At 69.5% G+C, this 52,544-nt stretch carries 48 protein-coding genes and 2 pseudogenes; 28 read left to right on the top strand and 22 right to left on the bottom strand.

Annotated elements, in window-relative coordinates; genetic code table 11:
• Positions 1 to 159 precede the first annotated feature (159 nt).
• The 4 genes and pseudogenes from BDK63_RS15330 to BDK63_RS15315 all read right to left on the bottom strand — a co-directional run bounded on the left by BDK63_RS15330 (position 160) and on the right by BDK63_RS15315 (position 3,047).
• On the bottom strand, positions 160 to 825 hold the full coding sequence (locus tag BDK63_RS15330) for a fumarylacetoacetate hydrolase family protein (RefSeq protein ID WP_183333506.1): 666 nt from the start codon (positions 823 to 825) through the stop codon (positions 160 to 162).
• Positions 826 to 930: 105 nt separating this feature from the next.
• Positions 931 to 1,128: pseudogene (locus BDK63_RS15325) on the bottom strand (phytanoyl-CoA dioxygenase family protein); the annotation flags it as partial.
• A 6-nt stretch (positions 1,129 to 1,134) separates the two neighbouring features.
• Positions 1,135 to 1,686 (bottom strand): gamma carbonic anhydrase family protein, encoded by a 552-nt coding sequence (locus BDK63_RS15320; protein WP_183333505.1) that lies wholly within the window; start codon positions 1,684 to 1,686, stop codon positions 1,135 to 1,137.
• A 20-nt stretch (positions 1,687 to 1,706) separates the two neighbouring features.
• Positions 1,707 to 3,047 (bottom strand): sodium-dependent transporter, encoded by a 1,341-nt coding sequence (locus BDK63_RS15315; protein WP_183333504.1) that lies wholly within the window; start codon positions 3,045 to 3,047, stop codon positions 1,707 to 1,709.
• 165 nt (positions 3,048 to 3,212) lie between these two features.
• On the opposite strand from BDK63_RS15315, the gene prlC reads away from it, so the two are divergent.
• From prlC to BDK63_RS15290, 5 genes are all read left to right on the top strand, one after another.
• Positions 3,213 to 5,261, top strand: a complete 2,049-nt coding sequence (gene prlC / locus BDK63_RS15310) for an oligopeptidase A (RefSeq protein ID WP_183333503.1) — start codon at positions 3,213 to 3,215, stop codon at positions 5,259 to 5,261.
• A 48-nt stretch (positions 5,262 to 5,309) separates the two neighbouring features.
• Positions 5,310 to 5,555: a YheV family putative zinc ribbon protein gene (locus tag BDK63_RS15305; RefSeq protein WP_183333501.1), complete on the top strand. Its 246-nt coding sequence runs from the start codon at positions 5,310 to 5,312 to the stop codon at positions 5,553 to 5,555.
• A gap of 2 nt (positions 5,556 to 5,557) precedes the next feature.
• Positions 5,558 to 7,264, top strand: coding sequence for a Na/Pi symporter (locus BDK63_RS15300; RefSeq protein WP_183333499.1), 1,707 nt, complete (start codon positions 5,558 to 5,560; stop codon positions 7,262 to 7,264).
• Positions 7,265 to 7,547: 283 nt separating this feature from the next.
• Positions 7,548 to 8,531, top strand: coding sequence for a TAXI family TRAP transporter solute-binding subunit (locus BDK63_RS15295; protein WP_183333497.1), 984 nt, complete (start codon positions 7,548 to 7,550; stop codon positions 8,529 to 8,531).
• 91 nt (positions 8,532 to 8,622) lie between these two features.
• On the top strand, positions 8,623 to 10,824 hold the full coding sequence (locus tag BDK63_RS15290; protein WP_183333495.1) for a TRAP transporter permease: 2,202 nt from the start codon (positions 8,623 to 8,625) through the stop codon (positions 10,822 to 10,824).
• A 227-nt stretch (positions 10,825 to 11,051) separates the two neighbouring features.
• Here BDK63_RS15290 and metF read toward each other — a convergent pair whose 3' ends face one another.
• Positions 11,052 to 11,894: a methylenetetrahydrofolate reductase [NAD(P)H] gene (gene metF / locus BDK63_RS15285; RefSeq protein WP_183333493.1), complete on the bottom strand. Its 843-nt coding sequence runs from the start codon at positions 11,892 to 11,894 to the stop codon at positions 11,052 to 11,054.
• Between the two features lie 152 nt (positions 11,895 to 12,046).
• On the opposite strand from metF, the gene BDK63_RS15280 reads away from it, so the two are divergent.
• The gene (locus BDK63_RS15280) at positions 12,047 to 12,982 is read left to right on the top strand and encodes an AEC family transporter (protein ID WP_183333491.1); all 936 of its coding nucleotides are present in this window, start codon (positions 12,047 to 12,049) and stop codon (positions 12,980 to 12,982) included.
• A gap of 175 nt (positions 12,983 to 13,157) precedes the next feature.
• Here the strand turns inward: BDK63_RS15280 and ahcY are convergent, their stop codons facing one another.
• From ahcY to metK, 3 genes are all read right to left on the bottom strand, one after another.
• Complete coding sequence (gene ahcY / locus BDK63_RS15275) at positions 13,158 to 14,567, bottom strand: adenosylhomocysteinase (protein ID WP_183333489.1); 1,410 nt, start codon at positions 14,565 to 14,567, stop codon at positions 13,158 to 13,160.
• Positions 14,568 to 14,634: 67 nt separating this feature from the next.
• Positions 14,635 to 16,332 (bottom strand): NAD-dependent DNA ligase LigB, encoded by a 1,698-nt coding sequence (gene ligB / locus BDK63_RS15270; protein ID WP_183333488.1) that lies wholly within the window; start codon positions 16,330 to 16,332, stop codon positions 14,635 to 14,637.
• 95 nt (positions 16,333 to 16,427) lie between these two features.
• Positions 16,428 to 17,648: a methionine adenosyltransferase gene (gene metK / locus BDK63_RS15265; protein ID WP_183333487.1), complete on the bottom strand. Its 1,221-nt coding sequence runs from the start codon at positions 17,646 to 17,648 to the stop codon at positions 16,428 to 16,430.
• 229 nt (positions 17,649 to 17,877) lie between these two features.
• Between metK and tkt the strand changes: the two genes are divergently transcribed.
• Positions 17,878 to 19,872: a transketolase gene (tkt, locus tag BDK63_RS15260; protein ID WP_183333486.1), complete on the top strand. Its 1,995-nt coding sequence runs from the start codon at positions 17,878 to 17,880 to the stop codon at positions 19,870 to 19,872.
• 101 nt (positions 19,873 to 19,973) lie between these two features.
• Here tkt and BDK63_RS15255 read toward each other — a convergent pair whose 3' ends face one another.
• On the bottom strand, positions 19,974 to 21,026 hold the full coding sequence (locus tag BDK63_RS15255; protein WP_183333485.1) for a class I fructose-bisphosphate aldolase: 1,053 nt from the start codon (positions 21,024 to 21,026) through the stop codon (positions 19,974 to 19,976).
• Between the two features lie 233 nt (positions 21,027 to 21,259).
• On the opposite strand from BDK63_RS15255, the gene BDK63_RS15250 reads away from it, so the two are divergent.
• The 5 genes from BDK63_RS15250 (at position 21,260) to fba (ending at position 25,808) form a co-directional block, all read left to right on the top strand.
• Positions 21,260 to 21,613, top strand: a complete 354-nt coding sequence (locus BDK63_RS15250) for a CidA/LrgA family protein (RefSeq protein ID WP_183333484.1) — start codon at positions 21,260 to 21,262, stop codon at positions 21,611 to 21,613.
• On the top strand, positions 21,606 to 22,322 hold the full coding sequence (locus BDK63_RS15245) for an LrgB family protein (RefSeq protein ID WP_183333483.1): 717 nt from the start codon (positions 21,606 to 21,608) through the stop codon (positions 22,320 to 22,322). Before BDK63_RS15250 ends, BDK63_RS15245 begins: the two co-directional genes overlap by 8 nt.
• Positions 22,323 to 22,373: 51 nt before the next feature.
• The gene (locus tag BDK63_RS15240; protein ID WP_183333481.1) at positions 22,374 to 23,432 is read left to right on the top strand and encodes a type I glyceraldehyde-3-phosphate dehydrogenase; all 1,059 of its coding nucleotides are present in this window, start codon (positions 22,374 to 22,376) and stop codon (positions 23,430 to 23,432) included.
• 53 nt (positions 23,433 to 23,485) lie between these two features.
• On the top strand, positions 23,486 to 24,652 hold the full coding sequence (locus tag BDK63_RS15235) for a phosphoglycerate kinase (protein ID WP_183333479.1): 1,167 nt from the start codon (positions 23,486 to 23,488) through the stop codon (positions 24,650 to 24,652).
• 91 nt (positions 24,653 to 24,743) lie between these two features.
• Positions 24,744 to 25,808, top strand: a complete 1,065-nt coding sequence (fba, locus tag BDK63_RS15230; protein WP_183333477.1) for a class II fructose-bisphosphate aldolase — start codon at positions 24,744 to 24,746, stop codon at positions 25,806 to 25,808.
• A 135-nt stretch (positions 25,809 to 25,943) separates the two neighbouring features.
• Here fba and BDK63_RS15225 read toward each other — a convergent pair whose 3' ends face one another.
• The gene (locus BDK63_RS15225) at positions 25,944 to 26,243 is read right to left on the bottom strand and encodes a hypothetical protein (RefSeq protein ID WP_183333475.1); all 300 of its coding nucleotides are present in this window, start codon (positions 26,241 to 26,243) and stop codon (positions 25,944 to 25,946) included.
• A 395-nt stretch (positions 26,244 to 26,638) separates the two neighbouring features.
• Here BDK63_RS15225 and BDK63_RS15220 point away from each other — a divergent pair, with 395 nt between their 5' ends.
• A complete protein-coding gene (locus tag BDK63_RS15220) occupies positions 26,639 to 27,328 on the top strand; it encodes an HAD family hydrolase (protein ID WP_183333473.1) in 690 nt (229 codons plus the stop codon).
• Between the two features lie 86 nt (positions 27,329 to 27,414).
• Positions 27,415 to 27,789, top strand: coding sequence for a translation initiation factor Sui1 (locus tag BDK63_RS15215; RefSeq protein ID WP_183333471.1), 375 nt, complete (start codon positions 27,415 to 27,417; stop codon positions 27,787 to 27,789).
• Here BDK63_RS15215 and BDK63_RS15210 read toward each other — a convergent pair.
• Positions 27,762 to 28,640 carry an NAD-dependent protein deacetylase gene (locus BDK63_RS15210; protein WP_183333469.1) on the bottom strand — a complete coding sequence of 293 codons (879 nt, stop codon included), beginning with the start codon at positions 28,638 to 28,640 and terminating at the stop codon, positions 27,762 to 27,764. The two genes, BDK63_RS15215 and BDK63_RS15210, sit on opposite strands and share 28 nt — an antisense overlap.
• 124 nt (positions 28,641 to 28,764) lie before the next feature.
• On the opposite strand from BDK63_RS15210, the gene BDK63_RS15205 reads away from it, so the two are divergent.
• Positions 28,765 to 29,670: a nuclease-related domain-containing protein gene (locus tag BDK63_RS15205; protein ID WP_183333467.1), complete on the top strand. Its 906-nt coding sequence runs from the start codon at positions 28,765 to 28,767 to the stop codon at positions 29,668 to 29,670.
• Between the two features lie 49 nt (positions 29,671 to 29,719).
• Here the strand turns inward: BDK63_RS15205 and BDK63_RS15200 are convergent, their stop codons facing one another.
• Positions 29,720 to 31,069, bottom strand: coding sequence for a deoxyguanosinetriphosphate triphosphohydrolase (locus BDK63_RS15200; RefSeq protein WP_183333465.1), 1,350 nt, complete (start codon positions 31,067 to 31,069; stop codon positions 29,720 to 29,722).
• Between the two features lie 145 nt (positions 31,070 to 31,214).
• On the opposite strand from BDK63_RS15200, the gene BDK63_RS15195 reads away from it, so the two are divergent.
• On the top strand, positions 31,215 to 31,484 hold the full coding sequence (locus BDK63_RS15195; RefSeq protein WP_183333463.1) for a type II toxin-antitoxin system Phd/YefM family antitoxin: 270 nt from the start codon (positions 31,215 to 31,217) through the stop codon (positions 31,482 to 31,484).
• A gap of 2 nt (positions 31,485 to 31,486) precedes the next feature.
• Positions 31,487 to 31,807 carry a type II toxin-antitoxin system RelE/ParE family toxin gene (locus BDK63_RS15190; RefSeq protein WP_183333461.1) on the top strand — a complete coding sequence of 107 codons (321 nt, stop codon included), beginning with the start codon at positions 31,487 to 31,489 and terminating at the stop codon, positions 31,805 to 31,807.
• Positions 31,808 to 31,843: 36 nt separating this feature from the next.
• Here the strand turns inward: BDK63_RS15190 and BDK63_RS15185 are convergent, their stop codons facing one another.
• From BDK63_RS15185 to glnA, 6 genes and pseudogenes are all read right to left on the bottom strand, one after another.
• Positions 31,844 to 31,969 carry a helix-turn-helix domain-containing protein gene (locus BDK63_RS15185; protein WP_425485962.1) on the bottom strand — a complete coding sequence of 42 codons (126 nt, stop codon included), beginning with the start codon at positions 31,967 to 31,969 and terminating at the stop codon, positions 31,844 to 31,846.
• Between the two features lie 40 nt (positions 31,970 to 32,009).
• Positions 32,010 to 32,174, bottom strand: a pseudogene (locus BDK63_RS15180) (helix-turn-helix domain-containing protein); the annotation flags it as partial.
• 1 nt (position 32,175) lies between these two features.
• Positions 32,176 to 33,588, bottom strand: coding sequence for a nitrogen regulation protein NR(I) (gene glnG / locus BDK63_RS15175; RefSeq protein WP_183333459.1), 1,413 nt, complete (start codon positions 33,586 to 33,588; stop codon positions 32,176 to 32,178).
• On the bottom strand, positions 33,581 to 34,627 hold the full coding sequence (gene glnL, locus BDK63_RS15170; protein WP_183333507.1) for a nitrogen regulation protein NR(II): 1,047 nt from the start codon (positions 34,625 to 34,627) through the stop codon (positions 33,581 to 33,583). Before glnL ends, glnG begins: the two co-directional genes overlap by 8 nt.
• A 442-nt stretch (positions 34,628 to 35,069) precedes the next feature.
• On the bottom strand, positions 35,070 to 35,642 hold the full coding sequence (locus BDK63_RS15165; protein WP_183333457.1) for a DUF4124 domain-containing protein: 573 nt from the start codon (positions 35,640 to 35,642) through the stop codon (positions 35,070 to 35,072).
• Between the two features lie 176 nt (positions 35,643 to 35,818).
• A complete protein-coding gene (gene glnA / locus BDK63_RS15160; protein ID WP_183333455.1) occupies positions 35,819 to 37,225 on the bottom strand; it encodes a glutamate--ammonia ligase in 1,407 nt (468 codons plus the stop codon).
• A 557-nt stretch (positions 37,226 to 37,782) separates the two neighbouring features.
• On the opposite strand from glnA, the gene BDK63_RS15155 reads away from it, so the two are divergent.
• The 8 genes from BDK63_RS15155 (at position 37,783) to BDK63_RS15120 (ending at position 46,303) form a co-directional block, all read left to right on the top strand.
• Positions 37,783 to 38,328, top strand: a complete 546-nt coding sequence (locus tag BDK63_RS15155) for a glycosyltransferase family protein (RefSeq protein ID WP_183333453.1) — start codon at positions 37,783 to 37,785, stop codon at positions 38,326 to 38,328.
• Between the two features lie 130 nt (positions 38,329 to 38,458).
• The gene (gene typA / locus BDK63_RS15150) at positions 38,459 to 40,285 is read left to right on the top strand and encodes a translational GTPase TypA (protein WP_183333451.1); all 1,827 of its coding nucleotides are present in this window, start codon (positions 38,459 to 38,461) and stop codon (positions 40,283 to 40,285) included.
• Positions 40,286 to 40,415: 130 nt separating this feature from the next.
• Complete coding sequence (locus BDK63_RS15145) at positions 40,416 to 40,748, top strand: hypothetical protein (protein ID WP_183333449.1); 333 nt, start codon at positions 40,416 to 40,418, stop codon at positions 40,746 to 40,748.
• A gap of 127 nt (positions 40,749 to 40,875) precedes the next feature.
• Positions 40,876 to 42,321: a sodium-dependent transporter gene (locus tag BDK63_RS15140; RefSeq protein ID WP_183333447.1), complete on the top strand. Its 1,446-nt coding sequence runs from the start codon at positions 40,876 to 40,878 to the stop codon at positions 42,319 to 42,321.
• A 71-nt stretch (positions 42,322 to 42,392) separates the two neighbouring features.
• The gene (locus BDK63_RS15135; RefSeq protein ID WP_183333445.1) at positions 42,393 to 43,163 is read left to right on the top strand and encodes an ABC transporter ATP-binding protein; all 771 of its coding nucleotides are present in this window, start codon (positions 42,393 to 42,395) and stop codon (positions 43,161 to 43,163) included.
• Positions 43,164 to 43,257: 94 nt separating this feature from the next.
• Positions 43,258 to 43,962: an ABC transporter ATP-binding protein gene (locus BDK63_RS15130; protein WP_183333443.1), complete on the top strand. Its 705-nt coding sequence runs from the start codon at positions 43,258 to 43,260 to the stop codon at positions 43,960 to 43,962.
• A gap of 26 nt (positions 43,963 to 43,988) precedes the next feature.
• Positions 43,989 to 44,993 carry an ABC transporter permease subunit gene (locus BDK63_RS15125; protein WP_183333441.1) on the top strand — a complete coding sequence of 335 codons (1,005 nt, stop codon included), beginning with the start codon at positions 43,989 to 43,991 and terminating at the stop codon, positions 44,991 to 44,993.
• Positions 44,993 to 46,303 (top strand): branched-chain amino acid ABC transporter permease, encoded by a 1,311-nt coding sequence (locus BDK63_RS15120; protein ID WP_183333439.1) that lies wholly within the window; start codon positions 44,993 to 44,995, stop codon positions 46,301 to 46,303. The genes BDK63_RS15125 and BDK63_RS15120 overlap by 1 nt, the downstream gene beginning before the upstream one ends.
• Positions 46,304 to 46,599: 296 nt before the next feature.
• Here BDK63_RS15120 and BDK63_RS15115 read toward each other — a convergent pair whose 3' ends face one another.
• The gene (locus BDK63_RS15115) at positions 46,600 to 47,805 is read right to left on the bottom strand and encodes an ABC transporter substrate-binding protein (protein WP_183333437.1); all 1,206 of its coding nucleotides are present in this window, start codon (positions 47,803 to 47,805) and stop codon (positions 46,600 to 46,602) included.
• Positions 47,806 to 47,988: 183 nt separating this feature from the next.
• Here BDK63_RS15115 and BDK63_RS15110 point away from each other — a divergent pair, with 183 nt between their 5' ends.
• Positions 47,989 to 48,765: a dienelactone hydrolase family protein gene (locus tag BDK63_RS15110; protein ID WP_183333435.1), complete on the top strand. Its 777-nt coding sequence runs from the start codon at positions 47,989 to 47,991 to the stop codon at positions 48,763 to 48,765.
• Positions 48,766 to 48,767: 2 nt separating this feature from the next.
• On the top strand, positions 48,768 to 49,835 hold the full coding sequence (locus BDK63_RS15105; RefSeq protein ID WP_183333433.1) for a C45 family autoproteolytic acyltransferase/hydrolase: 1,068 nt from the start codon (positions 48,768 to 48,770) through the stop codon (positions 49,833 to 49,835).
• On the opposite strand, the gene BDK63_RS15100 is transcribed toward BDK63_RS15105, so the two are convergent.
• Complete coding sequence (locus BDK63_RS15100) at positions 49,832 to 50,419, bottom strand: DUF4202 domain-containing protein (protein WP_183333431.1); 588 nt, start codon at positions 50,417 to 50,419, stop codon at positions 49,832 to 49,834. The two genes, BDK63_RS15105 and BDK63_RS15100, sit on opposite strands and share 4 nt — an antisense overlap.
• A gap of 123 nt (positions 50,420 to 50,542) precedes the next feature.
• Between BDK63_RS15100 and BDK63_RS15095 the strand changes: the two genes are divergently transcribed.
• Positions 50,543 to 50,863, top strand: coding sequence for an antibiotic biosynthesis monooxygenase family protein (locus BDK63_RS15095; RefSeq protein WP_183333429.1), 321 nt, complete (start codon positions 50,543 to 50,545; stop codon positions 50,861 to 50,863).
• Positions 50,864 to 50,995: 132 nt separating this feature from the next.
• On the opposite strand, the gene BDK63_RS15090 is transcribed toward BDK63_RS15095, so the two are convergent.
• A complete protein-coding gene (locus BDK63_RS15090) occupies positions 50,996 to 51,409 on the bottom strand; it encodes a DUF4168 domain-containing protein (protein WP_183333427.1) in 414 nt (137 codons plus the stop codon).
• 156 nt (positions 51,410 to 51,565) lie between these two features.
• Positions 51,566 to 52,240 (bottom strand): hypothetical protein, encoded by a 675-nt coding sequence (locus BDK63_RS15085; protein WP_183333425.1) that lies wholly within the window; start codon positions 52,238 to 52,240, stop codon positions 51,566 to 51,568.
• Positions 52,241 to 52,544 lie beyond the last annotated feature (304 nt).

Below are 52,544 nucleotides of genomic sequence, written 5' to 3'. Positions count from 1 at the left end.
ATACACAGGCCGGATATATGGCAGCAACCTGTACCTGCATCGATGAACGGAGCCTTGCAAGCCGGGAGGAGACCATATAAGGGTTCACAGCGCCCCCTCGCAGTTCTGTCGCCGGGAAAGCCCCGAGCAGTGCTACTCGAGGCAAGAAACAGCGAATCCCTACTCCGCCACGCGGGTGGTGATCTCCAGGCCGCCGGTCAGGGTGAAGTGCAGCTCGGCGCCGCGGGGCAGCGGGCCGACACCGGCCGGGGTGCCGGTGAGCACCACGTCGCCCGGCTGCAGGGTGAAGTGACGGCTCATCTCCGCCACCAGGGTCGCCACCGGGAACAGCATGTCCGCCCCCTCGCCGCGCTGGCGCAGCTCCCCGTCGATCTCCAGGGTGAAGGCCAGGGCGCTCCAGTTGGGCACCTGGGAGAGCGGCAGGAAGCCGGAGAGCGGGCAGGCCCCGTCGAAGGCCTTGGCGATCTCCCAGGGGTGCCCCTTCTCCTTCAGGCGGGTCTGCAGGTCCCGCAGGGTGAGGTCCAGCCCCAGGCCGATGCCCACCACGGCGCGCTCGGCCTCGTCGGCGGTGGCGTGGGAGAGCTCCTCGCCGATCAGCAGCGCCAGCTCGGTCTCGTAGTGGACCTCGCCCCGGGAGAAGGGCGCGTCCAGGGGCTCCTCCAGGGGAACGGCACTGGTCGCCGGCTTGATGAACAGCAGCGGCTCGCTGGGCACCGGATTGTCCAGTTCCCGGGCATGATCGGCGTAGTTGCGGCCGACACAGACGATCTTGCCTAGCGCGTGGGGAAACTCCTGGCCATCGGTAAAACGTGGAACAAAGCGCATGGCGGGTCTTCTCCTTCTCGTTATGCGTGCCGCCTCGCGGCGACAAGCCCCACAGTCTACCGCACCCGGCGCCCGGTACCACCTACGCGGGCCGGACGGGTCGCCTCACCCCTCCGGCGACCAGGCCTGGTCGGGGTCATGCGCCAGGAAGCCCGGCCGGCGCCGCCGGGCCGCGAAGGGAGCCCGACAGCGGTTGTCGCGACGATTGTAGACGAAGAACACGTTGCTGCGCGGGTCCGGGGACATGTTGGCGTTGGAGCCGTGCAGCACGTTGCAGTCGAACAGCAGCAGGCCCCCGGGAGCAGCAGGTCATCCCGCCGCCGCGGCGAGATACTCGTCCTTGAGTTTGACGTAGTTGCCGGCGGTGTAGGGGAAGAAGGCGCGCTCCTTCTCCTTGAGCGGGCGCAGCGCCCGGGCCGGATTGCCGGCGTAGACGTGGCCGCTCTCCAGGCGCTTGCCCGGAGTCACCACGGCGCCGGCGGCGATGATCACCTCGTCCTCCACCACCGCGCCGTCCATGACGATGGCGCCCATGCCCACCAGGATGCGGCTGCCCAGGGTCGCGCCATGGAGGATCGCCTTGTGGCCGATGGTCACGTCGTCGCCGATGGTCAGCGGGAAGCCGCCAGGGTTGAAGTCGCTGGCGTGGGTGATGTGCAGCACGCAGCCGTCCTGCACGCTGACGCGGGCGCCGATGCGGATGCGGTGCATGTCGCCGCGTACCACCGCCATGGGCCACACCGAGCTGTCATCGCCCAGCACCACGTCGCCCAGCACCAGGCTGGCGGGGTCGATGTAGACCCGCTCGCCCAGGGTCGGAGTCGTGCCCTGCCAGGCGCGGATCGCCGTCGTCTCGCTCATCGTGAATTCCTCTTGTGGGTTCAGACCAGGCCGGCCACCAATACTACCAGCGTCAGCGGGATGGCGACCCAGCGCACCAGGCCGCGCCACAGGGCGAAGCCGCCGGGGCCGACGCCCAGCGCTCCCCGGGCCGCCGCCTCGGGCATCACCCAGGCGGCGAAGATGGCGATCAGCAGCCCCCCCAAGGGCAGGAAGATCTCCGGCGGGATGGTGCTGACCAGCTCGAAGGCGTTCATGCCGAACAGCGGCCGCCACTCCGCCAGGCTCGAGAAGGAGAGTACCGTGAGCAGGCCGACCAGCCACACGGCCACGCCCACCACGGCCGCCGCATGGCCGCGCTTGAGGCCGATGCCCTGGAGGGTGGCGACCATGGGCTCGGCCAGGTTGATCGACGAGGTCCAGGTGGCCAGCAGCAGCAGCAGGAAGAAGACGCTCAGCCACAGCGCCCCCCAGGGCAGCTGGGCGAAGGCGATGGGCAGGGTGACGAACATCAGGCCCGGCCCCTCGCCCGGGTCCATGCCCTGGGCGAACACCACCGAGAAGATGGCGATGCCGGCCAGCAGCGCCACGGTGACGTCGAGCACCGCCACGGCGCCGGCGGCCCGCGGCAGGCTCTGGTGGTCCGGCATGTAGGCGCCGTAGGCCATCAGCGCACAGGCGCCCACCGCCAGGGTGAAGAAGGCGTGGCCCATGGCATGCATCACCACCAGCGGGGTCACCGCCGAGACGTCGGGCATGAACAGCCACGCCAGCGCCGGGACGAAGCCCTCGGTGGTGGCGGCATAGCCGGCCAGCAGCACCAGCAGCAGGTAGAGCATCGGCATCAGCAGGTTGTTGAGCCGCTCCAGCCCCTTGGCCACCCCGGCGGCCACCACCAGCATGGTCATGGCCAGGAAGAGGGTATGATTGAAGGTCATGCGCCGCGGGTCGGCGAGGAAGGCCTCGAAGCCGGCGCCGATCTCCGCGGGAGTGGCCCCCACGAAGTCACCGTTGACCGAGGCGATCAGGAACTCGATGGACCAGCCCGAGACCACGGAGTAGAAGGAGAGGATGCAGAACACCGTGAAGGCGCCGAACAGGCCCAGCCAGCGCCAGTGCCGGCTGGCTCCGGCGCCGGCGGCCAGGTGGCCGAGCGACTGAACCGGGCTGCGGCGACCGGCACGGCCGATCATGATCTCGGCCATCATCACCGGCAGCCCCAGCAGCAGCACGAAGGCCACGTAGAGCAGCAGGAAGGCGGCACCGCCGTTCTCGCCGGTGATATAGGGGAAGCGCCAGATGTTGCCCAGCCCCACGGCGGCACCGGTCACCGCCAGTATGAAGGCGCGCCGCGTGCTCCAGCGCTCCAGCGTCTCGTTCATCACCGCTCTCCTGCCCTCTTGGCCTGGCCCGCGGGCCGTCACGAAGGCGGCAAGCCTAGCAGGCCGGCCCGCGTCGGCCAAACGATTCGCCGGCGGCCGTGGCGTTGAAACCACGGCCCGCCGCCCGCATCTAAGATGCCATTCCCGTCACGACTCGAGGTGCGCATGTCCCGCAACCCACTGCTCGACCCCCATGAGCTTCCCCCGTTCGCCGAGATCCGCCCCGAGCACGTGGTTCCCGCCATGGAGGAGCTGCTCGAGCGCAACCGCCGCGCCATCGAGGCGCTGGTCGAGCAGGCCCACCAGGCGCCGCCCAGCTGGGCGAGCCTGGCCGCCCCGCTGGAGTCCCTCAACGACGAGCTCTCGCGGGCCTGGTCGCCGGTCTCCCACCTCAACGGCACCATGAACAGCCCCGAGCTGCGCGAGGCCTACCAGGCCTGCCTGGGCAAGCTCTCCGAGTACAGCACCTGGCTGGGCCAGCACGAGGGGCTCTTCCAGGCCTGGCAGGCCCTCAGGGAGGGCCCCGCCTGGGCCGAGCTGGATGACGCCCAGCGCCGCGCCGTGGACAACACCCTGCGCGACTTCCGCCTGGCCGGGGTCGACCTCCCCGCCGAGCAGAAGCGCCGCTACGGCGAGATCAAGGCGCGCCTCTCCGAGCTCGGCAACACCTTCTCCAACCAGCTGCTGGATGCCACCCAGGCCTGGCACCTGGACCTGGCCGACGAGACGCGCCTGGCCGGCCTGCCCGAGAGCGCCCTGGCCGCCCTGAGGGCCAACGCCGAGGCCAAGGGCCAGCCCGGCTACCGCATCACCCTGGACTTCCCCAGCTTCTACCCGGTGGTCTCCTACGCCGAGGACCGCGAGCTGCGTCGCGAGGTCTATACCGCCTTCGTCACCCGCGCCTCCGACCAGGGGCCCCATGCCGGCGAGCACGACAACGCGCCGATCATGGTGGAGACCCTGGCCCTGCGCCACGAGCTCGCCGAGCTGCTCGGCTTCGCCACGTACGCCGACTACTCCCTGACCACCAAGATGGCCGAGTCTCCGCGCCAGGCGCTCGACTTCCTGGAGGATCTGGCGCGCCGCGCCGTGCCCCAGGCCCGGGAGGAGTTCGCCGAGCTCGAGGCCTTCGCCCGCGACGAACTGGGCATGGGCGAGCTGGCCCCCTGGGACGTGGGCTACGCCAGCGAGAAGATGCGCGAGGCGCGCCACGCCATCTCCCAGGAGCAGCTGCGCCCCTACTTCCCGGCGCCCCGGGTGGTGGACGGCCTGTTCCGGGTGGTGGAGCGGCTGTTCGGCGTCACCTTCGAGGAGGACCGCGAGGCCCCGCGCTACCACCCCGACGTGCGCTTCTTCCGGATCATGGAGCACGGCGCGCCCATCGCCGGCTTCTATCTGGACCTCTATGCCCGGGAGGGCAAGCGCGGCGGCGCCTGGATGGACGAGTGCCGGGTCCGCCGCCTGGAGGGCGAGACCCTGCAGCTGCCGGTGGCCTACCTGACCTGCAACTTCACCCGTCCGGTGAGCGACCGCCCGGCGCTGCTGACCCATGACGAGGTCACCACCCTGTTCCACGAGTTCGGCCACGGCCTGCACCACATGCTGACCCGGCAGACCATCGCCGACATCTCCGGCATCAACGGCGTGGCCTGGGACGCGGTGGAGCTGCCCAGCCAGTTCATGGAGAACTTCTGCTGGGAGCGCGAGGGGCTCGACCTGATCGCCGGCCACGTCGACAGCGGCGAGCCGCTGCCCGGCGAGCTGCTCGACAGGCTGCAGGCCGCCCGGAACTTCCAGTCGGCCATGGGCATGGTGCGCCAGCTGGAGTTCTCGATCTTCGACCTGCGCCTGCACCACGAGCTGAAGGCGCCCTCCGCCGACGAGATCCAGTCGCTGCTGGACGAGGTGCGCGACACCGTCTCGGTGGTGCCCCGGGCCGACTTCAACCGCTTCCAGAACGGCTTCGGCCACATCTTCGCCGGCGGCTACGCGGCGGGCTACTACAGCTACAAGTGGGCCGAGGTGCTCTCCGCCGACGCCTGGAGCGCCTTCGAGGAGGCGGGCATCTTCGACCCCGAGACCGGGCGGCGCTTCCGCACCGAGATCCTCGAGGCGGGCGGCGCCCGGGATGCCGCGGAGCTGTTCCGCGCCTTCCGCGGCCGCGAACCCAGCGTCGAGCCCCTGCTGCGCCACAGCGGCATCCGTGCCGCCTGATCCGTTCATCCCGCCCCGGTCCGCCGCCGGGGCCCGACAGGAGCCATCATGGCCGCCCAGAAACGCTTTATCGCCGGCGCGATCTGCCCGCGCTGCGCCGAGATGGATCGCATCCGCAGCTGGGAGCAGCACGGCATCCGCTACCGTGAATGCGTCAGCTGCGACTTCTTCGAGCAGCTGCCCATCGAGGACGGGGCCGCGCCGGAGCTGACCACCCGGGTCAACCGCCCCCGGGAGGAGCAGACCCGGCAGGACGTCCAGCCGGTGAGGATCCTGGACCCCAAGGGGCACTGAGCGTGACCCGTCAGGGCATGGCCGCGGCCCTGCTCTCGCGCCGCCGGCAGCTCGAGGCGCTGGGGCTGGCCATCGCCGCCGCGGTGCTGCTGGCGCGCCTCGACCTGGCTACCCTGGCGGCCGGGCTGGGGCTCTTCCTGTGGGGCATGAGCCACCTGCAGGATGCCATCAAGCGCCTCTCCGGCGGCACCCTGGACCGCTGGCTGCACACCGCCACCCGCCACCCCTTCCGCGCCATCGGGGTCGGGGCCACGGCCACCGCCCTGGTGCAGTCCAGCTCGCTGGTCACCCTGCTCGCCATGTCCTTCGTCGGCGCCGGCCTGGTCGCCCTGCCCGGCGCCATCGCCCTGCTGTTCGGCGCCAATCTGGGCACCACCACCGGGGCCTGGTTGATCGCCGCCTTCGGCCTGCGCTTCGACCTGGCCACCTTCGCCATGCCCTTCCTGGCGCTGGGGCTGATCGGCTCGCGGGTGCTCCAGGACGCCCGGGGCGCCATCGCCGGCCTGCTGCTGGGGGTCGGGCTGCTGTTCCTGGGCATCGACTTCATGAAGCTGGGCTTCGAGGCCTGGCAGGATGGCCTCTCCCTGGACGGCCTGGCCGGCGGCAGCGCCTGGCACTGGCCGCTGTTCGTGCTGTTCGGGGTGGTGGCCACGGTGGTCATGCAGTCGAGCCACGCCACCCTGCTGATCACCCTGGCGGCGCTGGCCGGGGGCCAGCTGCCCTACCTGCCGGCCCTGGCCGTGGCCATCGGCGCCAATATCGGCACCACCGTGACCGCGGTGCTCGGCGCCCTGGGGTCCGGCTTCGCGGCGCGCCGCCTGGCTGGCGCCCATGTGGTCTTCAACCTGGTCACCGCCGCCGTGGCCCTGGCCCTGCTGGTGCCGCTGGCCTGGCTGGTGGACTGGCTGGGCGAGCTGATCGGCCTCGCCGCGGACGCCTGGCCGCTGAAGCTGGCGCTGTTCCACACCCTCTTCAACCTGCTGGGCATCGTGCTGATGCTGCCGCTGATCCCGCGGCTGGCGGCCCGCCTGGAGCGGGCCTTCCCCGAACCCGCCCGGACGCCTCCCGCCCAGGCCCGCTACCTGGCCCCCACCGCCCTGCAGCACGCCGACACCGCGGTGGCCGCCATCGAGCAGGAGTGCCAGCGCCTCAATCGCCGCGCCTACCACCTGCTCTGCTCGGCGATCCTGGTCCCCAGCGCCGAGGCGATCGGCCACCCGCCCTCCCGGGCGGTGGTCAAGGCGCGCATCGAGCCGTCGGCCTGGACACCGGTGAACACCCGCTACCACGAGCAGATCAAGCCGCTGATGGCCGAGATCCTCGACTTCTACTCGCGGCTGGACACGCCCCTCACCGAGGCCCAGGAGGCCCGGGTGGAGACCCTCTACGCCCGCACCCTGCGCATGGTCGAGGCGGTGCGCTTCGGCGAGGTGCTCCAGCGCAGCCTGCTGCGCCATGCCGCTCCCGCCAGCCCCCTGCGCGAGGCCCACGACGACATCCGCCTGGCCCTGGCGGAGGGCCTCAACCGCCTGGCCGCCAACCCCGAGGCGGCCGACATCTCCGCCCCCATAGACGAGGTGCGCCGCCACTGGCAGCAGGCGCTGGCCGAGCGCCTGCGCGAGCACCGCCTGGATCCCTGGCTGGCCTCCTCGCTGATGAACGACCTCCACCAGGCCACCCGCCTGATGGGCGCCCTCGCCCCCGCCTGACCCGGGGCTGTGCGGATTTCCGCACAGGCCTATGCCCCTGCCGTGCGGAGATCCAGCCGCACGCCGGCCCACGCTATTAGACCAAGGTGGAATAAGAGAATTATATCTTCTTGAAATTAGATGACTTTCTCCCCAGTGGCCCGCGCCTTGCGAGAACAGCGTTGAATGCCTGCTTCGCTTCGGGTCCGGCAACCCCGCCGGGAACTGCCAGACTGAAGCCTGCACGCTCGAGATGGATGCCGACCCAGGCATCACCAACGACAACATGCAACGGAGTCACGCCATGCGCCATCTCTCCACCAAGCTGCTCGCCGGCACCGTCGCCGGCACCCTGCTGGTCGCCGCGGCCGCCGCCCAGGCCGACCGCAGCGAATGGCCGTCCAACTTCACCGTGGGCACCGCCAGCCAGGGCGGCACCTACTTCGTCTACGGCTCCGGCTGGGCCAACCTGATCGCCGACGAGCTGGATGTCTCCGGCGGCGGCGAGGTCACCGGCGGCCCCAACCAGAACCTGGCCCTGGTGCATACCGGCGACCTGGCCCTGGGCCTGACCACCATGGGCCCGGCCGCCGAGGCCCTGGCCGGCCAGAGCCCGCTGGCCCCCGGCGTGCCCATGGACAACGTCTGTGCGCTCTTCCCGATGTACGAGACCCCGTTCTCGATTACCGCGCTGTCCAGCAGCGGCATCGAGTCGATCTCCGACATCCCGGACGGCGCCCGCATCGGCTTCGGCCCGGCGGCCTCCACCTCCGATACCTACTTCCCGGCCATCCTGGAAGAGCTGGGCGTCAACTTCGAGCGCCGCAACGGCGGCTGGACCGACCTCGGCGGCCAGCTCCAGGACGGCCTGCTCGACGTCATCGCCTTCGCCGCGGGCATCCCGATCCCGGCGGTCAGCCAGCTCGAGGTGCAGACCGACGTGAACATCATCGAGTTCACCGAGGAGGAGCAGGCCCAGGTGCTCGAGGCCTTCCCGGTCGCGCCCTTCCAGATCCCCGCCAGCACCTACAGCACCCTGGAAGAGGATGCCCGCGCCGTCTCCATGTGGAACTTCGCCATCGCCGGCTGCGACGTGCCGGAGAGCTTCATCTACGAGGTGACCAAGCTCACCATGGAGAACAACGACAAGATGCGTAACGTGCATCGCTCCGCCGAGACCTCCATCCCGGAGAACATCGTGCACAACACCGTGCTGCCCTTCCATCCGGGTGCGGCGCGCTGGTACGAGGAGAACGGCCACGAGATCCCCGACGACCTCAAGCTGTAAGCCTCCACCACCGTGAATACCGCCCCGCGTCGCGATCCGGCGCGGGGCGGCGTGCTTGCCGTCCCGAATCACACCCGAGGGTGAACCCCCCATGAGCAACTCTCCCGATACCCGTCCCGGGGCGTCCGAGGAGGCCGTCGACAAGGCGCCCGAGACCATCGCCGATGGCGTCGACGAGGAGGTCGTCGAGTCCAACCGGCGGCTCTACACGGGCTGGCAGTGGCTGCTGTTCGCCGCCCTGGCCATCGCCTACTCCAGCTTCCACCTGATCTCGCTGAACGTCTACCCGATGGAGACCTGGTCGTTCCGTATCGTGCACATCGCCGGTGCGCTGATCCTCGGCTACGGGCTCTATGCCGGCACCCGCTTCGCCGGCGAGGGCGACGTCCCGCACTCCCCTGCCTGGCTGCGCTGGGTCAGCTTCGCGCTGCTGGTGCCCGCCGGCTACGCACTCTTCCAGGTCTTCCGCATGCAGCAGATGATCGCGGACGGCGCCATGCGTATCGACCCGGCCATCGAGGCCTGGCACTACGGCTATCCGCTGATCTTCGCCACGGCCGCGGCGATCCTGCTCTCCTGGGGCTATCGCCAGGTGCGCGAGAAGCTCTCGCCCCCGGACCTGGTGCTGATGGTCAGCGCCCTGGCCGTGGCCGGCTACCTGATCCTGATCTTCGGCACCCCGCTGCGTGCCTCCACCGGCACCTCCTTCGCGCCCATCGGCATCTCCTATGCGGCGCTGGCCGGCTCGCTGCTGATCCTGGAGCTGACCCGCCGGGTGGCCGGCCTGGCGCTGGTGATCATCTCGGCCATCTTCCTGCTCTACGTCTTCGCCGGCCCCTACCTGCCGGGCTTCCTGGGCTACCCGGGGCTGTCGTTCAACCGCTTCTTCAGCCAGGTCTACACCGATGCGGGCATCCTCGGCCCGACCACCGCGGTCTCCTCGACCTACATCATCCTGTTCATCATCTTCGCCGCCTTCCTGCAGGCCTCGAAGGTGGGGGACTACTTCGTCAACTTCGCCTTCGCCGCGGCCGGCCGCGCCCGCGGCGGCCCCGCCAAGGTCTCCATCTTCGCCTCGGGCCTGATGGGCATGATCAACGGCACCAGCGCCGGCAACGTGGTCTCCACCGGCTCGCTGACCATCCCGCTGATGAAGAAGGTGGGCTACCCCAGCAAGAGCGCCGGGGCCATCGAGGCCGCCGCCTCCACCGGCGGGCAGATCATGCCGCCGATCATGGGCGCCGGCGCCTTCATCATGGCCGAGATCACCGGCATCCCCTACACCGAGATCGCCGTGGCGGCGCTGATCCCCGCCATCCTCTACTTCCTCTCGGTCTACTGCATGGTGGACTTCGAGGCGGCCCGCAAGGGCATGCGCGGCATGCGCAAGGACGAGATCCCGCTGTTCTCGAAGCTGGTCAAGCAGGTCTACCTGTTCGCGCCGATCATCATCCTGATCGCCGCCCTGTTCATGGGCTACTCGGTGATCCGCGCCGGCACCCTGGCCACCGCCTCGGCGGCCGTGGTGAGCTGGATCTCGCCGCACAAGATGGGCATCCGCGCGATCCTCAAGGCGCTGCAGCTGGCCGGCACCATGGCGATCCAGATCATCGCCGTGTGCGCCTGCGCCGGCCTGATCGTCGGCGTGATCTCGCTGACCGGCGTCGGCGCGCGCTTCTCCTCGCTGCTGCTCGGCCTGGCCGGCTTCAGCCAGCTGCTGGCGCTGTTCTTCGCCATGTGCATCTCGATCCTGCTGGGCATGGGCATGCCGACCACCGCCGCCTACGCGGTGGCCGCCTCGGTGGTGGCCCCCGGCCTGATCAACATCGGCATCCAGCCGCTGGTGGCCCACTTCTTCGTGTTCTACTTCGCGGTGGTGTCGGCGATCACCCCGCCGGTGGCCCTGGCCTCCTATGCCGCGGCGGGCATCTCCGGGGCCAATGCCATGGGCACCTCGGTGGCCTCGTTCAAGATCGGCCTGGCGGCCTTCATCGTACCCTTCATGTTCTTCTACAGCCCGGCCATGCTGATGGAGGGCAGCGCCCTGCAGATCCTGCGGGTCGGCCTCACCGCCACCCTGGGCATCGTGCTGCTGGCCGCCACCGTACAGGCCTGGTTCTTCGGGCCGGTGAAGGCCTGGCAGCGCCTGGTGATGCTGGTGGGCGCGATCTTCATGATCTACGGCGGCATCTATACCGATGTGGCCGGCCTGGCCATCGGCGTGCTGATGTTCCTGATGCAGCGCGGGCTGCGCGGGGGCGGCGGCACGCCCCGCACGGCCACCTCCGGGTAGCCCTCGCCTCCCGGCCCCGGGCCGGGAGGCTGCTCGGTCCCCACCGACGAGAAAGGGGCCCTGCCGTTATCGGCAGGGCCCCTTTCCCATGGCATGTTCAGGGCAGGCTCAGGGCATGGCCGCTGCTCAGCCGACGATATTGTCGAGAACCCTCAGGGTCGGCGCGGCCTGGTTCAGGCCGGCAGAGAGAGAAAGTGCAGCCGGACGTGACTCCCGGCCGCGTCCTCTCAACCAACAATGTTATCCAGAATCTTCAGGGTCGGCGCAGCCTGGTTCAGGGTGTAGAAGTGCAGGCCCGGGGCGCCGCCGTCGAGCAGGCGCTGGCAGAGGCGCGAGATCACCTCCTCGCCGAAGGCGGCGATGGCCTCGCTGTCGTCGCCGTAGGCCTCGAGCTGCTTGCGGATCCAGCGCGGGATCTCGGCACCGCAGGCATCGGAGAAGCGCGCCAGCTTGGCGTAGTTGGTGATCGGCATGATGCCGGGCACGATGGGTGCCTCGACCCCCAGCGCGCGGGCCCGCTCGACGAAGTGGAAGTAGGCGTCGGCGTTGAAGAAGTACTGGGTGATGGCGAGGTTCGCCCCGGCCTTCATCTTGCGGGCGAAGTTCTCCAGATCCCGCTCGAGGCTTGGCGCCTGGGGGTGGGACTCCGGGTAGGCGGCCACGGCGATCTCGAAGTGATCGCCGGTCTCCTCGCGGATGAACTCGACCAGCTCGTTGGCGTAGCGCAGCTCGCCGATGCCGCCCATGCCCGAGGGCAGGTCCCCGCGCAGCGCCACCAGGCTGTCGATGCCCTCCTCGCGGTAGCGGGCCAGCAGCTCGCGCAGCTGCCCCTTCTCGCTGCCGATGCAGGAGAGGTGGGGCGCGGTGGTGATGCCCGACTCGCGCACCCGACGCACGGTCTCCAGGGTACGGTCCTGGGTGGAGCCGCCGGCGCCATAGGTCACCGAGAAGAAGCGCGGCTCCCGGGCGGCCAGGGCATCGCGCACCCCGAGCAGCTTCTCCCGGCCGGCATCGGTATTGGGCGGGAAGAACTCGAAGCTGACGCCGAGCGGATGTTCCTGGGTGCTCATCGGGGATCCTCATGAAGCGAATGCATGATGGGACCATTGTGACGACTCGCCCGGCGGCCCACCAATGAAAGATTCGCGACGACACATCAATCTGGCTCATGTTGGCGTCGCCCCGGCCAGCAGGCATCATGACCCTTTTGCCCGGAGGCCCCATGCCCGCCCTCGACCCCGGCGCCCTGATGGGCCCGCTCTGGACCCTGCTGGCCTATGTCGCCCTGGGCTGGCTGGCCGCCCGGCGGCTCGCCGTGGACCCGCGGCCCGTGGCCACCCTGCTGATCTACCTGATCGCCCCGCTGACCTTCTTCCGCGCCCTGACGCTGGGGGGGCCGACGCCCGGCTACCTGCTGCTCACCCTGGCGACCTTCCTCACCGCCAGCCTGCTGGCGCTGGCGGTGCATCGGCTCACCCGCCATCGCTTCGCGGCCCAGGAGAGCGCCCTGCTGGCCTTCTCCGCCGGCACCGGCAACACCGGCTACTTCGGCCTGCCGGTGGCGCTAGTGCTGCTGCCCCCGGAGGGCGTCACCCTCTACCTGTTCTGCGTGCTGGGGATCACCCTCTACGAGTTCACCGTGGGCTTCTACCTGAGCGCCCGGGGGCAGTTCTCGGTGGGCGAGAGCCTGGCGAAGATCGTGCGCCTGCCACTGGTCTACGCCTTCCTGGCGGCGCTGCTGGTCAGCGGCCTGGGCATGGCGGTGCCGGAGGCGGCCATGGAGGGGCTGGCGGTGTTCCCCGCCACCTACACCCTGCTGGGCATGATGATCATCGGCATGACCCTGGGGCGGGTATCGCTGCGGGAGGTGGACGGCCGCTTCATCGGTGCCTGCGTGGCGATTCGCTACGGCCTCTGGCCGCTGCTCGCCCTGGGCGCCGTGCTGGTCCTGCAGGCGCTGGCGCCGCTGTCACCGGAGCTGGCCATGGCCATCCTGCTGCTGGGCGTGGTGCCCATGGCCGCCAACGTGGTGGTGGTGGCCATGGAGCTGGGCATCGCCCCGGCCAAGGGGGCGCTCGCCGTGCTGGTCACCACCCTGGCCGCCCCGCTGCTGATCCCGCTCTACCTGACGCTGATGATGCGGCTGGCAGGGCTATAGAGCAGGCCATCGCTGTTGACTCTGACTCCATAGCGAAAGGCGCCGGGGACAGGTCGAAGAGGGGGTCCGGAGACCAGGGATGGCGGAGGTAGCGTACAGGGAGGTATTTACAGCGCCCCCTCGAAGGCCTGTCGCCGGTAAAGCCTTGAGCGGTGTTGCCATCCCTGAGAAAGCATCAGTAGCGATAGTCATCGGGCTTGTAGGGGCCGTCCGCCGGGACGCCGGTGTAGTGCACCTGGGCCTCGTTCATGCGGGTGATCACCCCGCCGAAGCCCTCCACCATGTAGCGGGCCACCTCCTCGTCCAGGTGGCGAGGCAGCACCGTGACCCCCAGGGCCTCGCGCCGCTCCGCCTCGGGCAGGTCGGCGAAGCGCCCCTGATAGAGGTGCATCTGCGCCAGCACCTGGTTGGCGAAGGAGCCGTCCATCACCCGGGAGGGATGGCCGGTGGCATTGCCCAGGTTCACCAGCCGCCCCTCGGAGAGCAGGATCAGGTAGTCCCGGCTGGCCGGATCGAAGTGGCCCGGCTTGCTGTCGCGATAGACCTTGTGCACCTGGGGCTTGACCTCCTCCCAGTGCCAGCGGCGACGCATGTAGGCGGTATCGATCTCGCTGTCGAAGTGGCCGATGTTGCAGACCACCGCGCCCGGCTTGAGGGTGTCGAGCATGGCCGCGTCGCAGGCGCCGATGTTGCCGGTGGCGGTGACCACCAGGTCGATACGCCCGAGCAGCTCGCGTTCGATGCTCTCCCGGCCGCGGTTGATGCCCTCGCGATAGGGCGACACCACCTCGAAGCCGTCCATGCAGGCCTGCATGGCGCAGATCGGGTCGATCTCCGCCACCTTGACGATCATCCCCTCCTGGCGCAGCGAGGCCGCCGAGCCCTTGCCCACGTCGCCGTAGCCCACCACCAGCGCCTGCTTGCCGGCCAGCAGGTGGTCGGTGCCGCGCTTGATGGCGTCCGACAGCGAGTGGCGACAGCCATACTTGTTGTCGTTCTTCGACTTGGTGACGGCGTCGTTGACGTTGATGGCCGGCACCTTCAGCAGGCCGTCGCGCAGCATCTCCTGCAGGCGGTGCACCCCGGTGGTGGTCTCCTCGCTGATGCCGTGGATGGCATCGAGCAGCTCGGGGCGCTTGTCGTGGAGCAGGGCGGTGAGGTCGCCGCCGTCGTCGAGCACCAGGTTGGGGGTCCAGCCGTCGGGGCCCGCCACCGTCTGCTCGATGCACCACCAAAACTCCTGCTCGGTCTCGCCCTTCCAGGCGAACACCGGGATGCCGGCGGCGGCGATGGCCGCGGCGGCGTGGTCCTGGGTGGAGAAGATGTTGCACGACGACCAGCGCACCGAGGCCCCCAGGTCGACCAGGGTCTCGATCAGCACCGCGGTCTGGATGGTCATGTGGATGCAGCCGGCGATGCGGGCCCCGGCCAGCGGCTGCTCATCGCGGTACTGGGCGCGGATCGCCATCAGCGCGGGCATCTCCGTCTCGGCAATGCGGATCTCGCGGCGCCCCCAGTCGGCCAGGGCGATATCGGCCACCTTGAAGTCCTGGTCAGCGGGCGTGCTCACGGCGGGCTGGTTCATGGGATCACCTCGTCACATGGGGAAATGCGTGGGTTTCACTATAGGCAGGGAACCCGAACGCCGACAATCAACGCGGGAAGCCCTCGACCCCCCATTCGCCGAGGCGCTCCGCCAGCGCCGCCACCTCGGGATGGGTGAAGAAGTCGACCAGTGCCGCGGCCCGCTCCGGCCCCACCCCCGGCTGGTCGCGCCACCGGTGCAACGAGCGCCCCGCCAGCGCCTCCCAGGTCGCGGCGTCCGCCGCGGCGTGGCCCGGCGGCGCCCCCAGGGCGGCGAGCCAGGCGGCGAAGGGGCGCGAGCGGGCGGTGGCAAAGGCGTCGCTCAGCGAGGCCGCCCGCTGCGGGCCGATGCCATGGGCCGCCTGCAGCGCCGCGGCATCGAGTGCCAGCCCGTCCAGCAGCCCCGCGACCAGCCCGGCCTCCACCAGCGCCTGCCAGGTGCCGGGCCCCACGCCGGAGAGCGCCAGCCCCTCGGGGCCGGAGAGCCAGGCCAGGCGCTCCAGGAACTGGCCCTCGCAGCCGGGGCTCGGGCGCCAGCAGCTCAGGGCGTGGAAGGCCTCGGGATCGGGCGGCGCCAGTTCCGGCCGCTCGGCGGCCCGCCAGGCCACGCCCTCCAGGCGCGGGATGGTCAGGCCCGCCAGGGCGATGACCACGTGATCCCCCGGCCGGATGTCGAGCGATGCCCAGCGCGCCAGGGAGCCCACGCCCACCCGGCGGATGGTCCGCCGGTCGAGCTCCACCGGCACCAGGTGCAGCAGCGGGGTGATGCGGCCGGTCCGGCCGACGCGAAACTCCACGCCGCGCACCTCGGCCAGCGCCTCCCGGGGCGGATGTTTCCAGGCCACCGCCCAGGGCGGCGGCTCGGCCTCCCAGGCCTCCCCCGGCGGTCGCGAGGCCTGCCGCAGCACCACCCCGTCGGTGGCGAAGGGCAGGGGGCCCCGGAACCAGGCGTCGCGCTGGCGCGCCACCTCCTCGAGGGTCGCCACCGGCCGGGTCAACGCCGCGGACTCGGCGAAGCCCAGCTCGGCCAGTCCCTCGAGCCGCTCCGTCATCTCTCGGGGACCATCCGGCCAGTCCCACACGAAGAGCCCGATCTCGGCCGCCGCCTCATCCTCCAGCACCTGGCGGGCCAGCCGTCCCGCCACCTCGCTGCGCGCCCCCACCCCGCCCGACTCCGCCTGGACGTGCCGCGCCAGGCGCAGGTGGAGTTCGCCCTGCAGCACGGCGTCCCGTACCTCGGGCAGGCGCTCGGGCACGGCGGGCAGCCGGCGCACCCGGGCGGTCCACTCCTGCCCGCGGTGGCCGTCGCCGCGGCTGATGGCGCGCACCAGCACCCCGCGGCGATAGACCAGGGTCACGGCCACCCCGTCCACCTTGGGCTGGAGCCAGGCGTCCGACCGTCGGGCCAGCCAGCGCGAGACGGCCCCCTCGTCGGCGAGCTTGGCGAGCCCGGTCTGGGGTACCGGATGCGCGACGTCACCGCCCGGGTGACCCGGCGGCGGCAGCGCGAGCACCCGCCCGGGGTGACAGCGACGCCAGCGCGCGAGGCGCTCACGGGCCTGGTCGTAGACGTCGTCGCTGACGAGGGACTCGCCGCGCCGGTAGTAGGCGTCGTCCCACTCGGCGAGGCGCTCGACCAGGGTGTGGATCGCCTCCGGGGAGGGCGGGGCCGGGCAGGCGTCGGCCAGCCCCGGCGGCGGGAGCAGCAGGGACAGCAGCAGGAGGGCGGCCAGCCACGGCCGGCCGAGGGGAAGACGCAGCGGCATGGGCGACTCCGCCTGGCGAAGGGGTGGCACTCACCATAGCAACAGGCCCCGCGCGGCGATGCCGGCGGGGCCTGTCATCGGCCGTAGGCGCTGGCTTACAGGCCGGCGGCCTGGCGCAGCGCGGCGGCGCGGTCGGTCTTCTCCCAGGGGAAGGCCGTGAAGGTCTCGGTATGCTCCTGCCCCTGGGTGTCGGTCCAGGTGTAGGCGGTCTCGAAGGGCTCGCGGCCGAAGTGGCCGTAGGCCGAGGTCAGGCGGTACATGGGGTGGAGCAGGTCGAGCATGCGGGTGATGGCATTGGGCCGCAGGTCGAAGTGCTCGCGCACCAGCTCGATGATCCGTGCGTCGTCGACCTTGCCGGTGCCGAAGGTGTTGATCGATACCGAGGTGGGCTCGGCCACGCCGATGGCGTAGGAGACCTGGATCTCGCACTTGTCGGCCAGTCCCGCGGCGACCAGGTTCTTGGCCACGTAGCGCCCGGCGTAGGCGGCGCTGCGGTCGACCTTGGAGGGGTCCTTGCCGGAGAAGGCGCCGCCGCCGTGGCGGGCCATGCCGCCGTAGGTGTCGACGATGATCTTGCGCCCGGTCAGGCCGCAGTCGCCCACCGGGCCGCCGATCACGAACTTGCCGGTGGGATTGATGTGGTAGCGGGTCGTCTCGGTGAGCCACTCGGCGGGAATCACCTGCTCGATGATCTCGCGGCGGACCATCTTGCGCAGGTCCTCCTGGCCGATGCCCGGATCGTGCTGGGTCGAGAGCACCACCGCATCCACGCCGCAGGGCTTGCCGGCCTCGTCATAGCGGAAGGTGACCTGGCTCTTGGCATCCGGCCGCAGCCAGGGCAGCAGGCCGTGCTTGCGCAGCTCGGCCTGGCGCTCCACCAGCCGATGGGCGTAGTGGATCGGCGCCGGCATGAAGCTCTCGGTCTCGTTGGTGGCGTAGCCGAACATCAGGCCCTGGTCGCCGGCCCCCTGGTCCTCGGGCTTGGCGCGGTCGACGCCCTGGGCGATGTCCACGCTCTGCTTGCCGATCAGGTTGAGCACGCCGCAGGTCTCGCCGTCGAAGCCGACGTCGGAGGAGGTGTAGCCGATGTCGGTGATCACCTCGCGCACCAGCGCCTCGAGGTCGACCCAGGCCGAGGTGGTGATCTCGCCGGCGACGATGGCCACGCCGGTCTTGACCAGGGTCTCGCAGGCCACGCGGGCATGCTTGTCGCGGGCGATGATGGCATCCAGCACCGCATCGGAGATCTGGTCGGCGATCTTGTCCGGGTGTCCCTCGGAGACGGACTCGGAGGTAAACAGGGAGTATTCGCTCATGGCGTCCTCGGCCCTCGTTGTATCGGCAATAGGCAGTCGCGAAGTCTACACGCTGCGGCCCTGCCGGGCATCCACGATTTGAAGCCCGGCGTCAAGTCGGCGACAATACGTCACCGACTTCGACCGCGCCGCGCACGTCCCGCGCCGCGCCCGAACCAGCCAGAACGCACCCCCGCCGCCCTCCGGCGGGTCTGCACCGCTTATGTCTGCCGCAGGCGAGGAGCCACCAATGCCATCCCGATTCGAACTGGCCAATGCCATTCGCGCCCTGTCCATGGATGCCGTCCAGAAGGCCAAGTCCGGCCATCCCGGCGCCCCCATGGGCATGGCCGACATCGCCGAGGTGCTGTGGAACGACTACCTCAAGCACAACCCGGCCGACCCCAAGTGGCCAGACCGTGATCGCTTCGTGCTCTCCAACGGCCACGGCTCCATGCTCCTCTACTCCCTGCTGCACCTCACCGGCTACGAGCTGAGCCTCGAGGAACTGCAGAGCTTCCGCCAGCTCCACGCCAAGACCGCCGGCCACCCGGAGTACGGCTATGCGCCGGGCGTCGAGACCACCACCGGCCCGCTGGGCCAGGGGCTGGCCAACGCCGTGGGCATGGCGCTGGCCGAGAAGACCCTGGCCGCCCAGTTCAACCGTCCCGGCCACACCATCGTCGACCACACCACCTGGTGCTTCGTCGGCGACGGCTGCCTGATGGAGGGCATCTCCCACGAGGTCGCCTCGCTGGCCGGCACCCAGAAGCTCGGCAAGCTGATCACCTTCTACGACGACAACGGCATCTCCATCGACGGCGAGGTCGAGGGCTGGTTCACCGATGACACCGCCAAGCGCTTCGAGGCCTATGGCTGGCACGTGGTGCCCAACGTCGACGGCCACAAGCCGGAGGAGATCCAGGCCGCCATCGAGCTGGCCAGGAGCCACGACGACCGGCCGAGCCTGATCATCTGCAAGACGGTGATCGGCTTCGGCGCGCCCAACAAGCAGGGCAAGGAGGAGTGCCACGGCGCCCCGCTGGGCGAGGAGGAGGTGGCCGCGGCACGCCAGCAGCTCGGCTGGCCCCACGCCCCCTTCCATATCCCCGAGGAGATCTACCGCGGCTGGGACGCCAGCGAGGTCGGCAGGACGCGCCAGGACGACTGGCAGGCCCGCTTCGATCGCTACGCCGAGGCGTATCCCGAGCTGGCCCGCGAGTTCCAGCGTCGCGTCCAGTGCAAGCTGCCGGTGGAATTCACCAGCGAGGCGCTGATCGAGAAGGCCCAGCAGGCCGGCGAGACCATCGCCAGCCGCAAGGCCTCGCTCAACTGCCTCAACGAGCTGGGCCCGCAGCTGCCCGAGCTGCTCGGCGGCAGCGCCGACCTGGCGCCCTCCAACCTGACCTTCTGGGACGGCGCGAAGGCGATCACCCCGGAGACCCCGGACGGCAACTACCTGCACTACGGGGTGCGCGAGTTCGGCATGGGCGCGATCATGAACGGCATCGTGCTCCACGGCGGCTTCATCCCCTACGGCGCCACCTTCCTGATCTTCATGGAGTACATGCGCAACGCCGTGCGCATGGCGGCGTTGATGGGCAAGCGGGCCATCTACGTCTTCACCCACGACTCCATCGGCCTGGGCGAGGACGGCCCCACCCACCAGCCGATCGAGCAGCTGACCAGCCTGCGCTCCACGCCGAACCTCTCCACCTGGCGCCCCTGCGACGCCGCCGAGACCGCCGCCGCCTGGGATGCCGCCCTCAAGCGCAACTCCGGCCCCACCGCCCTGGTGCTGTCGCGCCAGAACCTGCCGCACCAGGCGCGCACCAAGCAGCAGCTGGCCAGCATCCAGCGCGGTGGCTACGTGCTGCGCGACTGCGAGGGCACCCCGGCGCTGATCCTGATCGCCACCGGCTCCGAGGTCGCCCTGGCCATGGACGCCGCGGCAGAGCTCGAGGCCCAGGGCCACGCCGTGCGCGTGGTCTCCATGCCCTCCACCTACCGCTTCAACGGCCAGGAGGCCGAGTACCGCGAGAGCGTGCTGCCGAAGGCCGTGACCAAGCGCCTGGCCATCGAGGCCGGCCACCGCGACTACTGGCACAAGTACGTGGGCCTGGAAGGGCGCATCATCGGCATGCGCACCTACGGCGAGTCCGCCCCGGCCGGCGACCTGTTCAAGCACTTCGGCTTCACCGTCGAGAACGTGGTGCAGCAGGCCACCGAGCTGCTCGAGGGCTGATCGCCGCGGGCACTGCGACGCGGTGTAACGTAACAGGAAGGGCACGGCCGCCAGGCCGTGCCCTTCTTCATTCCCGTCCGGGGCATCGCCATGGGCCCTGCTCAGGCGATGGTGACCTCAGGGTCGAGGTAGACGTCCTGGATGGCCTGCAGCAGGGCCACCCCCTCGTCCATGGGCTTCTGGAAGGCCTTGCGCCCGGAGATCAGCCCCATGCCGCCGGCGCGCTTGTTGATCACCGCGGTGCGCACCGCCTCGGCCAGGTCGGAGGCACCCTTGGAGCCGCCGCCGGAGTTGATCAGCCCGGCGCGGCCCATGTAGCAGTTGGCCACCTGGTAGCGGGCCAGGTCGATGGGGTGGTCGGAGGTCAGCTCGTCATAGACCTTGGCATGGGTATGGCCGAAGCCGACGGCCCGGTAGCCCCCGTTGGTCTCGGGCAGCTTCTGCTTGACGATGTCGGCCTTGAGGGTGGCCGCCAGGTGGTTGGCCTGGCCGGTGAGGTCGGCCGCCACGTGGTAGTCGGTGCCCTCGTGCTTGAAGGCCGGATTGCGCAGGTAGGCCCACAGCACCGTCACCATGCCCAGCTCATGGGCCCGCTCGAAGGCCTCGCTGATCTCCATGATCTGCCGGCGGCTCTCGTGGGAGCCGAAGTAGATGGTCGCCCCCACCGCCACGCAGCCCATGTCGAAGGCCTGCTCGACCTGGGCGAACAGCGTCTGGTCGTAGATCGCCGGATAGCTCAGGGTCTCGTTGTGGTTGAGCTTGAGCATCATCGGGATGCGGTGCGCATAGCGCCGGGCCACCGAGGAGAGCACGCCCAGCGTCGAGGCCACGCCGTTGCAGCCGCCCTCGATGGCCAGCTCGACGATATTGGCCGGATCGAAGTAGCGGGGGTTGGGGGCGAAGGAGGCCCCGGCGGAGTGCTCGATGCCCTGGTCCACCGGCAGCAGGCTGAGATACCCCGTCCCGCCCAGCCGGCCGTGGTCGAACAGCCCCTGCAGGTTGCGCAGCACCGTGGGGCGGCGGTCGCTGTCGGCCACCACCCGGTCGACGAAGTCGGGCCCGGGCAGGTGCAGGCTGTCGCGGGGGATGCCCCGGCACTGGTGGGTCAGCAGGGTCTCGGCCTCGTCGCCGAGCCAGTTGGCGATATCGGTCATGGCGTTCCTCTCCGTGGTCGGGTTGATGTCGCTATTCCCAGCGTAGCGGATGACCGTAACCACCGTGGGCCGGGCCTTGCAACCTGTCGCCAGGCGAGGACAAGGGCCCCGCGGTTAGCGACCGCTGCGCCGCCGGCCCGTCGGCCGCGGCGACCGACGGCGGCGCGCGGCCGACACACGAATAGCGTGCTAACATGCTCGTCCCCTTCCGTCGCGACAGGCGAGGATCATCGATGGCCGTTCTGCGCGGTTTCCTCTGGCTGCTGGGCTTCCTGCTGCTCGACGATGCGCTGGTCACCCTGGCCGGCCTGCCGGTCTCGGCCGGCGTGGCCGGCATGCTGCTGCTCAGCGCCTGGCTGATGCTGCGCGGCACGGTATCGGCCGATATCGCCGCCGCCGCCCAGCCGCTGATAGGCGTGCTGGCCATGCTGATCATGCCCGGCGTGGTGGGCATCTTCTTCATGCTCGACGCGCTCGCCGGGCAGTGGACCGCGATCCTCGCCGCCCTGGTCCTCGGCACCCTGCTCAGCGTCTTCACCACCCTGTGGCTGATGCGCCGGCTGATGGGCGGGGGCGACCATGAGTGAGCTGATCGACCACCTGATGGCCACGCCGCTGGGGGCCATCGCCCTGACCCTGGCCGCCTACGTGGCCGGACAGCACCTGTTCCGGCGGCTCGGCGCCCCCGGCTGGTGCCCGCCGATCCTGGTCGCCGCCCTGCTGCTGGCCGGGGTGCTGGCCCTGGCCGGCATCGACTACGCCGACTACCGCGAGGGTGCCGGCTGGCTGATGCTGCTGCTGGGGCCGGCCACCGTGGCCCTGGGCCTGCCCCTCTACCAGCAGATGCCGCACATCCGCGCCCTGTGGCGCCCGCTGCTGGCCTGCCTGCCGCTCTCCGCGCTGCTGGCCGCGCTCTACGCGGTGGGCATCGCCTGGCTGCTCGGGGCCCCGCCGGAGATCCTCGCCTCCCTCGCGCCCAAGTCGGTCACCGCCCCCATCGCCATCGGCATCACCGAGCAGATCGGCGGCTCGGTGTCGCTGATGATGGGCGGCCTGCTGATCACCGGCGTGGCCGCCATCGGCTTCGTCACCCTGCTGGCACGCTGGATGGGCATCCGCGACGAGCGCATCCTCGGCTTTGCCCTGGGCATCAACGGCCACGCCCTGGGCACGGTGCGCGCCTTCGAGATCAGCCCCACCGCCGGCGCCTTCGCCTCGCTGGGGATGAGCCTGACCGGCATCCTCACCGCCCTGCTGCTGCCGCTGGCCTGGCGCCTGCCGGGACTCGTCGGCTGAAGTGCGCTAGAATCTGCGCTTTGTGTCTGCCCGGGAGTCAGTGCCACCGCCATGGCCCACCGCATCGCCATCAACGGTTACGGCCGCATCGGCCAGTGCGTGCTTCGCGCCCTGATTGAACAGCAGCGTGGCGACCCGGCGGACGCGCCGGGAAGCGGCCATCCGCCCCTGGAGGTGGTGGCGATCAACGAGCTCTCCGACCTCGCCACCATCGCCTACCTGACCCGCTACGACACCACCCACGGCCGCTTCCCCGGCCGCGTGGAGGCCGACGGCGAGCAGCTGAGCGTGAATGGCCGGGCGATCCGGGTGCTCTCCGAGCCGGACCCCGACCGCCTGCCCTGGGGCGAGCTCGGCATCGACCTGGTGCTGGAGTGCTCCGGCAGCTTCCGGGACCGCGCCACGGCCTCCCGCCACCTGGCCGCCGGCGCCGGCCGCCTGCTCTTCTCCCAGCCGGCGGAGAGCGACGTGGATGCCACCATCGTCACCGGCATCAACGACCACGAGCTCGCCCCCGCCCACCGCATCGTCTCGGCGGCCTCCTGCACCACCAACTGCCTGGTGCCGGTACTCACCGTGCTGGACGAGGCGCTGGGCATCGAGCATGGCGTCACCACCACCATCCACTCGGCGATGAACGACCAGCCGGTGATCGACGCCTACCACCAGACGGACCTGCGGCTGACCCGGTCGGCAATGCACTCCATCGTGCCGGTGGATACCGGCCTGGCGCGGGGCATCAACCGCCTGATGCCCCACCTGGCCGGGCGCTTCGAGTGCCTCCACGTGCGGGTGCCGACCATCAACGTCTCGGCCATGGACCTGGCCATCACGGTGGGCCGCGACACCAGCGCCGCCGAGGTCAACGCCCTGCTCGCCGAGGCCAGCCGCGGGCGCCTGGCCGGGCTGCTCGGCTACACCGAAGAGCCCATGGCCTCGGTCGACTTCAACCACGATCCGCGCTCCGGTATCGTGGACGCCACCCAGACCCGGGTGGCCGGCGGCCGCCTGATCAAGCTGCTGTGCTGGTTCGACAACGAGTGGGGCTTCGCCAACCGCATGCTCGATATCGCCCGCCGACTGGCCGCCATGCCGCCCGACACGCCCTGAACCCTTCGCCTGTGGTTTACCTACCAAGGTTTCCAGATGAGGAACACGCCCCGATGAACGTGCGCAAGATGACCGACCTCGACCTCAGCGGCCAGCGCGTGCTGATCCGCGAGGACCTGAACGTGCCCGTCAAGCACGGCAAGGTGACCAGCGACGCCCGCCTGCGGGCCGCCCTGCCGACCATCCAGGCCGCCATGGAGGCCGGTGCCCGGGTGATGCTGATGAGCCACCTGGGCCGCCCCACCGAGGGCGAGCCCGCCGAGGAGTTCTCCCTGGCGCCGGTGGCCGAGCACCTGGGCGAGCTGCTCGGCCGTCCGGTCACGCTGATCGGCGACTACCTGGACGCCGCCCTGGACCTGGCCGACGGCGAGGTGGTGCTGCTCGAGAACGTGCGCTTCAACAAGGGCGAGAAGAAGGACGACGAGACCCTGGCGAAGCAGTATGCCGCGCTGTGCGACATCTACGTGATGGACGCCTTCGGCACCGCCCACCGCGCCCAGGCCTCCACCCACGGCGTGGCGCGCTTCGCCCCCACCGCCTGCGCCGGCCCGCTGCTGGCCGCCGAGCTCGACGCCCTGGAGAAGGCCCTGGCCACCCCGGCGCGCCCCATGGCGGCCATCGTCGGCGGCTCCAAGGTCTCCACCAAGCTCGACGTGCTCACCGCGCTCGCCGAGAAGTGCGACCAGCTGATCGTCGGTGGCGGCATCGCCAACACCTTCATCGCCGCGGCCGGGCATCCGGTGGGCAAGTCCCTGCATGAGGCCGACCTGATCGGCCAGGCCCGGGCGCTGATGGAGAAGGTCGAGATCCCGCTGCCCACCGACGTGGTGGTGGCCACCGAGTTCTCCGAGCAGGCCTCCGCGGTGGTCAAGCCAGTGGACCAGGTGGGCGACGACGAGATGATCCTCGACATCGGCCCCGAGACCGCCGCGCGCCTGGCGGGCATGCTCAAGGATGCCGGCACCATCCTCTGGAACGGCCCGGTGGGGGTGTTCGAGATCGACCAGTTCGGCCACGGCACCGAGGTGATCGCCAAGGCCATCGCCGAGAGCCCGGCGTTCTCCATCGCCGGGGGCGGCGACACCCTCGCCGCCATCGACAAGTACGGCATCGCCGACCGGGTCTCCTACATCTCCACCGGCGGCGGCGCCTTCCTCGAGTATGTCGAGGGCAAGACCCTGCCGGCGGTGGCCGCCCTCGAGGCCGCCGCCCGCGGCTGATGCCGGCCCCCATTGACCGACGACAACCCCTTTTCGATGAACGTCATGCGGCGCCCGGGCGGCGCCGCGACCACGTGAACAAGGTGACCCCATGGCACTGATCAGCATGCGCCAGATGCTGGACCACGCCGCCGAGCGCGGCTACGGCATCCCGGCCTTCAACGTCAACAACCTCGAGCAGATGCGCGCCATCATGGAAGCCGCCGACGCCACCGACTCCCCGGTGATCGTCCAGGCCTCCGCCGGCGCCCGCAAGTACGCCGGGGCCCCCTTCCTGCGCCACCTGATCCTGGCCGCGGTGGAGGAGTTCCCGCATATCCCGGTGGTGATGCACCAGGACCACGGCACCAGCCCCGCGGTGTGCCAGCGCTCCATCCAGCTCGGCTTCTCCTCGGTGATGATGGACGGCTCGCTGGGCGAGGACGGCAAGACCCCGATGGACTACGCCTACAACGTCGACGTCACCCGTCGCACCGTGGAGATGGCCCATGCCTGCGGCGTCTCCGTGGAGGGCGAGCTGGGCTGCCTGGGCAGCCTGGAGACCGGCATGGCCGGCGAGGAGGACGGCATCGGCGCCGAGGGCAAGCTGGACATTGAGCAGCTGCTCACCGATCCCGAGGAGGCCGCCGAGTTCGTCAAGGCCACCCAGGTCGACGCCCTGGCCATCGCCATCGGCACCAGCCACGGCGCCTACAAGTTCACCAAGCCGCCCACCGGCGACACCCTCTCCATCCAGCGCATCAAGGAGATCCACGCCCGCATCCCCGACACCCACCTGGTGATGCACGGCTCCTCCTCGGTGCCCCAGGAGTGGCTCGAGGTGATCAACCGCTACGGCGGCGAGATCCCCGAGACCTACGGCGTGCCGGTGGAGGAGATCGTCGAGGGCATCCGCCACGGCGTGCGCAAGGTCAACATCGACACCGACCTGCGCCTGGCCTCCACCGGGGCGGTGCGCCGCTTCCTGGCCGAGCACCCCAGCGAGTTCGACCCGCGCAAGTTCCTCAAGGAGACCGTCTCGGCCATGCGCGACGTCTGCATCGCCCGCTACGAGGCGTTCGGCACCGCCGGCAACGCCAGCCGCATCAAGCCGATCAGCCTCGAGGCCATGGTCGGTCGCTACGAGAGCGGCGAGCTCGCCCCCAAGGTGAAGTGAGACGCTGACGGTCAGGCAGGCGACAGAAGGGGGCGGCCGGTGAGAGCCAGCCACCTCACCAACGACACCGCCCCCGGCGCATGGCCGGGGGCGGCAGGGAGGAAGCGGCTTCCTCCGATGGGAGCCTCGAGGCGATTACCAGCTGGAATCCCCTTCCTCCTCGTCGGGGGTCTCCCACTCTTCCTCTTCGTTCTCCTCTTCCTCGTCGAACTCGTACTCCTCTTCCTCGTTCTCGTACTCGGTGCCGTCATAGGCCGTGCCGGTCTCGGCGTTGCCCTGGCTGCTGCCACCGGTGGCATCCGGGGCGGTCTCCTCGTGGGGCGTCGGCTCTTCCGGCTCCTCGTCGTGCATGTCGCCGAAGGCCAGCGGGCTGGCGGCCAGGCCGAAGGTAATACCGAAGATACCGAGTTTCTTGAGGAATTCCTTGGACATCATGTTCGCACCTCCAATGGAGTCTGAACGTGAATTTCCTGATGAAGCCGAGGGCTTCGTGTGTCATGTCGAGAGGCCGGTAAGGCGTCTCGCCGACATGTCCTGCTCACCTCGACTGGTGCAGGCAGCGGGCCAGGCTGCCAACAGAAAAATAAAAACGCTTTAAAATCAATTAAATGAAATGGTATTGCACCAGGCCATCCTGGCCGGGAACACCCCCGCGACGTGGTGAAATCTGGCACATGGGGCCGGCCGGCACAGTGGCCCCGCGGCCAGCGGCAGGGGGTGGGCCGCCCAGGGACTGCCGGCCGAAGATTGAAAACACTGTTCACAAAGTGGCCGGAGTAGGCTTTAATAAGGGACATGATGCACTCTGGCCACACCCGTGAGGTCTGGTGATGCCACGCCCTCTCTGCCTGCTCTTTGACTGTGACGGCACCCTGGTCGACAGCGAGCCGCTGCTCGCCGACGAGATGTCCACCGCCCTGACGGCGGTGGGGCTGCCGTTCCAGCCCAGCGACTACATGGGCGAGTTCCGCGGCGCCCGCTTCCGTCGCATCGTGGCAGAGCTGGAGCGCCGGCACGGCAGCGTCGACCCCGAGCGCCTCGAGCCGCTGGAGGCGACGATGCGCAGCAACCTCAATCACCGCCTGGCCAGCGAGCTCCGCCCCATCGCCGGTGCCACCGAGGCGCTGGCGCTGCTCCAGGACTACCCCATGGGCGTCGTCTCCAACGGCCCCGAGAACAAGATCCGCACCTCCCTGGCCGCCACCGGCCTCGAGGCGGTGTTCGGCGACCACCTGTTCAGCGCCTATGTCGCCAACTGCTGGAAGCCCGACCCCTGCCTCTACCTTCACGCCGCCCGCGAGATGGGCTTTGCCCCGGCGCAGTGCCTGGTCATCGAGGATTCCGTGGTAGGCGTGCGTGCCGCCCTGGCCGCGGGCATGACGGTGATCCACCTCAACCGCTTCCCCGACGTGGAGGAGACCCCGGAGGGCGCCATCATGATCACCAGCATGTTCCAGCTGCCCACGGTGGTCGCCCGGCTCGTCAACGACCCGCCCTCCCGCGTGGCCACGGCCCGCTGAGCCCGCACCCGGCGACGATGCAGCCGGGCGCCGCGGGCGCTATCATCCCGCCACTGCCTTCATTCATCCGCAGGGGGGAGCCCGTCATGGCCTCACTTCAGGATCAGCTTCGCGGCCTGGTCTACTCCACCGAGCACGGGGAGACCTGCCCCGACTGCCGCCAACCGGTGGCCGACTGCCGCTGTGACGAACAGGCCGAGCAGGCCCGGCTGGCCGAACTCGACGGCATCGTGCGCCTCCGCCGGGAGACCAGCGGCCGCAAGGGCAAGGGGGTGACCACCGTCTCGGGCATCCCGCTGCCGGCGGCCGAGCTCAAGGCCCTCGCCAAGGCGCTGAAGAAGCGCTGCGGCACCGGCGGCGCCGTGAAGGAGGGCGTCATCGAGATCCAGGGCGACCATCGCGATACGCTCAAGGCCGAGCTGGAGGCGCGTGGCTATACCGTCAAGCTGGCCGGTGGCTGAGCCTCGAGGCCGGCCAGCAGGGCGTCCAGCGCCAGCTCGACCGGCGCCTCCAGCTTCACGGCATAGAGGTCGTCGGCCCGGGTGCGCCCGAGGTTGAGGCAGGCGATCGGCTTGCCGTCGCGGGCGGCGGCCCGGGCAAAGCGGAAGCCGGAGAAGACCATCAGCGAGGAGCCGACCACCAGCAGCGCCTCGCTCTCGGCCAGCAGGTCGAAGGCGCGCTCGACGGTATCGCGAGGCACGCTGTCGCCGAAGAACACCACGTCGGGCTTCCAGATGCCGTCGCCGCAGCGCGTGCAGCCGGGCACCTCGAAGCTCGAGAAGTCGGTCTCCAGGTCGGCATCGCCGTCCGGGGCGGCCCGCGCGCCGGTGGTCGACCACCGAGGGTTCCGATCGGCGAGCTCGGCGTGCAGGTCGTGACGCATGCGCCGGGCCCCGCAGCCCATGCAGCGCACCCGGTCGGCCCGGCCGTGGAGGTCGATCACCCGGCGCGAACCCGCCCGCTGGTGCAGGCCATCGACGTTCTGGGTGATCACCCCACGGATCCGGCCCAGCGCCTCGAGCCGTGCCAGGGCACGATGGGCCGCATTGGGACGTGCCTCGCCCAGGGTGCGGAAGCCCACCAGGGCCCGCGCCCAGTAGCGCTGGCGGGCCGCATGGCTGCCCATGAACTGCTGGTGCTGCATGGGCGGCGAGCGCTTCCAGCCGCCGCTGCGGTCACGGTAGTCGGGAATGCCGCTGGCGGTGCTGATCCCCGCCCCGGTCAGCACCACGAGCCCGGAATGCCGTTCGAGGAAGGCCCGCAGGTCGTCGAGCGCCTGCCGGTCGACGAGCCCGTTCTGATTCGTTCGCATGTCCACTCGCACCTCGCCTTCTCCGCGCCTCGAACCGAAAGAGCATGGCCCCCGACGGTCGAGGTTGTCTAGAATGGGCCAACGACTCCCCTGACCCTCCCCACTGAATGGGCAAGGAATCCCGATGGCCTGGCTGGAATACCTGCTTCCCCTGATCTTCCTGTTTCCGCTCTCGGCCATGGCGGTGATCGTGATGGCACTGCGCAACCTGCACGATGCCCGGGTGCGCTCGCCGTTCGATGCCCACCAGCTCCGCGAGCCCGGTCAGGCCCTGCGCGACCGCCTCGACCGCGCCTTTGCCGGCCTCTTCCTCAACGGCGCCCTGGGGCCCATCGTGACCCTGGCGCCGCTGGTCTACGGCATGGGGCGGATGCTCTTCGCCACCGAGCAGAACTGGTTCGAGTGGGCCCTCTACGGGGCACTCAGCACGCTGCTGGTGCTGCTCTACTGCTTCCTGCTGATCCGCGACTTCCAGCGGATCCGCCGCCTGAAGCTGGGACTGGCCTGCGAGCTGGCGGTGGGCCAGGAGCTGGCGCGACTGATCCGCCCCGAGGCCCACCCCTACTACGTCTTCCACGACGTGCCGGGCAACGGCACCCGCATCGACCACGTGGTGGTCACCCCCTGCGGGGTCTTCGTGGTAGAGACCCGCGCCCGCACCCGTCCGTTCACGCCCTCCGGCCAGGAGATCAACCTGGTCAACGTGGAGCGCGAGCGGCTGCGCTTCCCCGGCTGGAGCGAGCGCCAGCCGCTGGAGAGGACCCGCGAGCTGACCCGCTGGATGGCCGACTGGCTGGCCCAGCAGACCGGCCGCGAGGTCCCGGTGATGGGCGTGCTGACGCTGCCCGGCTGGAACGTGGAGGCCAGCGAGGCCCCCGATGACCTGCTGGTGGTCAGCGGCGAGAACCTCTCCCTGACCCTCGCCGAGCTTTGCCCCGGCGAGTTCGACCCGGCGGCCCACGACGCGGCGATCGCCGCGCTGCGCGAGCGTGCCGCCCGGGTGGAGCAGCTGAACGCCGCGACGGACTGACCTCCATAGGCCCACACGCCCGGGGCCGGGCGGCGGCCCGCTGCCGGCCTCAGTCGCCCCGCAGCCGGCCGCCCATCTCCTGAGCCAGGTCCACGGCGTAGTGGTCGGTCATGCCCCCGATGAAGTCCAGCATGCGCCGGTAGCTGTCGTAGAGGCTCCAGGAGGGGCGCGGGGTGTTCTCGCCGATCAGCGCCAGCACCCGCTGATGCTTGAAGGTCGAGCGGCCGGTGTGGTGGAGCTCGTGGGCCGCGCCGATGAAAGCCTCCAGCAGGATGCCCAGGGTCGTGTAGGCACCGATCTCCAGCTTGGCCTTGCGCTCGTTCTGGAAGATGCGCTCCCGGGCCAGCTGCTTGGCCGCCTTGACCCCCCAGCCCAGGTCCGGGTGGCAGAGCTCCAGCAGGTCCTCCTTGAGGCGCCCGCCCAGCAGCTCCGCCTCGTGCTGCACGAACACCGCCCCCACGTCGTTCACCGCCCGCTCCATGGCCGCCCCGCGCAGCGCGGCGATGCGCCGCCGCTGGGAGACCCCGTGACGCTGCATGGCCGCATAGTCCGCCGGCTCGCCGCCGGCGATCTGGATCAGCACGTCGGCGACCTCCTCGTAGCGCAGGATGCCCATCTCCAGGCCATCCTCGAGGTCGAGCAGCGCATAGCAGATGTCGTCGGCGGCCTCCACCAGCCAGGCCAGCGGGTGGCGACACCAGCGCCCCTCGCCCCGGGGCAGCAGGCCCAGCCGCTCGGCCACCTCGACGAGCAGGTGGCGTTCGCTCTGGTAGCAGCCGAACTTGCCGGCCGCCCCGCCGTGCTCCACGGTCCAGGGGTACTTGAGCAGGGTGCCCAGGGTCGCCGTGGTCAGGCGCATCCCGCCGCGGAACTGGTTGTACTCCACCTGGGTGACAATGCGAAAGCCCTGGGCGTTGCCCTCGTAGGTGAGCAGGTCCTCGCGTTCGGGCGCCGAGAGCCCGTCGAGCAGGCCGCTGCCGTCGGACTCGGCCCGGGCGAACCAGTCGCGGATGGCATACTCGCCGGCGTGGCCGAAGGGCGGGTTGCCGATGTCGTGGCCCAGGCACGCCGCCTGGACGATCACCCCCAGGTCGGCCGGGGTGATCCAGCCGGGCAGGCGGCCACTGAGCCGCTCGCCGACGATCATGCCCAGCGAGCGGCCCACGCAGCCTACCTCCAGGGAGTGAGTGAGGCGGGTGTGGATATGGTCGTTGTCGGTCAGCGGGTGGACCTGGGTCTTGCGCCCCAGGCGGCGGAAGGAGCCGGCGAAGACGATCCGGTCGTGGTCCTTGTGGAAGGGGCTGCGACCGATCTCGTCGCGGCCGCCGCCGGGGCGCTCGTCGCGCCGGTCATGCAGGCGGCTCGGGTCCAGCAGCCGCTGCCAGCTCATCTGCGTCATGGGCGTCTCTCCTTGAGAGACCCCATTCTGGCAGCCCCGGCCATCGCCGCCCAGCCCTGGCGCAGGGCGTTGGCCCAGCCCTCGGTTGCCATGACACCAAATCCGGACTAAATTCAGTCCACATGCCCGTGCGAAACCAGACGCCATGAAGTACTCAGAGAACATCAAGCCGATCAGCTATCTGAAGGCCCATGCCGCCGAGATTTCCCGCTCGCTCAACGAGCTGCGCGAGCCCATGGTGATCACCCAGAACGGTGAGGCCAGGATGGTCGTGCAGGACATCCGCAGCTATGAGCAGACCCAGGAGACACTGGCACTGCTCAAGATCCTGGCGCTGGGCAGCCAGGAGGTCGAGCAGGGCAAGACCCTGGATGCCGCAGAGGGCTTCCATCGGCTGCGCCGCGGGGATCGCTAGTCGTGGCGCTGCGGGTCGAGCTCACGGCCTCGGCCTTCGAGGACCTTCGCGAGCTCCACGGCTTCATCGCTGAAGACTCGCCCCCTGCGGCCGAGCAGCTGCTCGCCGCCATCGAAGCGCGCATCATGTCGCTGGGGCAGCACCCCGAGCGCGGCAGCCATGCCCGCGAGCTGCTGGAACTGGGCATCCGGGAGTATCGCCAGGTCATCGAGCCGCCGGTACGCATCCTCTACCGCCAGCATGACGAGCGCCTCATCGTCTACCTGATCGCCCACAGCCGCCGCGACATGCAGCGGCTGCTGGCGCGGCGACTGCTCGGCTAGCTTCTCCTCATGACCGCTTGGCGCTTGACGCTTGGCCTACTCCCCGTCCGCGAGCGCCGGGAGCAGGGTCTTCAGCTTCCGGGTGAGCGTATTGCGCCCCCAGCCCAGCAACTCGGCGGCCTCGCCCTTGCGCCCGCCGGTGTGGCGCAGGGCGGTCTCGATCAGGATGCGTTCGCAGACGCTGGAGAGCGGGACGGCCTCCTCATTCCCCGTCCGCGAGCGCCGGGAGCAGGGTCTTCAGCTTCCGGGTGAGCGTATTGCGGCCCCAGCCCAGCAACTCGGCGGCCTCGCCCTTGCGTCCGCCGGTGTGGCGCAGGGCGGTCTCGATCAGGATGCGTTCGCAGACTCTGGAGAGCGGGACGGCCTCCTCATTCCCCGTCCGCGAGCGCCGGGAGCAGGGTCTTCAGCTTCCGGGTGAGCGTATTGCGCCCCCAGCCCAGCAGTTCCGCGGCTTCGCCCTTGCGCCCGCCGGTATGGCGCAGGGCGGTCTCGATCAGGATGCGCTCGAAGTCCGGCACCGCCTCCTCCAGCAGGTGGGTATGCCCCGCCGCCAGGGCCCGGTCGGCCCAGTCGCGGAAGGCCGTCCGCCAGTCGCCGCTGGGGGCGGTGCCACCGTCGCAGTCGCGCAGCTCCGGCGGCAGGTCCTCCACCAGGACCTCGCGTCCCGAGGCCATTACCGTCAGCCAGCGGCAGGTGTTCTCCAGCTGGCGCACGTTGCCCGGCCAGGGCAGGCGGGTCAGGTGGGTCTCGGCTTCGGGGGTGAGCACCTTGACGTCGGTGGAGAGCTCCTTGGCGGCCTCGGCCAGGAAGTGGCGAGCCAGCCGCGGGATGTCCTCGCGCCGCTCGGCCAGCTTCGGCAGGTGCACGCGAATCACGTTGAGGCGGTGGAAGAGGTCCTCCCGGAAGCGCCCGTCGTCCACCAGGGTCTCGAGGTTCTGGTGGGTGGCGGCGATGATCCGTACGTCCACCTTCACCGGCGTGTGCCCCCCCACCCGATAGAACTCGCCGTCGGCCAGCACGCGCAGCAGGCGGGTCTGGGTCTCGGCAGGCATGTCGCCGATCTCGTCCAGGAACAGGGTGCCGCCGTTGGCCTGCTCGAAGCGCCCCTGCCGCTGGGCGGTGGCGCCGGTGAAGGCGCCCTTCTCGTGGCCGAACAGCTCGGACTCGATCAGGTCCCGGGGGATCGCCGCCATGTTCAGGGCGATGAACGGGTGGCCTGCCCGCGGGCTGTGCTGGTGCAGGGCCCGGGCCACCCGCTCCTTGCCGGTCCCCGACTCGCCGTTGATCAGCACGGTGATGTGCGAGTGCGACAGCCGGCCGATGGCGCGGAACACCTCCTGCATGGCCGGCGCCTCGCCGATGATCTCGGCGTCGAGCCCCTCGGGCACGCTCACCGGGCGCTTGCGCTCGCGGGCGTGGGCCACGGCGCGGCGCACCAGCGACAGGGCCTCGTCCACGTCGAAGGGCTTGGGCAGGTACTCGAAGGCGCCGCCCTGGTAGGAGGCCACCGCGCTGTCCAGGTCGGAGTGGGCGGTCATCACGATGACCGGCAGGTCCGGGTGGGCCTCCCGCACCCGGGCCATCAGGTCCAGGCCGTCGATACCCGGCATGCGGATATCGGTGACCAGCACCTCGGGCGGGTCATCCAGCAGGCGCTGCAGGGCGGTATCGGCGCGCTCGATGCACTCCACCTCGAGGTCGGGCTGGGCCAGGGCGCGCTCCAGCACCCAGCGAATGGCGCGGTCGTCGTCGACGATCACCACGCGTGCGGCGTCAGTCATGGCGCTTCTCCAGCGGAATCAGCAGTCGGAATTCGGTTTGGCCCGGCACGGACTCGCATTCGATGAGGCCCTGGTGCTGGTGCAGGATCGCCTGGGCGATGGAGAGGCCGAGGCCACTACCGTCGGCGCGGCCGGAGACCATGGGATAGAAGAGGGTCTCCTGCAGCGCCGCGGGAATGCCCGGGCCGTTGTCGATGATGCCCACCTCGCAGACCAGCCGGTGGCGCTCGGCGCCCAGGGTGAACTGGCGCCGCGCCCGGGTGCGCAGCACCAGCCGCGGCTCGGCCGTGCCCGCCTCGGTCATCGCCTCCACGGCGTTGCGCGCCACGTTGAGCACCGCCTGGATCATCTGCGCCTCGTCGCCGGCGAGGTCGGGCAGGCTGGGGTCGTAGTCGCGCTCGATCCGCACCCGGGGATGCTCCACGATCAGCAGCGAGCGTACCCGCTCCAGCACCTTGTGGATGTTCAGCGGCTCGTGGCGGGTCACCCGGTTGGGGCCGAGCATGGAGTCCACCAGGTCGCGCAGGCGGTCCACCTCCTCGACGATGATCCGGGTGAACTCCTTGAGCCCCGGGTCGTCCAGGTCCCGCTCGAGCAGCTGGGCCGCGCCGCGGATGCCCCCCAGGGGGTTCTTCACCTCGTGGGCCAGCCCGCGGGTCAGCACCTTGATGGTCTCCTGGCGGGTCATCAGCGCCTCCTCCCGGGAGATGCGCATCAGGCGATCGCGGGGCTCGATCTCCAGCAGCAGCTCGTCCGCCGAGAGCGGGGTGACCGTGTAGTCCACGGTCAGCGTCTCGCCGCCCTGCATCACCAGGCGCGCCTCGCGCTGGGTGAAGGGGTGGAACTCGTCCCGTGCCTTGCCGAGCACCTCGCCGAGGCCATCCTCGTGCTCCATCAACGAGACCAGCCCCAGCCCCTTCACGCGGGTCAGGCTGACCGCCAGCAGCGCCTCGGCGGAGGGGTTCATCCACCTCAGCCGCAGCTCGCCGTCCAGCAGCAGTACGGCCGTGGTCAGGTGCTCCATCAAGCGTTGGTACATCGATCGGGCCATGTCGTATCCACTATTGCCATGGGTACTGCAAGAAGCGCGCCACTCCAGGAAAGCGCGATATCAGCGCATTGTCGCTCTCCGACCGGGCACCGACATGCACCAAACTAGTGCATGCTGGCCACGCATGCACCATCGGGCGCACCACACAGGGGATTGCCAGCCCGGGCAGACCCGCCGCCGCGTACGGGAGGGATCAGGACGAGGCGTCGTCTCCGCGCAGGGCACGCCGACGCAGTTCCGGCTCGTCGCCGGGGATCCGCCCGGGTGCGGGGGCGACACGCTGCCCGGGCGTCGCCGGCTCCTCGGCTGGCGGGGCCGGCGGTCGGGGCGGTGAGGGGTGGTAATAGGGGGGCCGGTCACGAGGCGGCTCGTGACAGGGCCTGGGGCTGCCGTCCGGGCACCACGGCCAGGGTGCCCAGCGAGGGGGCAACTAATCGGCGCCGGTGGGGCGGTTCACGTTGGCGCGCTGCACATAGATGGTGACCGGCGAGCTGCGGTGACGCACCTCGCCGCCGGCATCGAGCAGTTCGGCCTGCAGCACGTGCTCGCCGGGGTTCATGTTGGCCACCATGAAGGCCGTGGTATGCATCGCCGACTGGCTCACCCGGCCGTCGACCAGCAGGCGGACGCGGTGATCCTCGCGCAGCTCGGGCTCGATGCCCAGCTCCACCGGCACGTTGCCGGCGGCTCCCACCGGGAAGGCCTGTTCATGGGACGGGGAGAGGATCCGGAAGCTGTCATAGGGCATGAAGGGCTGGCCCGGCCCGGCGCCGACCGCGGCCGCCCCGCTGCCCTCGACCCGAGGCGCGGCCTCGCCGCGGCGTACCTCGCCGGTGGAGGGCACCACGGTCAGCGGGGCGAGCTCCACCTGCTCGCCGCCTCGCTCCGGGTTGTCGGTGAAGATCACGTTGCCCTGGGCATCGGTGGTGCGGTAGATGGTCTGCGCCTGGGCCACCAGGCTCACCGAGAGCCCCAGCGCCAGTGCGGCAAGTGCCTTGTTCATGCGGATTCCCCTGCGTCGCGGCCGGCCCGATGGCACGGCCTGTCATTTGGCATCCCGAACCTGTCCCTTGGATAGTGTACATAACAAAGGGGTTCCGCCATGGCGGAACCCCTTCTGCGTTCAACGAGCCGATGCCGTTGACGTGCCGCTCCCGCCCCGGGGAGCGGCGCGCGTCCTCAGCAGCTGTAGTACATGTCGAACTCGATCGGATGGGTGGTCATGCGGATGCGCTCCACGTCCTCCATCTTCAGCTCGATGTAGGCATCGATCATGTCGTCGGTGAACACGCCACCCTCGGTCAGGAAGGCACGGTCCTGGTCCAGCGCCTCAAGGGCCTGGTCGAGGCTGTGGGCCACGGTCGGCACGGCCTTGCCCTCTTCCGGCGGCAGGTCGTAGAGGTTCTTGTCCATAGCGTCGCCGGGGTGGATCTTGTTCTTGATGCCGTCGATGCCGGCCATCAGCATCGCCGCGAAGCACAGGTAGGGGTTGGCGGTCGGGTCCGGGAAGCGGAGCTCGACGCGCTTGCCCTTGGGGCTGGCGGTGTAGGGGATGCGGATGGAGGCGGAGCGGTTGCGGGCCGAGTAGGCCAGCATCACCGGGGCCTCGAAGCCCGGCACCAGACGCTTGTAGGAGTTGGTGGAGGCGTTGGCGAAGGCGTTCAGGGCACGGGCGTGCTTGATGATGCCACCGATGTAGTAGAGCGCCATCTCGGAGAGGCCCGCATACTCGTCACCGGCGAACTGGTTGACGCCCTCCTTCCAGAAGGACTGGTGCACGTGCATGCCGCTGCCGTTGTCGCCGACCAGCGGCTTGGGCATGAAGGTGGCGGTCTTGCCGTAGGCGTGGGCCACGTTGTGGATCACGTACTTGAGTTCCTGGACCTCGTCGGCCTTCTTGACCAGGGTGTTGAACTTGACGCCGATCTCGTTCTGGCCGGCGTTGGCCACCTCGTGGTGGTGCACCTCGACGGTCTGGCCGATGGCCTCCAGGGTGTTGCACATGGCGCCGCGGATGTCGTGGAAGCTGTCCACCGGGGGCACCGGGAAGTAGCCGCCCTTCACTCGCGGACGGTGGGCCAGGTTGCCGCCCTCGACCTGACGATCGGTGGACCAGGCGCCCTCCTCGGAGGTGATCTTGTACATGGAGCCCTCGATGTCGGACTTCCAGTGCACCTCGTCGAAGATGAAGAACTCGGGCTCCGGGCCGAAGAAGGCGGTGTCGCCCAGGCCGGTGGACTGCAGGTAGGCCTCGGCGCGCTTGGCGATGGAGCGCGGGTCACGCTCATAGCCCTGCATGGTGGCCGGCTCGATGATGTCGCAGCGCAGCACCAGGGTGGCGTCCTCGGTGAAGGGGTCGAGGTAGGCGGTGCCATCCTCGGGGCGCAGGATCATGTCCGACTCGTTGATGCCCTTCCAGCCGGAGATGGAGGAGCCGTCGAACATCTGGCCGTTCTCGAAAAATTCCTCGTCGACGTCACGGGCGGGAATGGTGACGTGCTGCTCCTTGCCGCGGGTATCGGTGAAGCGCAGGTCGACCCACTTGACGTCATGTTCTTCAATCAGGGCGAGAGTCTTGGCAGACATGGTGTCCTCCACGTTGAGCTTGGCTCGGGGTAAATGTCGGGATCCTGGAATCCGCTGGCGCCGGGCACCCCAGCACCATGTTTAGCACGCCGCAGGCCCGCTGCCCACGACCGCCAGGCCGAAGCCTGGCACTGTCCAAAACAATGCAGGGGGCGTGCCAACTCTGCACCCCGGAGTGGCAGAAAGCAGCTAATGAATTGATCCCGAAGGCCTTTGACCCTGCCCTCGACGCACCATCCTGAACCGGCGGACCGTCCGGTTACCGCTCCCCTCCCGACGAGCGGCGCGTATTGCACACTCATGGTGCATGAATTGCCCTCGTTGCACCGCCAGGAGGCAAGGTGGCGGACCGGACCCACGGGATCGGCGTCTGATGCCCGGCTCCATGCGCCGGCACGGCCACTATCGTGCCGGGCAGCCCGGAAAATTCACCCGCCGGCGCTTTGAAACTTTTCTACACTCAGAGCTACAATTCATTACACCCGACACCCCGGCAGCGAGCCCCAGCCCGCGCCACCGGAATAATCGACTCGGCGGCACGTTCTCACGGAGCTCGCATGACCTCCTTCACCGGCTGCATCCTCATCGACGCCCGCAGCGCGGGCGCCCGGCTCCCCAGGCAGCTCGCTGCCCTGGCGGACGGCGACGATGGCGCGCAGCTCCGCTTCAACCTCGTGCTGGCCGACGACACCGGCGACCCGCGACTACCCGCCATCGCCAGGCGCTATGGCGCCCTGCGAGTGCCCTGCCCGGCCGGCCCCCTCGGCGCACGCCTCAATGCCGCCGTGCTGCACTGCTCCGGCGTGGTGCTGCTGATCCCCGTGGCGAAGCGCCCACCCCCGCGCGACATCCTGATCGGCCTGGCCAGCGGGATCATCGCCCGGACCCACGATGCCGCCCTGCTGCCGGCCGGCAGCAGCGGGCGCCTCGCCGGCCTGCTGGCGCGCCTGCGGCGCAGCCCCAGCTGCGACGCCCTGTGCCTGTCACGGGAGTGGTTCGAGCGCATCGGCGGCTTCGACCCCGAGCTGGAGGCCGACGCCCTGCCGGAACTGGTCGAGCGGCTGCGAGCCTGCGGCGCCCGGGTGGCGTCCACCGCCCGCTGAGCACGGCCGCCAAAGCATTGAAAAGGCGTGAAACGGACGAGCCGGCGGCAATCTTCCTGCGACAACGCTGGTAGGGGCCATGGCCCAGCCTCTATAATGCGTCCCCGATTTTTCCCAGCAGGATCCCGTCGTGATCGAGAATCTTCGCAACATCGCCATCATCGCTCACGTCGACCACGGCAAGACCACCCTGGTCGACAAACTCCTCAGCCAGTCCGGCACCCTGGACCGCAAGGCCGAGGGGCAGGAGCGCATCATGGACTCCAACGACCAGGAGAAGGAACGCGGCATCACCATCCTGGCCAAGAACACGGCGATCCGCTGGCAGGATAGCGCCGGCAAGGACTACCACATCAACATCGTGGACACCCCCGGACACGCCGACTTCGGCGGCGAGGTCGAGCGCGTGATGTCCATGGTCGACTCGGTGCTGCTGCTGGTGGACGCGGTGGACGGCCCCATGCCGCAGACCCGCTTCGTCACCCAGAAGGCCTTCGACCAGGGCCTCAAGCCCATCGTGGTGGTCAACAAGATCGACCGCCCCGGCGCGCGCCCCGACTGGGTCATCGACCAGATCTTCGACCTGTTCGACAACCTCGGCGCCAGCGACGAGCAGCTCGACTTCCCGATCATCTACTGCTCGGCCCTCAACGGCATCGCCGGCATGGACCCCGAGGAGCTGGCCGAGGACATGACCCCCATGTTCCAGGCCATCGTCGACATCGTCGAGCCGCCCAAGGTCGAGCTCGACGGCCCCTTCCAGATGCAGATCTCGGCGCTGGACTACTCCAGCTACGTGGGGGTCATCGGCCTGGGCCGCATCAAGCGCGGCGCGGTGAAGCCCAACCAGCAGGTGGTGGTGATCGGCACCGACGGCAAGACCCGCAAGGGCAAGGTCGGCCAGGTCATGACCCACATGGGCCTGGAGCGCGTGCAGACCGACGAGGCCACCGCCGGCGACATCGTCTGCATCACCGGCATCGACGCCCTGGCGATCTCCGATACCCTGTGCGACCCGGCCACCGTCGAGGCGCTGCCGCCGCTCTCCGTCGACCAGCCCACCGTCTCCATGACCTTCCAGGTCAACGACTCGCCGATGGCCGGCCGCGACGGCAAGTTCGTCACCAGCCGCAACATCAAGGATCGCCTGGACCAGGAGCTGATCCACAACGTGGCGCTGCGCGTCGAGCAGGGCGAGTCCCCGGAGAAGTTCATCGTCTCCGGCCGTGGCGAGCTGCACCTCTCGGTGCTGATCGAGACCATGCGTCGCGAGGGCTTCGAGCTGGCCGTGGGCCGCCCCGAGGTGATCATCCGCGAGATCGACGGCGTCAAGCAGGAGCCGTACGAGGAGGTGATCATCGACTGCGAGGAGCAGCACCAGGGCGCCATCATGGAGGAGCTCGGCTACCGCAAGGGCGAGCTCTCCAACATGAACCCCGACGGCAAGGGCCGGGTGCGCCTGGACTTCATGATCCCCGCCCGCGGCCTGATCGGCTTCCGCGGCCAGTTCATGACCCTGACCTCCGGCACCGGCATCCTGACCAGCCGCTTCGACCACTACGGCCCGCTCAAGCCCGATGCCGCCATCGAGCGCCGCAACGGCGTGATGGTCTCCATGGTCGACGGCAAGGCGCTGGCCTACGCGCTCTACGCCCTGCAGGACCGCGGCAAGCTGATCATCGACCACGGCACCGAGGTCTACGAGGGCATGCTGGTGGGCATCCACAGCCGCGCCAACGACCTGGTGGTCAACCCCACCAAGGGCAAGAAGCTCGACAACATGCGCGCCTCGGGCAACGACGAGAACATCGTGCTGACCCCGCCGGTGAAGTTCACCCTGGAGCAGGCCATCGAGTTCCTCGATGACGACGAGCTGGTCGAGATCACCCCGAACCACATCCGCCTGCGCAAGAAGTTCCTCAAGGAAAACGAGCGCAAGCGCGCCAGCAAGAAGTAAGGCGCCGGCCTCGGCCGCCACGACGCCCGCCCGGGACTCCCCCGCGGCGGGCGTCGTCGTGATGGCCCCCGGGATCTTCTATGCTGGTAGCCTGGCAGCCTTGATCCGCCGACCACACAGGAGAGCCGAGATGCACAAGCACGTGGAGTGGGACGACCCCGGCGCCGACAGCGTGATGCGCCACTTCGAGAAGGACCCCTCGGGCCACTCGGACCCCGGGCCCGGCGACATCCTCTCGGCGCGCCACGAGGGCGTCGTGGTGCGGGTCCGGGTCGAGGCCTACGTGGACGGCACCAGCATCGGCGAGGTGGTGGCACTGATCGCCACCGACAACGGCCGGCGCATGAAGTCCCATGGCAAGCTCGCCCTGGGCGATACCGTGCGCCTGCCGGACGCCTCCCGCGCCCTGGAGCCCCAGCCCGGCAGCGCCGAGGATGACGACGAGCCCCCCGAGGACCAATAGCGAAAGCCAACACCATCGGCGAACTTAACGCATCCTAAACGATGGATGACTGGCTCCCGGCAGGCTTTTGTCGCACAGTTGCGGCACGGGCCCACAAGGCCACACGACTCGAGTCCCGGGAGCTTCAATGAGCACGCACAACGTCTGGACCCACAAGGGGACCTTCCTGCTGGCCGCCGTCGGCTCGGCGGTCGGTCTCGGCAACCTGTGGCGGTTCCCCTACCTCACCGGCGAGAACGGCGGCGGTGCCTTCATCCTGGTCTATGCCCTGACCATCTTCGCCGTGGGCATCCCCATCCTGATCGCCGAGACCATGCTCGGCCGCAACAGCCGCCGCAGCCCGATCATGGGCATGCGCTTTTTGACCCGCACCCACAACACCTCGCGGGCCTGGGAATCCATCGGCTGGCTGGGGGCCGCCTCGGCCTTCCTGATCCTGAGCTTCTACTCGGTGATCGCCGGCTGGGCCATCCACTACACCTGGCAGATGCTCACCGGCTCGCTGGCCGGTGCCGATGCCGAGACCATCGGCGCCGGCTTCGACGCCCTGCTCGCCTCGCCGGCCCTGCTCACCCTCTACCACACCCTGTTCATCATCGCCTCGGGGCTGATCGTCGCCATGGGCATCCACAAGGGCATCGAGGGCGGCCTGCGCATCATCATGCCGGCGCTGTTCGTGATCCTGCTGCTGGTGCTGGGCTACGGGGTGGCCAACGGCGACTTCGCTGCCGCGGCCAGCTTCCTGTTCACCTTCAACATCGCCGACCTGAGCCTCGAGGGCTGGCTGGCCGCCATGGGCCAGTCGTTCTTCACCCTGAGCCTCGGCATGGGGGCGATCATGGCCTATGGCGCCTACATGTCCAGCGACGCCTCGCTGACCCGCACCGCCATCGCCATCGCCATCGTCGACACCGCCGTGGCCATGGTGGCCGGCCTGGCGATCTTCTCGCTGGTGTTCGGCGCCGGCCTCGACGCCGGCCAGGGCCCGGGGCTGATGTTCGTCACCCTGCCGCTGGCCTTCGCCGAGATGCCCCTCGGCGCGCTGATCGGCGGGGTCTTCTTCATCCTGGTGCTGGGCGCCGCCATCAGCTCCTCGATCTCGCTGATCGAGCCGGTGGCCGCCTTCCTGGTCGAGCGCTTCGACATGACCCGCCCCCAGGCGGTGTTCGCCATGGTGGTGGCCAGCTGGGCGCTGGGGCTGCTCACCGTGGTCAGCTTCAACATCTACGCCGAGGGCACGATCTTCCACACCCTGTTCGGCCGCAGCGCCTTCGACTTCATCGAGCTGCTGACCAACATCTTCATGCCGCTGGGTGGCCTGCTGATCGCGCTGTTCGCCGGCTGGGCGCTGACCCACAGCGAGGTGATGAAGGAGATGCGCACCAACGAGACCTGGTTCGCCACCTGGCGCTTCCTGGTGCGCTTCGTCGCCCCGGCCGCCGTGGCCTTCGTCTTCCTGCGCAGCATCCCCCAGGTCGAGGGCTACCTGATCCCGACGATCGGCGCGGTGGTGATCGTCGGCGCCTTCGCCGCCGGGCGCACCTTCCTGGTGGAAGACAGCCAGGAGCGGTGAGCCACCGGCGGGCGGCGACCGAGGCACGCAGCCATGACGGCACAGCCATGACAACCAAAGCGGATACCCCCATGACACCCATGATCGAGGTCAGACACGTCCACAAGGCCTTCGGCGGCCTCAGGGTCATCAACGACTGCTCGCTCTCGGTGGAGAAGGGCTCGATCACCGGGCTGATCGGCCCCAACGGCGCCGGCAAGTCGACCCTGTTCAACATCATCGCCGGCGCCCTGCCGCTGGACAGCGGCCAGGTGCTGCTCGACGGCGAGGAGATCACCAACCGCCCGGCCAACGAGCTCTTCCACAAGGGGCTGCTGCGCACCTTCCAGATCGCCCACGAGTTCTCCCACATGACCGCCCTGGAGAACCTGATGATGGTGCCCCCGCGTCAGGCCGGCGAAAGCCTCTTCAACGCCTGGCTCAAGCCCGGGCTGGTGCGCCTGGAGGAGGCCGAGGTGCGCCGCCGGGCGCTGGAGGTGATCGACTTCGTCGGCCTGCACCACGTGCGCAACGAGCTGGCCGGCAACCTCTCCGGCGGCCAGAAGAAGCTGCTGGAGCTGGGCCGCACCATGATGACCGATGCCCGGGTGGTGCTGCTCGACGAGATCGCCGCCGGGGTCAACCGTACCCTGCTCGGCGACCTGGTGGAGAACATCGAGCGCCTCAACCGCGAGATGGGCTACACCTTCCTGGTCATCGAGCACGACATGGACATGATCGCCCGGCTCTGCGACCCGGTGATCGTGCTCGCCCAGGGCAGCGTGATGGTCGAGGGCACCATCGAGGAGATCCAGAACAACCCCGAGGTGATCGAGGCCTACTTTGGCTCCAACGTGGCCTGAGGGGTTCCAACGTGGCCTGAGGGGTTCCAGCGAGGCCCAGCGCCCGGCCCCACCACGACAACTCAAGAACAACGTACGCAGAGACCCACCCACGATGCCACTACTCGAAGCACGCGACGTCCATGGCGGCTACGGCGGCATGAACATCCTCAACGGGGTGAACATGGCCATCGAGGCCGACGAGATCGGCGTGATCGTCGGGCCCAACGGGGCCGGCAAGTCCACCATGCTCAAGGCGGTGTTCGGCCTGCTGACGGTCAGCCAGGGCGAGATCCTGCTGCGCGGCGAGCCGATCCACAACCTGCCGCCCAACAAGCTGGTGCAGAAGGGCATGGGCTTCATCCCCCAGGAGAAGAACGTCTTCCCGAGCCTCTCGGTGAAGGAGAACCTGGAGATGGGCGCCTTCCTCAAGCCGCAGAACACCCGGCGCATGCTGAAGCAGGTCTACGACTTCTTCCCGCCGCTCTACGACAAGCGCCACCAGCCCGCCGGCGAGCTCTCCGGCGGCCAGCGCCAGATGGTCGCCATGGGCCGCGCGCTGATGGCCGAGCCCGAGCTGCTGCTGCTCGACGAGCCCACCGCCGGCCTCTCGCCGCTGTACATGAATGAGATCTTCGAGCGAGTGAAGGAGATCAACGCCGCCGGCGTCGGCATCCTGATGGTGGAGCAGAACGCCAAGCAGGCGCTGGCCATCGCCGACAAGGGCTTCGTGCTGGCCGCCGGCCAGAACCGCTTCACCGATACCGGCGCCGCCCTGCTGGCGGACCCGGAAGTGGCCAGGAGCTTCCTGGGCGGCTGAGCCCCGGAGCAGGGAGAAACAACCTCGTGAACGAACTCGTCTTCTTCATCAACAACGTGGTGATCGCCGGCAGCGTGACCGGCTCGATCTACGCCATCGGCGCGGTGGGCGTGACCCTGGTGTTCAGCATCATGCGCTTCGCCCACTTCGCCCACGCCGACATGATGACCTTCGGCGCCTTCATGGTGCTGCTGCTCACCGCGGCCTTCCCGGGGGTGGGCGCGGCCGTGGGGCTGCCCACCGCCATCGTCATGCTGCCGCTGGCCATGGTGCTCACCGCGCTGCTGGCGGTGGGCATCGACAAGGCCTTCTACAAGCCGCTGCGCGCCCACGGGGTCAAGCCCATCGTCATGGTGATCGGCTCGCTGGGCGTCACCCTGATGCTGCAGGGGCTGATCCGCCTGTTCGCCGGCACCAGCGGCCAGAGCCTCTACATCGGCGAGCGCAAGGAGATCTTCCGCCTCGCGCTGCCCTTCGAGGGGGTCCGCGCGCCGATCGTGATCACCGAGCCGCAGATCATCCTCTTCGTGCTGACCTTCGCCTGCGTGGTGGGGCTGCACCTCTTCCTCAACCGCTCGCGGCTGGGCAAGGCGATGCGCGCCATGTCCGACAACCCCGACCTGGCCCGCGCCTCGGGCATCAACACCAACACCATCGTGGCGGTGACCTGGGTGATCGCCGGGGGCCTGGCCGCCATCGCCGGCACCCTGCTGTCGCTGGACGTGACTTTCAAGCCGGACCTCAGCTTCTTCCTGCTGCTGCCGATCTTCGCCGCGGCCATCGTCGGCGGGGTGGGCCACCCCTATGGCGCCATCGCCGGGGGCTTCGTGGTGGGCTTCGCCGAGACCCTGGCGGTGTTCAACTGGGCGGTGCTGCTGCGGCCCTTCCGCGACAGCCTGCCCGAGTGGCTCGCCCAGGCGGGTAACCTGGCCTTCGTCGGCACCGAGTACAAGATCGTGGTGCCCTTCTTCATCCTGGTCGCCATCCTGGTGTGGCGCCCCACCGGTCTGTTCAAGGGGAAGGTGATCTGATGAGCACTCAAGACAAGCGCCGCGAGGATCTGGTCGACACACCGTCGCGCTTCCCCGTGCGCGAGGTGGTCCTGTTCGCCGCCCTGCTGGTAGCCATCCTCGGCGTCTACGCCATGATGGGCACCGCCTACAGCACCCGCATGCTGGTGGAGGCCGCCTGCTACGCCATCCTCGCCCTGGGCCTGACCATCCAGTGGGGCTACGCCGGCCAGTTCAACGCCGGGGTGATGGGCTTCGTGGCCCTGGGCGGCTTCTGCGCCATGTTCTTCAGCGTGCCGGTCAACGACGCCTTCTGGGGCAGCGAGCTGCCCGGCGAGCTGGGCCGGGTGCTGCTCTACGGCGTGGCCGCCGTGCTGGTGGTGATCGGCGCCACCCGCCTCGACCGCCTGGGCGTGCCGAAGCGGCTGCGCACCCTCATCGCCGTGGTGCTGGCCGTGGTGCTCTACCTGGTGGTGATCAGCCTGATGCGCGAGGTGACCGGCGAGATCCAGTCCCGGGCCGGCTTCGTCGGCGGCCTGGGCCTGCCCGCCTGGACCGGCTGGATCGTCGGCGGCGCCCTGGCCGGGGCGGTGGGCTACTTCATCGGCCATATCTGCCTGGGGCTGCGCAGCGACTACCTGGCCATCGCCACCCTGGGCATCGCCGAGATCATCAAGGCGTTCCTCAAGAACTCCGACTGGCTGACCCGCGGCACCGCCACCGTCTCGCCGCTGCCCTGGCCCACCCCGGGCCCGGCGGAGCTGGGCTTCACCCTGGCCCGGGCCCTCTACCTCTCCATCACCGCGGTGATGATCGCGGTGATCTTCTTCCTGCTGCACCGCGCCTACCACGCCCCCTGGGGACGCATGATCCGCGCCATCCGCGACAACGAGACCTCCGCGGCGGCCATGGGCAAGGACATCAATCGCCGCCGGCTGGAGATCTTCGTGCTCGGCTGCATCCTGATGGGCATCGGCGGCGGCGCGCTGACCACCTTCAACAGCCTCTTCGACCCCCAGGGCTACCTGCCGCTCAACCACACCTTCCTGGTGCTGGTGATGGTGATCCTGGGCGGGCCGGGCAACAACCTCGGCACCATCTTCGGCGCCGTGGCGGTCTACATCATCTGGATCATGTCCGAGCCGCTGGCGCTGTTCCTGATGCAGCTGGCGGTGAGCATCGGCGAGGGGGCCTTCGGCTGGGACGCTCCAGCCAACATGGACAGCCGCGCCCTGCAGGCCCGGGTCTTCGTGATCGGCCTGCTGATCACCCTGGTGCTGCGCTTCGCGCCCAAGGGACTGCTACCCGAGAAGGTCAAGCACCATGGGTGACACAGGCTGTAGTCGCCTTTGAATGCCACCAACCCAGGCTACATCTGGTGGGAGCCCGATTTATCGGGCGATTGGTGAAGTTAGCGGCGAGTGATGCTGGCAACCAACGGTGCCAACCCGGCCGGGGCGGCTTCGCCGCCAATCGCCCGGCAGAGCCGGGCTCCCACCAGTAGCAACAGCCTGGATGGTAGCCCGTGGGGGTGTCACACGAATGTGCGATGAACCAAGAAGTAGGCCCCGGTGGGTTTCCACCGGGGCCTTCTCGTTGGCGCTCTGCCTAGCTCAGCGCGATGCGCTCAGGGCTCGACGAAGCCCTTGCTGGTGAAGCGGCCATCCTCGACCACCATCTCGACCACCACGCCCGGCACGTCGCCGTTCTCATCGAACTCGTGGGTGCCGGAGGCGCCCTCGTAGTTGATCTCGGTGCCGGCGGCGATCAGCTCCACGGCCTTCTCCCACTCGCCGGGCAGGATTACCTCGCCCGGGGCGCTGGAGACGCTGCGCAGGGCGGCGGAGAGCCCCTCGCGCTCGGCGCTGCCGTTCTGCTCGATGGCCAGCGCCAGCAGGAAGGCGGCGTCATAGGCCTGGGCGGCGAACACCGCGCTGGGATCGAAGCCGGCGGCCTCGGCGGCCTCGTTGAAGATATCGGTGCCCGGCAGGTCGGGGCTGCCCGGGCGGGTGGCGATCATGCCGTCCAGCACGTCGGCGCCGATCGCCTCGACCAGGCTGTCGCCGACCATGCCGTCCGCGCCCACGTACTGGGTGAACATGCCGCTCTCGTAGGCCTGGCGCAGCACCGTCTGGCCGGAGGTGTCGGCATAGGCCAGCACCACCAGGGTCTCGGCGCCGCTGGCGGAGAGGCTGCCCAGCTCGGAGCGGTAGTCGGCGCGGTTGTCCTCGTGGGCCAGGTTCTCGGCCACTGTGCCACCGCCCGCCTCGAAGGCCTCGGAGAAGGCATCCGACAGGCCGCGGCCGTAGTCGTTATTCACGTAGGTGACCGCCACGAAGTCGATGCCCTTGTCGAGCAGCAGCTTGGCCAGCATCTCGCCCTGGAAGGCGTCGGAGGGCACGGTGCGGAACACCAGGTCGTTGTCGTCCAGCTCGCTGACCGCCGGGGCGGTGGAGGCCGGCGAGACCATCACCACCCCGCCGGGGATGGCCGCGTTGTTGGCGGCCGCGATGGTGGCGCCGGTGCACAGGGCGCCGACGATGGCGGTGACCTGCTCGGTGTTGACCATGCGGTCCGCCGCGTTGGAGGCCGCCGAGGCGTCGGAACAGGTGGTGTCACCGCTGGGGATCACCAGCTCCTGGCCGCCCAGGATGCCGCCCTGCTCGTTGACCTGCTGCACCGCCAGCTGGGCGCCATCGAAGATCGGCGGGGTGAGGCTCTCGATCCCCCCGGTGAAGCCACCGAGGAAGCCCAGTTTCACTTCGGCCTGGGCGGCACCGGCCAGGGCCAGGGCGGAGGCCGCTACCGCCATCGACAGTACGCTCTTCTTCATGTTCTTGTTCCTGCGGTTTGTGGCGAAATTTCCCTCCTCAATCTGGAAGCCCCGCGAGGAAAACTCAAGCCCCCTTTGCCAACGCTCCGGGTCGCGCCTTCAACCCGCGGCCAGGGAACCGGCAGGCACCGCGGCGTGTCCTGCCTATACTGAAGGCCCCCTTCCCCTGCACAAGGAACCGCCATGCGCCCCCTGATCCCCGCCGCCTTAATCAACAGCACCCTGGCCCTCGCCGCCCTCGGCCTCGCCGCCGGTACCGCCCACGCCTTCGTCCCCGCGGGCGAGGACCTCGTCTACGAGGTCGACGGCGAGGCCTTCGAAGGGTATCTCTCCACCGCCCAGGGCGAGTCTCGCGGCACCGTGCTGATCATCCACGACTGGGACGGCCTGGACGACTACGAGCGCCGCCGCGCCGACATGCTGGCCGAGCAGGGCTATGACGCCTTCGCCGCCGACCTCTACGGCCAGGGCAACCGCCCCCAGGAGATCGAGAACAAGCGCACCGAGACCGCCCGCCTCTACGAGGACCGCGAGCGCATGCGCACCCTCACCCTCGCCGGCCTGGCCGAGGCCCGCCAGCGCGGCGCCGCCGAGGCGGCGGTGGTGATGGGCTACTGCTTCGGCGGCGCCGTGGCCCTGGAGCTCGCCCGCTCCGAGGAGGCCGAGGCGGTGCACGGCTACGCCAGCTTCCACGGCGGCCTGGCCACCCCGGAAGGCCAGCGCTGGCCGGATGACGCGGGCCCCATCCTCATCGCCCACGGCGGCGCCGACAGCGCCATCCCCATGAGTGACGTGGCCACCCTGGCCGAGGAGCTGGAGGCCGCCGAGGCGACCTACGAGATCCAGGTCTACTCCGGCGCCCCCCACGCCTTCACGGTGTTCGGCATCGAGGCCTACCAGGAGCGGGCCGACCAGAAGTCCTGGGCCGCCTTCCTCGAGCTGCTGGAGGAGGCGCTCTAGGCATGCAGCAGCAGATCCTCACCCTCACCGAGCTCTCCGGCACCCGCCGCGAGGTCGGCCAGGCCCACGGACGGGCCCATGCCCCGCTGATCCAGCGCAGCCTGGAGGTCTACGACCGGCTGTTCCACGATTTCGTCGGCATCGGCTGGGCCGAGGCGCGCCGCGAGGCCGAACGCTTCGGCGCCATGATCGAGCGCGGCTTCCCCGCGATCCTCGACGAGATGGCCGGCATCGCCGAGGGGGCCGGGGTCGAGCCGGCCGACATCCTCACCCTCAACTGCCGCAGCGAGATCTCGCTGACCCGCGCCAGCGGCGGCTGCTCCGCCTTCGCCCTGGCGCGTGGCGGCACCCAGTGGCTGGCCCAGAACTGGGACTGGCGCACCGACCAGCTGCACAACGTGGTGGCGCTGAAGATCTGCGGGCAGGACCACGCCCCGCTGGTCAGCGTCGGCGAGGCCGGCATGGTCGCCAAGATCGGCATGAACGCCCACGGCATCGGCGTCTGCCTCAACGCCATCCGTTCGCAGACCTGCGGCGAGGGGCTGCCGATCCACGTGGCGCTGCGCAAGATCCTCGAGAGCCCCGACATGGCCGGCGCCCTGGCCGTGGCCAGCCGCGACCGGGTCTGCTCCCCCGCCCACTTCCTGGTGGCCAGCGCCGAGGGCGAGGCCGTCGGGCTCGAGGTGCACCCGGGCGAGCCAGGCCGGCTTGCGGCCGCGGGCGGCGTGGTCACCCACACCAACCACCTCTACGCCCCTGACGCCACCCGCCAGGTGGAGGACTTCCCCCGGGCCGACTCGCGGCCGCGCCTGGCGCGGCTGGATGCGCTGCTGCGCCAGGCGCTGGCCCCCGAGGCCGACGTGGACGAGGCGGCGCTGTTCGAGGTGCTGGCCGACCACCACGGCGAGCCGCTGTCGATCTGCCGCCACTTCAACCCCGCCCAGCCCGCCGAGGAGCGCATGGAGACCCTGTTCGGGGTGGTGATGAACCTCACCGAGCGGCGCCTCGCCCTGCGCCACGGCAAGCCCTGCGAGACGCAGGACGCGCTGGTGGTGGAGCTCGGCCGCTAGCCCGCCAGCGCCTCCTCCACCAGGCCCCGCGCCTCATCGCTCATCGGCAGGCCCAGCGCCAGCGCGTGGGCCGCCGGCGACATCTTCTTCCAGGTCATCTGCACGATGCGGATCAGGTGGTCGTGGTCGATCTGCCTGGCGAAGTCGGCGAAGTAGTTCTCCAGGAACACCAGGCAGGCGCAGTCCTCCACCGCCTGGGTGCCCGGGTCGCGACCCAGTCCCTGCTTGCGGATCATCCGCGCGACCGCCTCGGCGTCCTCCTCGCCGTAACCCGCCTCGCGCATCAGCCGCGCGGTGGTCTCGCCGGCGCGCCGGCTCTGGTCTCGCCGCCAGGTCAGGTAACCCACCCGTCCCTCCGGGTAGTCGCTGCGGGGCACCTGCCAGCGCTGCAGGTGCTGGCCGCGCACCGCCAGGCGCAGCCGCTCGTCGGGCAGCTCATGCAGCCGCTCCAGCCAGGCGCTCATGCGCCCGGCGTGCCACAGCTCCCGGGGCACCGGCTCGCCCTCGACCTCGACCTGCCGCAGGTCCTCCGCGTGCAGGGCATCCAGGGCGGCCAGGGTCTTCGCATAGGGGGTATCGGTCATGCTCGCTCCTTGTGCTCGATGGGGGGGGCACTGCCCCACAGCATATCAGCGCACGCCTGCAGCGGGGCGAAGGCAGGCCACCGGGGAGATACACTGAGCGGAGAACCGACCAGGAGAGGCGCCATGAAATACATCTTCGAGGTGCATATCCGCGACGGCTACACCGCCGAGGACTACGCCGACGCCTGGGTGCGCGCCAGCGAGCTGATCCAGCGGGCCCCGGGCGCCCGGGGCACCGAGCTGCACCGCAGGATCGACGACCCCCAAATCCTCATCGCCATCGCCCACTGGGACAGCAAGGCCAGCCGCGACGCCATGGAGGCCCGGCCGAACCCGGCGGTGAAGGCGATCATCAAGAGCGCCGCGCCCTGCTGCGAGATCCGCCTGATCGGCGAGTTCGAGGAGCCCGAGTGGGTAGTGATACCACCCGGCATGGGGCGATAACGCAAGAAACCCCCGCAGGGCGGGGGCAAAGAACGCAGGCCGACAGGGAATCCCGAGGGGATGGAGAACATTGGCCGGCCGCGTCGGGGAACACCATGAAACGAGACCGGGCGTGTGCCCGGTCGACGGGCCTTACGACTGGACCTTCTCCTGGACACGCTGCATCAGCTCGGGGTCCTGCTGGACGGCCTGGCCGATGGCATTGAAGGTATCCACGTCGAGGCCATTATCCTCGACCGCCTCGACCATCTTGTCGTTGGCTTCCATCTGCACCTCCTGCTGGGAGGCCTCATCCTCGGCGGCATGCATGCGCTCGGTATATTCCTGGGAGATGACGACGATCTCCTGGGATGCCTCCGCGAACTGCTCGAGCTGCTCATCGGAGAAGTCCGTCGCCGGTGCCGCGGCCTGAGGCTGCTCCGGGGCGGCCGCCGGATCCTGCTGGGCGGGGTCCTGCTGAGCGGGGTCCTGCTGAGCGTGAGCGGCAGCCGACATCAGGCCGGCACTGAGCAGGGCGGCAGCGAACAGGGCAGTCATCCTTTGCATTGATACCTCCAGTAGGTCGCCCCTGCATGGGGCCTTGCGTGTATGTGGCCCTGTGACGACAGCCACCGGTGCGCGTTCAGAATTTTCCGGTAACCCCTGGTAACAAGATGATTCATCAGGCATCGGCATCAGCCGGCAGGGAGCGAGAGACGAGCGTCATTCCGGACACACCACCAGGGAGAGCAGCCATGGCGTGCTCCGGCCTGCATTCGCCACCGTGCGCAATGGCGGCAGTGCCGCCACCGGCTCCAGCAGGCCCCGAAGCCCCTCGAGCTCGCCCTCCTCCCCGTGCCCCGCGTCATAGATCAACGTGGCGGTACCCTTCAGCTCGCTCTCGGGCAACTCCCTATACAGTGAGCCGTCCCACACCTTCAGGACGATACGCCCGTACCGGCCCGAATCCGCCAGAGTACGGTGCACATCCTGTACCAGCCTCTCCGCCACCGGGCTGGTCCTCGCCGAACCACAGACGAACAGGTCGATATCCGTCCTGTCGGCATTGCTCGGGCTGGGCGGGGTCAGGCTCACCCTCTCGCCACTCTGGATGAACGAGGCCACCTGGGGCGGCTCGCGGGGAGCGTCCCCCTCGAAGTACTGCTTCAGGCCCTGGCGCGTCCCCTCGCTCGCGATCAGCCGGGCGTCCACCAGCAGCCGCAACGTCTCCTGGCGCGACTCCACCGAGGGCGAGCCCAGCGCGCCTATGATCAGCTGGGAATCGAGCCTGGCCCGCTCGAGATAGATATCGGCCACGCCCTTGGCCCCGATCCCGGCAATGGCCAGGAACCCCGATACCAGCGTCACCCACAGCCCCTTCGATGCATCACCGGCCATATCGTTGCCCCCGTACTGCAGCGCCTGATCGAACCCGGCTCCATGGCCGTCCCACCCTGGCCATCCAGCTTCGAAGACGCGATATGGAGAGCTTAGATAAGCCCGGGACGCTGCGCGAGAGAAGGCGATCATCCGCGGCGCCGCGGCCTGCTGAGAGATCCACCTGATCGGCGAGATCGAGGAGCTCAAGTGGGTGGTGGTACCACCCTGTGTCAAGCGACATCAGAAAGTGACCCCCTGGCGACAGTGAAATCTGACCCCCTTACCCTCTGACGACCTGCTTTTGATGATGGATGGAATCGGG

The sequence above is a fragment of the Halomonas campaniensis genome (genome assembly GCF_014193375.1).
GTDB lineage: Bacteria > Pseudomonadota > Gammaproteobacteria > Pseudomonadales > Halomonadaceae > Halomonas > Halomonas campaniensis.
This window is presented reverse-complemented; position numbering and strand designations above follow the sequence as displayed.

What these genes read in the sequence shown, in the direction of transcription:
- BDK63_RS15330 (WP_183333506.1), bottom strand. Translation starts at nt 825, where the DNA reads ATGCGCTTTGTTCCACGTTTTACCGATGGCCAGGAGTTTCCCCACGCG.
- BDK63_RS15320 (WP_183333505.1), bottom strand. Translation starts at nt 1,686, where the DNA reads ATGAGCGAGACGACGGCGATCCGCGCCTGGCAGGGCACGACTCCGACC.
- BDK63_RS15315 (WP_183333504.1), bottom strand. Translation starts at nt 3,047, where the DNA reads ATGAACGAGACGCTGGAGCGCTGGAGCACGCGGCGCGCCTTCATACTG.
- prlC (WP_183333503.1), top strand. Translation starts at nt 3,213, where the DNA reads ATGTCCCGCAACCCACTGCTCGACCCCCATGAGCTTCCCCCGTTCGCC.
- BDK63_RS15305 (WP_183333501.1), top strand. Translation starts at nt 5,310, where the DNA reads ATGGCCGCCCAGAAACGCTTTATCGCCGGCGCGATCTGCCCGCGCTGC.
- BDK63_RS15295 (WP_183333497.1), top strand. Translation starts at nt 7,548, where the DNA reads ATGCGCCATCTCTCCACCAAGCTGCTCGCCGGCACCGTCGCCGGCACC.
- BDK63_RS15290 (WP_183333495.1), top strand. Translation starts at nt 8,623, where the DNA reads ATGAGCAACTCTCCCGATACCCGTCCCGGGGCGTCCGAGGAGGCCGTC.
- metF (WP_183333493.1), bottom strand. Translation starts at nt 11,894, where the DNA reads ATGAGCACCCAGGAACATCCGCTCGGCGTCAGCTTCGAGTTCTTCCCG.
- BDK63_RS15280 (WP_183333491.1), top strand. Translation starts at nt 12,047, where the DNA reads ATGCCCGCCCTCGACCCCGGCGCCCTGATGGGCCCGCTCTGGACCCTG.
- ahcY (WP_183333489.1), bottom strand. Translation starts at nt 14,567, where the DNA reads ATGAACCAGCCCGCCGTGAGCACGCCCGCTGACCAGGACTTCAAGGTG.
- ligB (WP_183333488.1), bottom strand. Translation starts at nt 16,332, where the DNA reads ATGCCGCTGCGTCTTCCCCTCGGCCGGCCGTGGCTGGCCGCCCTCCTG.
- metK (WP_183333487.1), bottom strand. Translation starts at nt 17,648, where the DNA reads ATGAGCGAATACTCCCTGTTTACCTCCGAGTCCGTCTCCGAGGGACAC.
- tkt (WP_183333486.1), top strand. Translation starts at nt 17,878, where the DNA reads ATGCCATCCCGATTCGAACTGGCCAATGCCATTCGCGCCCTGTCCATG.
- BDK63_RS15255 (WP_183333485.1), bottom strand. Translation starts at nt 21,026, where the DNA reads ATGACCGATATCGCCAACTGGCTCGGCGACGAGGCCGAGACCCTGCTG.
- BDK63_RS15250 (WP_183333484.1), top strand. Translation starts at nt 21,260, where the DNA reads ATGGCCGTTCTGCGCGGTTTCCTCTGGCTGCTGGGCTTCCTGCTGCTC.
- BDK63_RS15245 (WP_183333483.1), top strand. Translation starts at nt 21,606, where the DNA reads ATGAGTGAGCTGATCGACCACCTGATGGCCACGCCGCTGGGGGCCATC.
- BDK63_RS15240 (WP_183333481.1), top strand. Translation starts at nt 22,374, where the DNA reads ATGGCCCACCGCATCGCCATCAACGGTTACGGCCGCATCGGCCAGTGC.
- BDK63_RS15235 (WP_183333479.1), top strand. Translation starts at nt 23,486, where the DNA reads ATGAACGTGCGCAAGATGACCGACCTCGACCTCAGCGGCCAGCGCGTG.
- fba (WP_183333477.1), top strand. Translation starts at nt 24,744, where the DNA reads ATGGCACTGATCAGCATGCGCCAGATGCTGGACCACGCCGCCGAGCGC.
- BDK63_RS15225 (WP_183333475.1), bottom strand. Translation starts at nt 26,243, where the DNA reads ATGATGTCCAAGGAATTCCTCAAGAAACTCGGTATCTTCGGTATTACC.
- BDK63_RS15220 (WP_183333473.1), top strand. Translation starts at nt 26,639, where the DNA reads ATGCCACGCCCTCTCTGCCTGCTCTTTGACTGTGACGGCACCCTGGTC.
- BDK63_RS15215 (WP_183333471.1), top strand. Translation starts at nt 27,415, where the DNA reads ATGGCCTCACTTCAGGATCAGCTTCGCGGCCTGGTCTACTCCACCGAG.
- BDK63_RS15210 (WP_183333469.1), bottom strand. Translation starts at nt 28,640, where the DNA reads ATGCGAACGAATCAGAACGGGCTCGTCGACCGGCAGGCGCTCGACGAC.
- BDK63_RS15205 (WP_183333467.1), top strand. Translation starts at nt 28,765, where the DNA reads ATGGCCTGGCTGGAATACCTGCTTCCCCTGATCTTCCTGTTTCCGCTC.
- BDK63_RS15200 (WP_183333465.1), bottom strand. Translation starts at nt 31,069, where the DNA reads ATGACGCAGATGAGCTGGCAGCGGCTGCTGGACCCGAGCCGCCTGCAT.
- BDK63_RS15195 (WP_183333463.1), top strand. Translation starts at nt 31,215, where the DNA reads ATGAAGTACTCAGAGAACATCAAGCCGATCAGCTATCTGAAGGCCCAT.
- glnG (WP_183333459.1), bottom strand. Translation starts at nt 33,588, where the DNA reads ATGACTGACGCCGCACGCGTGGTGATCGTCGACGACGACCGCGCCATT.
- glnL (WP_183333507.1), bottom strand. Translation starts at nt 34,627, where the DNA reads ATGTACCAACGCTTGATGGAGCACCTGACCACGGCCGTACTGCTGCTG.
- BDK63_RS15165 (WP_183333457.1), bottom strand. Translation starts at nt 35,642, where the DNA reads ATGAACAAGGCACTTGCCGCACTGGCGCTGGGGCTCTCGGTGAGCCTG.
- glnA (WP_183333455.1), bottom strand. Translation starts at nt 37,225, where the DNA reads ATGTCTGCCAAGACTCTCGCCCTGATTGAAGAACATGACGTCAAGTGG.
- BDK63_RS15155 (WP_183333453.1), top strand. Translation starts at nt 37,783, where the DNA reads ATGACCTCCTTCACCGGCTGCATCCTCATCGACGCCCGCAGCGCGGGC.
- BDK63_RS15145 (WP_183333449.1), top strand. Translation starts at nt 40,416, where the DNA reads ATGCACAAGCACGTGGAGTGGGACGACCCCGGCGCCGACAGCGTGATG.
- BDK63_RS15140 (WP_183333447.1), top strand. Translation starts at nt 40,876, where the DNA reads ATGAGCACGCACAACGTCTGGACCCACAAGGGGACCTTCCTGCTGGCC.
- BDK63_RS15135 (WP_183333445.1), top strand. Translation starts at nt 42,393, where the DNA reads ATGACACCCATGATCGAGGTCAGACACGTCCACAAGGCCTTCGGCGGC.
- BDK63_RS15130 (WP_183333443.1), top strand. Translation starts at nt 43,258, where the DNA reads ATGCCACTACTCGAAGCACGCGACGTCCATGGCGGCTACGGCGGCATG.
- BDK63_RS15120 (WP_183333439.1), top strand. Translation starts at nt 44,993, where the DNA reads ATGAGCACTCAAGACAAGCGCCGCGAGGATCTGGTCGACACACCGTCG.
- BDK63_RS15115 (WP_183333437.1), bottom strand. Translation starts at nt 47,805, where the DNA reads ATGAAGAAGAGCGTACTGTCGATGGCGGTAGCGGCCTCCGCCCTGGCC.
- BDK63_RS15110 (WP_183333435.1), top strand. Translation starts at nt 47,989, where the DNA reads ATGCGCCCCCTGATCCCCGCCGCCTTAATCAACAGCACCCTGGCCCTC.
- BDK63_RS15105 (WP_183333433.1), top strand. Translation starts at nt 48,768, where the DNA reads ATGCAGCAGCAGATCCTCACCCTCACCGAGCTCTCCGGCACCCGCCGC.
- BDK63_RS15100 (WP_183333431.1), bottom strand. Translation starts at nt 50,419, where the DNA reads ATGACCGATACCCCCTATGCGAAGACCCTGGCCGCCCTGGATGCCCTG.
- BDK63_RS15095 (WP_183333429.1), top strand. Translation starts at nt 50,543, where the DNA reads ATGAAATACATCTTCGAGGTGCATATCCGCGACGGCTACACCGCCGAG.
- BDK63_RS15090 (WP_183333427.1), bottom strand. Translation starts at nt 51,409, where the DNA reads ATGCAAAGGATGACTGCCCTGTTCGCTGCCGCCCTGCTCAGTGCCGGC.
- BDK63_RS15085 (WP_183333425.1), bottom strand. Translation starts at nt 52,240, where the DNA reads ATGGCCGGTGATGCATCGAAGGGGCTGTGGGTGACGCTGGTATCGGGG.